The 57,201-nt window shown below is 45.5% G+C and carries 59 protein-coding genes, 1 tRNA gene and 1 other annotated feature; of the genes, 6 read left to right on the top strand and 54 right to left on the bottom strand.

The annotated features are described in order from the left end of the window. Positions 1-214: 214 nt before the first annotated feature. The 20 genes from FFM74_RS10710 to FFM74_RS10620 form a co-directional block, all read right to left on the bottom strand. Positions 215-1,081 (bottom strand): SPFH domain-containing protein, encoded by an 867-nt coding sequence (locus FFM74_RS10710; protein WP_137626625.1) that lies wholly within the window; start codon positions 1,079-1,081, stop codon positions 215-217. A gap of 278 nt (positions 1,082-1,359) precedes the next feature. Beyond that, a complete protein-coding gene (locus FFM74_RS10705; RefSeq protein ID WP_137626624.1) occupies positions 1,360-1,983 on the bottom strand; it encodes a TetR/AcrR family transcriptional regulator in 624 nt (207 codons plus the stop codon). Next, positions 1,980-3,500, bottom strand: coding sequence for a YhgE/Pip family protein (locus FFM74_RS10700; RefSeq protein ID WP_137626623.1), 1,521 nt, complete (start codon positions 3,498-3,500; stop codon positions 1,980-1,982). The genes FFM74_RS10705 and FFM74_RS10700 overlap by 4 nt, the downstream gene beginning before the upstream one ends. 299 nt (positions 3,501-3,799) lie before the next feature. Next, entirely contained in the window at positions 3,800-4,186 is a 387-nt protein-coding gene (locus tag FFM74_RS10695) for a YxeA family protein (RefSeq protein ID WP_137626622.1), read from the bottom strand. Between the two features lie 171 nt (positions 4,187-4,357). After that, a complete protein-coding gene (locus FFM74_RS13855; RefSeq protein ID WP_263405183.1) occupies positions 4,358-4,480 on the bottom strand; it encodes a hypothetical protein in 123 nt (40 codons plus the stop codon). Positions 4,481-4,710: 230 nt separating this feature from the next. Beyond that, entirely contained in the window at positions 4,711-5,067 is a 357-nt protein-coding gene (gene rplS, locus FFM74_RS10690) for a 50S ribosomal protein L19 (protein WP_137626621.1), read from the bottom strand. A 117-nt stretch (positions 5,068-5,184) separates the two neighbouring features. Further along, the gene (gene trmD / locus FFM74_RS10685) at positions 5,185-5,925 is read right to left on the bottom strand and encodes a tRNA (guanosine(37)-N1)-methyltransferase TrmD (protein ID WP_137626620.1); all 741 of its coding nucleotides are present in this window, start codon (positions 5,923-5,925) and stop codon (positions 5,185-5,187) included. Beyond that, positions 5,925-6,449, bottom strand: coding sequence for a ribosome maturation factor RimM (rimM, locus tag FFM74_RS10680; RefSeq protein WP_137626619.1), 525 nt, complete (start codon positions 6,447-6,449; stop codon positions 5,925-5,927). Before rimM ends, trmD begins: the two co-directional genes overlap by 1 nt. 70 nt (positions 6,450-6,519) lie before the next feature. Next, positions 6,520-6,777 (bottom strand): RNA-binding protein KhpA, encoded by a 258-nt coding sequence (khpA, locus tag FFM74_RS10675; RefSeq protein ID WP_137626618.1) that lies wholly within the window; start codon positions 6,775-6,777, stop codon positions 6,520-6,522. A 17-nt stretch (positions 6,778-6,794) separates the two neighbouring features. Continuing rightward, positions 6,795-7,067, bottom strand: a complete 273-nt coding sequence (rpsP, locus tag FFM74_RS10670) for a 30S ribosomal protein S16 (protein WP_003638633.1) — start codon at positions 7,065-7,067, stop codon at positions 6,795-6,797. Positions 7,068-7,163: 96 nt separating this feature from the next. After that, entirely contained in the window at positions 7,164-8,618 is a 1,455-nt protein-coding gene (gene ffh, locus FFM74_RS10665; RefSeq protein WP_137626617.1) for a signal recognition particle protein, read from the bottom strand. A gap of 24 nt (positions 8,619-8,642) precedes the next feature. Further along, a complete protein-coding gene (locus FFM74_RS10660; protein ID WP_137607511.1) occupies positions 8,643-8,990 on the bottom strand; it encodes a putative DNA-binding protein in 348 nt (115 codons plus the stop codon). A gap of 142 nt (positions 8,991-9,132) precedes the next feature. Continuing rightward, positions 9,133-10,506 (bottom strand): signal recognition particle-docking protein FtsY, encoded by a 1,374-nt coding sequence (gene ftsY / locus FFM74_RS10655; RefSeq protein ID WP_137626616.1) that lies wholly within the window; start codon positions 10,504-10,506, stop codon positions 9,133-9,135. Positions 10,507-10,526: 20 nt separating this feature from the next. Continuing rightward, complete coding sequence (smc, locus tag FFM74_RS10650) at positions 10,527-14,096, bottom strand: chromosome segregation protein SMC (protein WP_137626615.1); 3,570 nt, start codon at positions 14,094-14,096, stop codon at positions 10,527-10,529. A gap of 522 nt (positions 14,097-14,618) precedes the next feature. Further along, positions 14,619-15,317: a ribonuclease III gene (gene rnc / locus FFM74_RS10645; protein WP_137626614.1), complete on the bottom strand. Its 699-nt coding sequence runs from the start codon at positions 15,315-15,317 to the stop codon at positions 14,619-14,621. A 165-nt stretch (positions 15,318-15,482) separates the two neighbouring features. After that, positions 15,483-15,728, bottom strand: coding sequence for an acyl carrier protein (gene acpP, locus FFM74_RS10640; RefSeq protein ID WP_137626613.1), 246 nt, complete (start codon positions 15,726-15,728; stop codon positions 15,483-15,485). A 38-nt stretch (positions 15,729-15,766) separates the two neighbouring features. Next, positions 15,767-16,813 carry a phosphate acyltransferase PlsX gene (plsX, locus tag FFM74_RS10635; protein WP_137626612.1) on the bottom strand — a complete coding sequence of 349 codons (1,047 nt, stop codon included), beginning with the start codon at positions 16,811-16,813 and terminating at the stop codon, positions 15,767-15,769. Between the two features lie 28 nt (positions 16,814-16,841). After that, positions 16,842-18,881, bottom strand: coding sequence for an ATP-dependent DNA helicase RecG (gene recG, locus FFM74_RS10630; protein WP_137626611.1), 2,040 nt, complete (start codon positions 18,879-18,881; stop codon positions 16,842-16,844). A gap of 115 nt (positions 18,882-18,996) precedes the next feature. Beyond that, positions 18,997-20,700 carry a DAK2 domain-containing protein gene (locus tag FFM74_RS10625; RefSeq protein ID WP_137626610.1) on the bottom strand — a complete coding sequence of 568 codons (1,704 nt, stop codon included), beginning with the start codon at positions 20,698-20,700 and terminating at the stop codon, positions 18,997-18,999. A gap of 35 nt (positions 20,701-20,735) precedes the next feature. Next, on the bottom strand, positions 20,736-21,098 hold the full coding sequence (locus tag FFM74_RS10620) for an Asp23/Gls24 family envelope stress response protein (RefSeq protein WP_137615278.1): 363 nt from the start codon (positions 21,096-21,098) through the stop codon (positions 20,736-20,738). A 237-nt stretch (positions 21,099-21,335) separates the two neighbouring features. Between FFM74_RS10620 and rpmB the strand changes: the two genes are divergently transcribed. Together rpmB and FFM74_RS10610 are read left to right on the top strand one after the other, a co-directional pair. After that, a complete protein-coding gene (gene rpmB / locus FFM74_RS10615) occupies positions 21,336-21,521 on the top strand; it encodes a 50S ribosomal protein L28 (protein WP_137607503.1) in 186 nt (61 codons plus the stop codon). A 195-nt stretch (positions 21,522-21,716) separates the two neighbouring features. Then, positions 21,717-22,334, top strand: coding sequence for a hypothetical protein (locus FFM74_RS10610; protein WP_137626609.1), 618 nt, complete (start codon positions 21,717-21,719; stop codon positions 22,332-22,334). A 649-nt stretch (positions 22,335-22,983) separates the two neighbouring features. Here FFM74_RS10610 and FFM74_RS10605 read toward each other — a convergent pair. The 11 genes from FFM74_RS10605 to gmk all read right to left on the bottom strand — a co-directional run bounded on the left by FFM74_RS10605 (position 22,984) and on the right by gmk (position 35,167). Further along, a complete protein-coding gene (locus tag FFM74_RS10605) occupies positions 22,984-23,631 on the bottom strand; it encodes a thiamine diphosphokinase (protein ID WP_137626608.1) in 648 nt (215 codons plus the stop codon). Further along, a complete protein-coding gene (rpe, locus tag FFM74_RS10600; RefSeq protein ID WP_137626607.1) occupies positions 23,631-24,284 on the bottom strand; it encodes a ribulose-phosphate 3-epimerase in 654 nt (217 codons plus the stop codon). Before rpe ends, FFM74_RS10605 begins: the two co-directional genes overlap by 1 nt. 9 nt (positions 24,285-24,293) lie before the next feature. Further along, entirely contained in the window at positions 24,294-25,190 is an 897-nt protein-coding gene (gene rsgA, locus FFM74_RS10595) for a ribosome small subunit-dependent GTPase A (RefSeq protein ID WP_137626606.1), read from the bottom strand. A 101-nt stretch (positions 25,191-25,291) separates the two neighbouring features. Continuing rightward, a complete protein-coding gene (gene pknB, locus FFM74_RS10590; protein WP_137626605.1) occupies positions 25,292-27,310 on the bottom strand; it encodes a Stk1 family PASTA domain-containing Ser/Thr kinase in 2,019 nt (672 codons plus the stop codon). Then, positions 27,307-28,056, bottom strand: coding sequence for a Stp1/IreP family PP2C-type Ser/Thr phosphatase (locus FFM74_RS10585; protein WP_137626604.1), 750 nt, complete (start codon positions 28,054-28,056; stop codon positions 27,307-27,309). Before FFM74_RS10585 ends, pknB begins: the two co-directional genes overlap by 4 nt. 17 nt (positions 28,057-28,073) lie before the next feature. Beyond that, the gene (gene rsmB / locus FFM74_RS10580) at positions 28,074-29,417 is read right to left on the bottom strand and encodes a 16S rRNA (cytosine(967)-C(5))-methyltransferase RsmB (RefSeq protein ID WP_137626603.1); all 1,344 of its coding nucleotides are present in this window, start codon (positions 29,415-29,417) and stop codon (positions 28,074-28,076) included. Beyond that, positions 29,414-30,361 (bottom strand): methionyl-tRNA formyltransferase, encoded by a 948-nt coding sequence (fmt, locus tag FFM74_RS10575; protein WP_137626602.1) that lies wholly within the window; start codon positions 30,359-30,361, stop codon positions 29,414-29,416. Before fmt ends, rsmB begins: the two co-directional genes overlap by 4 nt. Before the next feature lie 20 nt (positions 30,362-30,381). Further along, complete coding sequence (gene priA, locus FFM74_RS10570) at positions 30,382-32,799, bottom strand: primosomal protein N' (protein ID WP_137626601.1); 2,418 nt, start codon at positions 32,797-32,799, stop codon at positions 30,382-30,384. Between the two features lie 15 nt (positions 32,800-32,814). Next, positions 32,815-34,041 carry a bifunctional phosphopantothenoylcysteine decarboxylase/phosphopantothenate--cysteine ligase CoaBC gene (coaBC, locus tag FFM74_RS10565; RefSeq protein WP_137626600.1) on the bottom strand — a complete coding sequence of 409 codons (1,227 nt, stop codon included), beginning with the start codon at positions 34,039-34,041 and terminating at the stop codon, positions 32,815-32,817. Positions 34,042-34,337: 296 nt separating this feature from the next. Then, the gene (rpoZ, locus tag FFM74_RS10560; protein ID WP_137607493.1) at positions 34,338-34,550 is read right to left on the bottom strand and encodes a DNA-directed RNA polymerase subunit omega; all 213 of its coding nucleotides are present in this window, start codon (positions 34,548-34,550) and stop codon (positions 34,338-34,340) included. After that, complete coding sequence (gmk, locus tag FFM74_RS10555) at positions 34,547-35,167, bottom strand: guanylate kinase (RefSeq protein ID WP_137626599.1); 621 nt, start codon at positions 35,165-35,167, stop codon at positions 34,547-34,549. Before gmk ends, rpoZ begins: the two co-directional genes overlap by 4 nt. Positions 35,168-35,367: 200 nt before the next feature. On the opposite strand from gmk, the gene FFM74_RS10550 reads away from it, so the two are divergent. After that, positions 35,368-35,706: a hypothetical protein gene (locus FFM74_RS10550; RefSeq protein WP_137626598.1), complete on the top strand. Its 339-nt coding sequence runs from the start codon at positions 35,368-35,370 to the stop codon at positions 35,704-35,706. 154 nt (positions 35,707-35,860) lie between these two features. Here the strand turns inward: FFM74_RS10550 and FFM74_RS10545 are convergent, their stop codons facing one another. From FFM74_RS10545 to FFM74_RS10455, 19 genes are all read right to left on the bottom strand, one after another. Next, the gene (locus FFM74_RS10545; protein ID WP_137626597.1) at positions 35,861-36,520 is read right to left on the bottom strand and encodes an ABC transporter permease; all 660 of its coding nucleotides are present in this window, start codon (positions 36,518-36,520) and stop codon (positions 35,861-35,863) included. Next, positions 36,520-37,455 (bottom strand): osmoprotectant ABC transporter substrate-binding protein, encoded by a 936-nt coding sequence (locus FFM74_RS10540; RefSeq protein ID WP_137626596.1) that lies wholly within the window; start codon positions 37,453-37,455, stop codon positions 36,520-36,522. The genes FFM74_RS10545 and FFM74_RS10540 overlap by 1 nt, the downstream gene beginning before the upstream one ends. 13 nt (positions 37,456-37,468) lie before the next feature. Further along, positions 37,469-38,098, bottom strand: coding sequence for an ABC transporter permease (locus FFM74_RS10535; RefSeq protein ID WP_137626595.1), 630 nt, complete (start codon positions 38,096-38,098; stop codon positions 37,469-37,471). Next, on the bottom strand, positions 38,095-39,303 hold the full coding sequence (locus FFM74_RS10530; protein WP_307722412.1) for a betaine/proline/choline family ABC transporter ATP-binding protein: 1,209 nt from the start codon (positions 39,301-39,303) through the stop codon (positions 38,095-38,097). The genes FFM74_RS10535 and FFM74_RS10530 overlap by 4 nt, the downstream gene beginning before the upstream one ends. 243 nt (positions 39,304-39,546) lie before the next feature. Beyond that, positions 39,547-41,241 (bottom strand): DNA repair protein RecN, encoded by a 1,695-nt coding sequence (gene recN, locus FFM74_RS10525; RefSeq protein WP_137626594.1) that lies wholly within the window; start codon positions 41,239-41,241, stop codon positions 39,547-39,549. Between the two features lie 133 nt (positions 41,242-41,374). After that, a complete protein-coding gene (locus FFM74_RS10520; protein ID WP_137626593.1) occupies positions 41,375-41,833 on the bottom strand; it encodes an arginine repressor in 459 nt (152 codons plus the stop codon). Between the two features lie 85 nt (positions 41,834-41,918). Beyond that, on the bottom strand, positions 41,919-42,734 hold the full coding sequence (locus FFM74_RS10515) for a TlyA family RNA methyltransferase (RefSeq protein WP_137626592.1): 816 nt from the start codon (positions 42,732-42,734) through the stop codon (positions 41,919-41,921). A 14-nt stretch (positions 42,735-42,748) separates the two neighbouring features. Next, the gene (locus FFM74_RS10510) at positions 42,749-43,639 is read right to left on the bottom strand and encodes a polyprenyl synthetase family protein (RefSeq protein ID WP_137626591.1); all 891 of its coding nucleotides are present in this window, start codon (positions 43,637-43,639) and stop codon (positions 42,749-42,751) included. Next, positions 43,632-43,871: an exodeoxyribonuclease VII small subunit gene (locus tag FFM74_RS10505; RefSeq protein WP_137626590.1), complete on the bottom strand. Its 240-nt coding sequence runs from the start codon at positions 43,869-43,871 to the stop codon at positions 43,632-43,634. The genes FFM74_RS10510 and FFM74_RS10505 overlap by 8 nt, the downstream gene beginning before the upstream one ends. Further along, entirely contained in the window at positions 43,864-45,216 is a 1,353-nt protein-coding gene (gene xseA, locus FFM74_RS10500; RefSeq protein ID WP_137626589.1) for an exodeoxyribonuclease VII large subunit, read from the bottom strand. The genes FFM74_RS10505 and xseA overlap by 8 nt, the downstream gene beginning before the upstream one ends. Next, positions 45,209-46,069 carry a bifunctional 5,10-methylenetetrahydrofolate dehydrogenase/5,10-methenyltetrahydrofolate cyclohydrolase gene (locus FFM74_RS10495; protein WP_137626588.1) on the bottom strand — a complete coding sequence of 287 codons (861 nt, stop codon included), beginning with the start codon at positions 46,067-46,069 and terminating at the stop codon, positions 45,209-45,211. The genes xseA and FFM74_RS10495 overlap by 8 nt, the downstream gene beginning before the upstream one ends. 144 nt (positions 46,070-46,213) lie before the next feature. Continuing rightward, complete coding sequence (gene nusB / locus FFM74_RS10490) at positions 46,214-46,633, bottom strand: transcription antitermination factor NusB (protein WP_137626587.1); 420 nt, start codon at positions 46,631-46,633, stop codon at positions 46,214-46,216. Further along, a complete protein-coding gene (locus tag FFM74_RS10485) occupies positions 46,630-47,088 on the bottom strand; it encodes an Asp23/Gls24 family envelope stress response protein (RefSeq protein ID WP_137626586.1) in 459 nt (152 codons plus the stop codon). The genes nusB and FFM74_RS10485 overlap by 4 nt, the downstream gene beginning before the upstream one ends. A 45-nt stretch (positions 47,089-47,133) precedes the next feature. Beyond that, positions 47,134-47,691 carry an elongation factor P gene (gene efp / locus FFM74_RS10480; protein ID WP_137626585.1) on the bottom strand — a complete coding sequence of 186 codons (558 nt, stop codon included), beginning with the start codon at positions 47,689-47,691 and terminating at the stop codon, positions 47,134-47,136. A gap of 72 nt (positions 47,692-47,763) precedes the next feature. Continuing rightward, the gene (locus FFM74_RS10475; protein ID WP_137626584.1) at positions 47,764-48,828 is read right to left on the bottom strand and encodes a M24 family metallopeptidase; all 1,065 of its coding nucleotides are present in this window, start codon (positions 48,826-48,828) and stop codon (positions 47,764-47,766) included. Positions 48,829-48,952: 124 nt separating this feature from the next. Beyond that, complete coding sequence (gene rpmA / locus FFM74_RS10470; RefSeq protein WP_137607477.1) at positions 48,953-49,231, bottom strand: 50S ribosomal protein L27; 279 nt, start codon at positions 49,229-49,231, stop codon at positions 48,953-48,955. Between the two features lie 23 nt (positions 49,232-49,254). Continuing rightward, positions 49,255-49,590: a ribosomal-processing cysteine protease Prp gene (locus FFM74_RS10465; protein WP_137626583.1), complete on the bottom strand. Its 336-nt coding sequence runs from the start codon at positions 49,588-49,590 to the stop codon at positions 49,255-49,257. Between the two features lie 21 nt (positions 49,591-49,611). After that, positions 49,612-49,920, bottom strand: coding sequence for a 50S ribosomal protein L21 (gene rplU, locus FFM74_RS10460; protein WP_137626582.1), 309 nt, complete (start codon positions 49,918-49,920; stop codon positions 49,612-49,614). Between the two features lie 22 nt (positions 49,921-49,942). Continuing rightward, positions 49,943-50,015, bottom strand: a sequence feature (ribosomal protein L21 leader region). A gap of 61 nt (positions 50,016-50,076) precedes the next feature. Continuing rightward, positions 50,077-50,706 carry a TetR/AcrR family transcriptional regulator gene (locus FFM74_RS10455; RefSeq protein WP_137626581.1) on the bottom strand — a complete coding sequence of 210 codons (630 nt, stop codon included), beginning with the start codon at positions 50,704-50,706 and terminating at the stop codon, positions 50,077-50,079. Between the two features lie 213 nt (positions 50,707-50,919). On the opposite strand from FFM74_RS10455, the gene FFM74_RS10450 reads away from it, so the two are divergent. Further along, positions 50,920-51,075 carry a hypothetical protein gene (locus tag FFM74_RS10450; protein ID WP_137626580.1) on the top strand — a complete coding sequence of 52 codons (156 nt, stop codon included), beginning with the start codon at positions 50,920-50,922 and terminating at the stop codon, positions 51,073-51,075. Positions 51,076-51,153: 78 nt separating this feature from the next. On the opposite strand, the gene FFM74_RS13850 is transcribed toward FFM74_RS10450, so the two are convergent. Next, the gene (locus tag FFM74_RS13850; protein ID WP_263405177.1) at positions 51,154-51,279 is read right to left on the bottom strand and encodes a hypothetical protein; all 126 of its coding nucleotides are present in this window, start codon (positions 51,277-51,279) and stop codon (positions 51,154-51,156) included. A gap of 199 nt (positions 51,280-51,478) precedes the next feature. On the opposite strand from FFM74_RS13850, the gene FFM74_RS10445 reads away from it, so the two are divergent. Beyond that, positions 51,479-52,060, top strand: a complete 582-nt coding sequence (locus FFM74_RS10445; protein WP_137626579.1) for a hypothetical protein — start codon at positions 51,479-51,481, stop codon at positions 52,058-52,060. 79 nt (positions 52,061-52,139) lie between these two features. On the opposite strand, the gene FFM74_RS10440 is transcribed toward FFM74_RS10445, so the two are convergent. The 3 genes from FFM74_RS10440 to FFM74_RS10430 form a co-directional block, all read right to left on the bottom strand. Further along, complete coding sequence (locus FFM74_RS10440; protein WP_137626578.1) at positions 52,140-53,207, bottom strand: GDSL-type esterase/lipase family protein; 1,068 nt, start codon at positions 53,205-53,207, stop codon at positions 52,140-52,142. 17 nt (positions 53,208-53,224) lie between these two features. After that, positions 53,225-55,120: a PTS sugar transporter subunit IIABC gene (locus FFM74_RS10435; protein WP_137626577.1), complete on the bottom strand. Its 1,896-nt coding sequence runs from the start codon at positions 55,118-55,120 to the stop codon at positions 53,225-53,227. Between the two features lie 183 nt (positions 55,121-55,303). Then, positions 55,304-55,377 (bottom strand) — tRNA-Arg (locus FFM74_RS10430). Between the two features lie 735 nt (positions 55,378-56,112). On the opposite strand from FFM74_RS10430, the gene FFM74_RS10425 reads away from it, so the two are divergent. Further along, positions 56,113-56,661: a sunset domain-containing protein gene (locus FFM74_RS10425; protein WP_137626576.1), complete on the top strand. Its 549-nt coding sequence runs from the start codon at positions 56,113-56,115 to the stop codon at positions 56,659-56,661. The last annotated feature ends 540 nt before the right edge of the window (positions 56,662-57,201 follow it).

The following is a 57,201-nucleotide window of genomic DNA, read 5'->3' as shown; positions in this document are numbered from 1 at the left end:
CTCACATTGCATTAATGAGTATAGCTCCATGTCTTTGTTTATTTTACTTAGTGTTGCACTTGATTTGACAATTCGGGGACCTAATCGGCTTAAACAACTAGCCGATATTTTGGCAAATAACCGATCAACACTTCACCGCAAAAAAGAACCAGCCTCTTTTTCAGAGAGTCGGTTCTAAATTTCAAGTACTATAAATACCTTTAATTCAGCGTTTCTACTCCACCTTAGAAGTATTAACCACCGGCTGAGTCCCGCGCTCCGATATAATGGTTACCATCATATTATTGATTAATTGCAACTTTTTATCGTCAGATAGCTGCATGCCGGTATCCTTTTCCAAACGTTCAATGGTATCTTCCGTAATAGAAACCGCCCCTTCAACGATCACTTTCCGGGCAGACAAAATGGCAGAAGATTGTTGCCGTTGCAACATGGCGCTAGCAATTTCTGTCGCGTAGGCTAAATGCGTCAAGCGAGTTTCAACAATTTCAACACCGGCAACATTTAAGCGTTCCTGTAACTCTTCGGTCAACCGATCAGACACTTCGGTTGGATTACTACGCAACGTGACTTTTTTCTCATCATCAAAAGTGTCATACGGATATTCAGAAGCCACATGGCGAACTGCCGATTCACTTTGGATTTCGACGAATTGTTCGTAGTCATCCACCGCAAACAAAGCCATACTTGTGTCAACGACCTTAAATACAATCACTGCGGCAATTTCAACCGGGTTCCCACGTAAATCATTGACCTTCAAAATCGCACTATTAAAGTTCCGAACCCGCAATGAAATTGAAAACTTACTCGTTAACGGCACGGTCATAAATAGACCCGAATCGCGAATCGTCCCGATATACTTACCAAAGAATGTCAGCACCCGTGCTTCATTAGGTCCAACGATTGTCAGCGAACTGGCGCCAAAGCCAGCCACAATAATCAACAGGCCGCCCAATAACACGACTGGCACATTATCACTCGTACTCCCAGTCCAAATCAACCAGCCACCACCGATGACAAATAGAATTGCCAAGACTAAGCCGATATAACCATTAATATGAAATACTTCTTTTTCCTTCATGTTTACGTTCCCCCTCTATTAAAGTTAGTATACCTGTCTGCGAGTTAAACACCTAATCACAGCTCAAATTATAGCGACAACCAAAACCAATCGATACTCATAACTTCTTCATCAGTTGGCGTTTAACTTACTAATTGCCCCAGGTAGCTTGCAACCAGTGTCACACCGACGAGATAATACAAAACATCTTCAGCGTTTTTCGAAAACTCACGCTAAAGATGCCAGCTTTCACTGAAAAATTAACCCACTCATTCAACAACCAAAATAATCAATTTTTATCACGCTTTTGTCTGCTCGATGCTAGCGGAAGCCACCATAATTTCAGCAAGATCAACGGGGCTTAGAAGCCGACTGCGCAGAAAAATCTCGTAAGCGCTAGTTGGCGCGACCATTGGCGTCTGGCCTAGCCAGTACGTTAAAATTGTCACAATATTTTCCACGATTAAAGCCTTAGCTAACTCTGCTGACACAAGACTCGTCGGTTTAGTCCCCATCAGTTCTGATGACGGCTCCACAATCAATTTATCACCAATCAACTGCTTAATCTTGGCTAATAAGGTCGTCTCTGGGCAATTGACTAACGTGCTAATCGCTCGGCGATGCTGATAGATCACTTTCATCATGACATAAAACGCATTGGCCGGCGGCGTTTCCTCAATTCTCATCAAATTCGGTTTCGGATACTGGTCAAAAATTGCCTGCATGTCCGTCATTAATTGATCTTCACATTGATCCAGCAAGTCATATTTATCCAAATAGTAACGATAAAAAGTCCCCCGCGACACTTTGGCTTGTCTTAAGAGATCCGCCACGGTTAAGGCTTTAAACCCCTTTCCCTGGATAACCGTCACTAGTGCTGCTTCAATACACTTTCGCGTGGCAATGCTATGCGCATTAATCATTTTTTCACCTCCGCTAGCTCTAAATCTTCACCGTCCCAAAAACCAAATTTAGCCGTTTTAATGTTAATCGCAAATTTTAAGCCAATCAGCCCATTTGCCAGCACTAAAATCGCGAACATCAGCCAACTATCATTTTGAATCGAGCCACCTAACGAAATCGCCTGTCGAAGGCCATCAATCAAGTAAGTCATTGGCAAATAGGGCGTCAACCGACTCGCAAAGGAACTGGTCAATTGGGTTGGGTATAATCCCGCGGAGGCCGACAGTTGTAAAACTAAAACAATCGTAATTAGCCAAGTCCCAAACCCACCTAACAAAATTCGCAAGGCAAAAATAATCGACAGAAACGTTAATGAACCGAGTAATAACAGCACGACCAACTGTAAATTGGATTGAACTTGTAAGCCAATAAAATTGTGCAAAACGATGAACAAGCCAATTGCTTGCAGCCCACCAACTAAGCCAACAATGGAAAACTTCGCCGCCCACCAGCTTAGCCAATGTCGGGGTCGCTCGGCCGGGGTATAGGCATCAAACATGGTGCCGACCGCGATACCACCAACAAATAAGCCAATGGCAATCGCAAACGGTGCCATCCCGGTGCCGTTATTTGGCACCTTCGTCTCATCAGTCATGACGGCCACTACCGGACTAGCTAAAACCGTCGCATTAGCAACTTTCGTGTGAATCTGACGTAGTCGTTGGGCACTCGCACGTAACTGTTGGGCCTCCAATTGATTGCCGGCCTGTAAGCGGCTCAATCCTAGCGTCGTCGCCGTCGCCCCAGTTGAGAGCGCTTGACTGCCAGCCTGCAATTTAGCTAACCCGGCTTTCATCGTGGCGGTGGCCGGACTCATTGGAAGCGCCTGCTGCAATCCGGTTAACCCCGATGCCAACTGATTGCTGCCACGGCTCAACTTCTGATTACCGGCTTGCAACTGAGTTTCACCAGCGGCCAAGGCCTGACTGCCGTTGCCAGCTGTTTGCATCCCATTAGTCACCGACTTAACCGTTCCTAATAAAATACTGGCGTACATTTTAGTAACCTGTGTGGCAACTTTTGTATTGATTGCCGTCGCAGCGCCCGTCGTCATTTTAGCCACAATAAAGTTACGACCAGAACTGATCCGATAATGTAACCGTAACTGTTGCGGCTGATCACTTAATAAGGTCGTCGCATTTTTAGAAAAGTCGCGTGGAATCGTGACAGTCATGTAATACTTGCCCGTTTTCAATCCCTGCGCTGCGCGGGTTGCTGAAACCGCATGATAGTCCAGTGAATCCGAGTGTTGCAACGACTTAACTAATGTTGAGCCAATCTGAATCGTTTTACCATGATAGCGTTGTGAAATATCTTGATTGACCACTGCAACCGGAATATCGGCGGGTTTGCCATAAGTATTCCACATTGATGACAAATACAACCAGCAATAAATTGCCGGAATTAACGCGATCATGACTAATACTAAAATCATCCCGTGGTCATGTCGCAAGTGACCCCATTCTGCTTTGAACATAAACCTCACCCCTCAAAATGAAAGTTGAACACGTTGTTCAAAAAACATCTTAAGGCGTGGCTTCCGGTCGAACAAGGTACAAAATCAGCCAAACTGTTCAAGTTCGTCTGTATCAGTCACACTGGTTACTAGTGAGCACGGGTGTTGTTTGCTTGATCAAGCAGAAAACTATCAATCGGGCTTATTTAACAAATATTCCCACAAAAATCGCCAAGTAACAATTGGTTACGGCTTGTTTACGCACTGAACAAAAAATCGCCGACTAGAATTAAACTTCCAGACAACGACTTTGCTCCGCGCTAACTCACCAATTGATTTCGGACGGAAACTGGTAAGTGTTTCGTATTTTTGACGGGTTCATAATTGGTCACACCAAAATGCGTATTGACGGTCACTTTGACCAGCTTACTCTTGCTGAATGGTGCAGGTGCAACCGCGTCCGTCTTAAATTTAATCTGTCGCTTAGCCCCATGCCGGTTAATCCCCAGGCCTAAGTATGTATGCCCCGTGCTCTTCACCCCAGTTGGTAAGCTAACATCGTAAGAATTCAATGTTTTACCGGCTTGTACATAATAAGTTTCCCCACCATAGCGATAAACCATCCACCAAATATTCAACCCGACGACTACAATCAACAAAGTAAGTTCAGTTGCCTCAATCAGCCATTCTCGTCGTTGCTTAGTCATTTTTCACCACGCCAACTCTCTATGTTTGATTACATTGAGTATAAAATAACCACCGGTTGGGAAACAAGTGATAATCTGAAACAAATAAATTTATGACTAGCCTGATCAAGGTTTTCCTTACAACGACAAAAAAAGATCCAATCAGTCCCCTGCCTGATTGAACCGCTGGCCTTACTTTCGTCGCCTAATCACCCAAATCACCAAATAAATAATCGCCGTCAAACTAATGCTAATCACGAGCCACATCACGATCGACTCTTCTAAAATCGGATTGACACTTAATACTGTTTTCACGACTTGCTGACCTCCGATATCACCAACTGTGATATTTCTAGGCAAATTTAACTTGCATCATCCGGACGCGATTGGATCCCCATCTCATGAAATATCAACCCTAATTTTATCATAATATTTTTATTAAACAAAAATAATTGCGCAAAAAAACGACCAACTGACGAATCAGCCGATCGTTTTGAGGCTCAATGACTGGCCTAAACCAGTCAATCAAGCTTGTTTGCTTGGATTTAGCTACGACGGCGTTCTGGAATCCGAGCAGCCTTACCATGTAAGTCGCGTAAGTAGTATAACTTAGCACGACGTACCCGACCTTGACGAACAACATCAATAGCCGCTACACGAGGTGTGTGTAATGGGAAAGTCCGTTCAACACCGACACCGTTACTGATCTTACGAACAGTATAGGTTTCGCTGATACCTGAACCGTGACGTTTGATAACGACACCTTCAAATAATTGGATCCGTTCACGCGTGCCTTCAACAACACGGGCGTGAATACGAACAGTATCTCCAGGGCGGAAATCAGGGATATCCGTACGGAGTTGGTCATTGGTGATCTTTTCGATCAATTGGTTTTGACGCATAGTTTTGTTTCTTCCTTTCGCCGATATTCGTGACAACTTTGGTCAGCGGAATGTCGTTAATGGGCATGATAGCCAATAAATAGATTAACATAATCCCCTCGCCGGTGCAAGGGTTGATTATAAATCGCCGGCGTCTGCTTTAATATCAGCCAGCATTTGTCGGGCCTTGCCGTTAAGGGTCAGCTGGGCTAACATATCAGGTCGACGCTCGTAGGTTCGCTTTAAAGCCTGTTCTAAGCGCCAGTCATCAATTTTACCGTGATCACCACTCAACAAGATGTCCGGGACGCTCATGCCTCGAAAATCGGCTGGACGCGTATATTGTGGGTATTCCAATAGGCCACTGGAAAATGAATCTCCCGGCGCCGACTCTGAATTACCTAAAACGCCTGGAATCAGCCGAACCGTCGCATCAATCATGACCATTGCCCCTAATTCGCCACCAGTGAGCACATAATCACCTAATGAGACCTCATCCGTCACCAGTGAGCGGATTCGCTCATCATAACCTTCATAATGGCCACAGATGAATGTTAAGTGGTCTTCCTTAGCAAAGTCCTCCGCAACCGTTTGATTGAACTGATAGCCCGCAGGATCAAGCAAAACAACGCGCCCTTTTTCTGGATGCTTCGTCTGCACGTCTGCCAACGCATCAAAAATTGGTTGTGGCTGCAGCAACATCCCGGCGCCACCGCCATACGGGTAATCGTCGACATGGTTGTGCTTATCGGTCGTATAGTCTCGAAAATCAGTGACACCCACATCAATCAAGTTATTTTCAACCGCATTACCAATCATGGACTCATGTAGTGGCCCGTCAAACATGTGCGGAAATAAGCTTAAAATATCGATCCGCATTAGTCGATCAACCCTTCCATCAATTCAACCGTGACCGTTCCGGCCGCCAGATCAACTTTTTTGATAACTTGTGGAATCTTTGGTAGCAGGACGTCTGCGAGGCCATGCCCACGTTGAACGACCCAGACATCATTAGCACCCGGTGATAAAATTTCGCTGACCTTGCCAATGGTTTCACCAGCAACCGTCACCACTTTTAAGCCAATAATTTGATGATAATAATATTCGCCCGCTGGCAAGTCCTGCAAGGCTTCAGCCGCAACCTTTAAGGTCCAACCTTTGTATTTTTCAACATCATTAATGTTGTCGAGCCCTTTAAATGTCAGAAAAAAGAGTCCTTTTTGTTCACGTGCCGTGGCAATCGTCACTGGAATCCCACCGGTCGTGTCCGCCACATCTTTAAATAAGATTAGCTTTTCGCCCTTAGCGAAACGTTTCTCAGGAAAATCGGTAATCACGACTACCTTGACTTCACCACGAATGCCGTGGGTATTAACTAAAGTACCTACTCGAAAATAAGCCATATGCCCTCCTTAAAATTGCGTGTTATTTTTTGTAATAAAAAAGCTCTCGAACAAAACATTACTGCTTCGCTCAAGAGTTTTTTTTCTGTCCATCTTCGATCGTAAGACGAACTCGTTTAGGTCCTGAAACTCGGACACTATACACAATCGTCCGAATTGCCGAAGCAACGCGTCCCTGGCGACCAATAACCCGCCCAATATCCTCGGGATTAACTGTTAAGTTATATTCCAAGTAACGATTGGTTTCCTTGAAATCAATCGTAATATCGGCTGGATATTGAACCAACGGCGTGACGACCGTTTTGATTAAAGCTTTAATATCTGCCATGATCTATTACCGCTTTATTATTTAGTGAACTTAGCTTCATGATACTTCTTCATGATTCCGGCTTTAGATAAGATATTCTTAACCGTATCTGAAGGTTGTGCACCATTGTTCAACCAACCGAGGATATCTTCCTCTTCAAGTTTAACTTGGGCTGGTTCTGTAAGTGGGTTGTATGTGCCGACTTGGGCGATAAAACGACCATCACGTGGTGAACGTGAATCAGCGACAACAATCCGGTAAAATGGATTTTTCTTTGAACCCATCCGCTTTAGACGAATCTTGACTGACATTTAAACACCTCCCGAATTCTTTAACAGGTAATAATATACCAGTAAATCAATAGCTTGTAAAGGTTTTTTTCTTGACAGGCTAAAAATAGTTTTAAATTAACGTTTACGACGCCGCATTGCCTTGGCTAAACGCTTCTTTTTATTCTTTTGGGTGGTGCGGACCATCCGCTTCATCGCCATCTGTTGCATCTTGCCACCGAGGCCGCCACCACCACCGGCGCCGCCCATTAACCCTTCCATCCCAGAGAAGTTACCTTTGGACATCTGGTTCATCATCTTTTTAGTCTGATTAAATTGTTTGATCATCCGGTTAACCTCATGAATCGGTCGGCCAGAACCAGCTGCAATTCGACGACGACGAGATGGATTTAAAACATCTGGATCTTGCTTTTCTTGCGCGGTCATGGAATAAACAATCGCACGAATATGAGCAATATCTTTCGGATCCATATTGAAGTTCTTCATCGCGGGGTTATTTGCCATCCCAGGAATCATCTTCATGATATCTTCCATGTTACCCATTTTGTCAACTTGATCAAGTTGATCGATGAAGTCATTGAAGTCAAAAGAATTCTCCTGAATCTTGCGGTTCATTTGTTCGGCTTCTTTTTCATCGTACTGCTGTTGCGCCTTTTCAATCAGCGTCAACATGTCGCCCATGCCTAAGATACGATCCGCCATTCGGTCTGGATGGAAGACATCCAGGTCGGTCATCTTTTCACCTTGACCAACGAACTTGATTGGCTTACCGGTCACGGCGCGAATTGATAACGCGGCCCCACCACGGGTATCCCCATCTAACTTCGTTAAAACGACCCCAGTGACGTCAAGCTTCTGATCAAAGCCTTCCGCGGTATTCACCGCATTTTGACCAGTCATGGCATCGATGACTAAAAGGATTTCGTCTGGATGGACTAAATCCTTGATGTTAGCCAATTCTGTCATCAACTGTTCGTCAATTTGCAAACGACCGGCAGTATCAATGAAGACATAATCATTATGATTAGCTTCGGCTTCAGCCATCCCTTGACGGACAATTTCAACTGGATCAACCTCTGTCCCCATTTCGAAAACTGGGACGTCGATCTGTTGTCCAACCTGTTTCAATTGTTGAATCGCAGCTGGTCGATAAACGTCGGCCGCAATCATTAATGGGCGGGCATTTTCTTCATTTTTGAGCTTGAGGGCAAGTTTCCCAACCGTGGTCGTTTTCCCGGCCCCTTGAAGCCCGGCCATCATGATCACCGTTGGAATCTTAGCCGATTTGTTCAACGGCACAGCCGTCTCACCCATGGTCTTAGTTAATTCTTCGTTAACGATTTTAACGATCTGTTGTGCTGGATTTAAACCTTCGAGGACTTTCGCCCCTAAGGCACGATCTCGCACCGTTTTGACAAAATCTTTCACGACGGTAAAGTTAACATCGGCTTCAAGTAACGCCAAACGGATTTCCCGCATAGTGTCTCTCAAATCACTCTCGGAAACTTTGCCTTTCCGTCGGAGATTGGTCATTGCTTTTTGTAAACGTTCTGTTAGGCCTTCAAATGCCATCAGTGTTCACCTAACCTTCATTTTTTATTCTGAGTCAGCTTCTAAGTTGACTAGTTGTTGAATCATTTTAATTAATGTCGCATCACCATGATAGTGCTGCTTAATATACGCTGAAATCGCGTCAACCTCGTGATTACGTTCAACAAATGCTTGATATAAATGCAATTTGGTTTCGTAACCTTCGAGAATCTTTTCCGTGCGTTTAATATTATCGTACACCGCTTGTCGCGAGACCGAAAATTCTTCGGCAATTTCCCCTAAAGAATAATCATCACCGTAATACAACTGAATATAAGACTTTTGCTTATTGGTCAGTAGTGGTTCATAGAATTCAAATAAAGAATTGATGCGGTAATTTTTTTCAATTTCCATGGGACGCTCCTTTAGACAAACATGACTAATTGCACACTCACTTAGATTACCGATTTTTCCTAGAAACGTCAACTCTCAGCCGCCATTTCTAGGAAAAAATAAAAACGATCTTCCGTTATCCGAAAAACCGTTCTCAAAGTTATTAGCCTGCAATCACATCTTTAAATAGCCCGTAAACAAAATCATTGGCATTAAATGGCCGCAAATCAGTCACTTTTTCACCAAGACCAACGTACTTGACCGCTAAATGCAGCTCGTTACGAATGGCCAACACAATCCCACCACGCGCGGTACCATCGAGTTTTGTCAAGACGATTCCCGTCACGGCAGTCGATTGTTTAAACAGCTTCGCTTGGTTCAGCGCATTTTGACCGGTCGTAGCATCTAAGACTAACAAGACTTCTTGTGGCGCAGCTGGAATCTCACGGGTAATGACCCGTTTAATTTTTTCCAGCTCGTTCATCAAGTTCACCTTATTTTGTAAGCGACCAGCAGTATCAACGAATAAAATATCGTAATCTTCCGCTTTGGCTTTCTTAACGGCGTCAAAACAAACCGAAGCCGGGTCACTCTTTTCAGGGCCGGCGACAACATCGACACCGTCACGTTCGCCCCAAACTTGAAGTTGTTGAATGGCGCCCGCTCGGAAAGTATCACAAGCGGCTAACAAAACTTTCTTGCCTTGTTGTTTATACATGTTTGCCATTTTACCAATGGTCGTCGTTTTACCAGCGCCGTTGACGCCGACGAATAGAATCACCGTGGGCCCAGACTTGGCTAAATGAATGCTGTTATCCTCACCACGGCCGGCTTCGCCGTACATATCAACGAGTTTTTCAACGATCACGCTCGAAAGTTCTTTTTTACTCTTAGCGTTCTTGAGCTTAACTTCATCGCGTAACTCATCACTGATGCGCATCGCAGTTTCATAGCCGACATCAGACTCAATCAAGGTATCTTCCAATTCATCGAAAAAGCTTTCATCGACATGCCGGAAGTTCGCTAGAAAGGCATTAATGCGATCACCGAATGTTTTCCGCGATTTTTTCAACCCTTCATCATAACGTTCAGCTTCGCTTGGCTCTGCCGACTGAGTTCCCTCAGGCTCGTCATCAGCCACGGATGCGTCATCGGACCCAGTCGCAATTGAGTCAGGCGCAGCAGCCACTGTCGAAGTGGGGGCACTGCTGACCGCCTCAGAAACCGCTGCGGGCGCAACTGACTCGGCTTCAGATTCGGCCGAGTGAGCGAGTGAGTCGGTGCCGACTAATTCAGCGGCATGGCTGGTGGCAACCGTGCTGGTCGTGTCTTCAGTCGCAGCGGAAGTTGCGGCTGATTCAGTTGGCTCGCTGCTAACTTCACTCGTACTGGATGCAACCGCACTCACTGCGGCACTGGTCCCGGCTTCCGCCTGGCTGGCCGCAGATTCAGTGGCTTCACTAGTCGCAGATGCGGCTTGAGAGGCTTCGGATTCTGGTAAACTAAATGCTTGTTTAAGGCGACTAAATAATCCCATCTTATCATTGCTCCTTTGGCTTAATTTTCAGTATTGGTGTTTGCTTTCAACTCATCTAATGACACTGAAACCATCTTTGAAACGCCAGATTCTTCCATCGTGACGCCGTACAACACATTTGCGTGCATCATGGTCCCTTTTCGGTGGGTGATGATGACGAATTGCGTTCCCGTCTGAAAGTCTTGCAAATATTGACTAAAACGGTCCACATTGGCGTCATCCAGCGCCGCTTCCGCTTCATCCAAAATACTAAATGGTACTGGCCGAACGGCTAAGATTGCAAACAGCAACGTTATCGCTGTTAGCGCGCGTTCACCACCGGATAACAAGCTTAACCGTTGAAACTTTTTGCCAGGTGGCTGGGCCATGATATCGACCCCACTGGTCAAAAGGTGCTCTGGATCAGTTAAGATCAGTTCAGCCTTCCCACCACCAAACATTTGACTAAAAATCGCGCTAAATTCAGTCGCCACTTGGTCAAATGCCGTTTTGAAGCGAGTCACAACGGTTTCATCTAAATCAGCCATCGTTTGCAGTAAGTCGGCCTTCGACTGGGTCAAATCCGCCACTTGATCAGTTAAAAAGTCATAACGCTTAGATAACTCATCAAATGCCGCAATCGCACCCAAATTGACGGTGCCAATTTCATCGAGACCGCGTTTTAATAACTTAAGTTGCTCATTGATTTCAGGCAAGTCCAACTCACTCAAATCAGTTTGAGCGGCCGCCAAAGTTAAGCTGTATTTTTCGCCTAAATCAGCAGTCGCATGGTCGACTTCACCAGCCAATTTCGTTTGGCTGAGCTCCAGTCGCCGAAAGTCATCCGTTGCCGCGGCCAAGAGTTGCTGTGTCCGCGTCTGGGTCGTATTCAACGCCACGAGGGCATCATTAGCAGCCGTCAACTTCGACTGCACCTCAGTTTGGGCAGCAACCACTTCAGTCTGGTCCGCCTGAGCCTTCACCAAGATGGCCGTTCGTTCCTGACCTGACAACTGATCATCTGCCAAAGCGGCTTGGACCGTTTTCAGTTGTTCAGCGGCTTGCTGTTGCGCAGTTTGTTGCGCCGCTAACTGCTGATCACACTGCTCAAGTTGTTGTTTAACTTGTTTGCAACGTTCTTGCAACGTCACCAACGTTTCGCGTTGGTTTTGAAGCTGTCCCGCTTGTGCTTGCTGATAGGTCGTATAGTCTTGTTGTTGTTGCTTAATTGTGTCAATTTGTTGCAAATAATCTGCTAATTTTTGTTGATTATCGGCCGTGGCTTGTTGATTGTGTGCAACCTGTTCCTCATAACTGCTGTCTTCATCGGCGCGTTGTGAGCGTTCATAGTCGAGCGCTTTGACTTGCCGCGTCAATTGACTAAGTTCCCGCTGTGCGGCTTGCAAATTAGCTTGGTTCTGATTGGCTTGATCCTTTAACTCGCTCAACTTTTGTTGACTGGCTTCACCGGCCGTCGTCAAGGTCGTGTTCGCCAATTTGGTTGCTTGAAGCTGTTCCTCACTAGCTGTCAGGGCATGCGTCATTTTTTCCAAATCCGCGGCTAATTGATCAGTCCGTTGGCGCTGTTGCAGTACACCACGATCACCATGCATGGTTGCACCACCGGTAATCGCGCCACTGGCCGCAATCGTTTCACCATCGACGGTCACCAATTTGCAATGGAAACGCCGCGTCCGCGAAATCGCCAAGGCATGTTCAAGCGTGTCGACGATCACCGTCGTCCCAAGCAAATAGCGCTTAATCGCCACATAAGGTTGGGCACAGGTCACTAACTCACTCGCAATTCCTAAGACACCAGCCTGCTGTAGAATGGCTTGCTCAGTTGTCACCGGCAGTTGCCGTGGGTCAATCCGTTCCACGGGTAAGAAGGTCGCGCGACCAGCGTGATGCGTCGTCAAAAAGGCGACCACCGCTTTAGCCGTTTGCTGCGTGTCACAGACAATATTTTGAACTTGACCACCCAGCGCCACTTCAACCGCCTTCGTGTAATTGGCCGGAATCGTTAATAGTTCAGAAACTGCCCCAGCGATCCCAGTAAACTGTTGACGATGTTCCAAGGCCGCCCTAACACCCGCATAAAAACTCGTATAGCGTTCTTGTGCAGATTGCAGTGTTTCTAACTGCGACTTGGCTTTTTCGCGCAAGCCTAAAGCAGCATAATAATTTTGTTGTTGGCTTTCATATTGTTCAGCGCTCTTCCGATAAGCGGCACGCTGTTCTGCTAATTGTTGCGTCTGTGCACTGACTTGATTCTCAATCGTTCGCAATTGATGATTTTGTTCATCAACAGTGGTCTTAGCTGCGGCAAGTTGTGCCTGGGCGGTGGTGAGGTTTCGCGTCGTGGCGTCCGTTCGCGACCCTGCCTGTTGATGTTGCTTGATCAGATTTTTAGCTTCATTATTCAATGATGCCTCAGTCTGTTTTTCGGCGACATAGGCGGCACGAAGGTCTTCCAATTTTTCCGCCAGTTGTTGGCGACCGGCCTCACTAGTTGCCGTTGTCAGCTCAGCCACAGCCGTTTTTAATTGAGTCACTTGTTTTTGTTGCGTCGTTAACTGCTGTGTCAATTGAGCCTTTTGGGCCGTTAAGTCACTCACTGCAGTCTTGGCCGCGGTCAAATCCGCAGTTAAACGCTCCTGCGTTGCTTGTTGATTCTGGCGTCGTTCCGCATCAATTCCTTGACGTCCCTGCGTATTTTCAATGGTCTTAGTCAGCTCAAGATTTTTAGCTGCCAACTCATCTTTAGCTTGTAGTTGCGTTGCTTGTTCTCGTTTGAGTTGGTCAACTTCCGTGGCACCAGCATCTGCCTGCACCTGGTATTTTTGAACTAACCCTTTAGCTTGGCTTAATTGTTGATTAACTTTGACCAATTGATCGTGGGCAATCGTCACTTTTTTAACCAAACGTGACCGGTCAAAATAGTCGTATTTCTGTTTCTGATCTTGATAATCATGAGCCAGACTGGCTTGTTCTTCCAGCGGCCCGCGTTGTTGATCTAGCTCGGCAATAATATCGGTAATTCGATTTAAATTATCGGTGGTATCCGCCAAACGGCTTTCAGTCGTCTGCTTATCTTTTTTGTACTTCAAAACGCCGGCGACATCTTCAATGATGCTCCGTCGTTCTTCTGGTTTCGCGTTGAAAACGGCTTCGACTCGGCCTTGAGAAATCACTGAAAACGAGTCCTTACCCAGACCCGTATCAATCATTAAAGTCGTAATATCCTTCAAGCGGCAAGCTTGATTATTAATCAAATACTCGCTATCACCATTGCGGAATAATTTCCGGGTAATGCTGACTTCCGCGTAGTCTAACGGTAAAAAGTGGTCACTATTATCAAACGTGATCGTCACTTTTGCCATGTTCAGCCGTTTACGATGGGCCGAACCGGCAAAAATCACATCGGTCATTTTCGTCCCACGTAAGCTCTTCACGGCTTGTTCACCCAAGACCCAGCGAATCGCTTCAATAATATTACTCTTACCGCTCCCATTTGGGCCGACAATGCCAGTCATTCCAGCTTGAAAATCAATTTTTGTTTTATCGGCAAAAGACTTAAAGCCGCTGATTTCTAATGATTTAAGTTGCATTCGACACAAACTTCCTGTAATTATTAATCGTTACTTTTCAAAAAAATTAAGCGGCAATTCTCACAAAATACCTTGAATTCTCGCCTACTGATCATCCTAAACTAAAGGTTGAGAAGTGCTAGCGAGAACTCCCGCTTCCGGCTGTCACTGATGTTAAAAATTTTAAAGGGCTGATAAATCAACTGTTAATCACATACGGTCAATCAAACCATCCGAGAAAGTTCAAAGTATTGCTCACTGGATAAATGATTTTTAATACCTTTATCCTTAGCTGGAGGGCGTCGCTGATGGCATCGGGCGTGAATGTCCCGTTAGAGCGGCGGCTTTTGCCGGTTTTACGGGATGGACGGTCCGGGATAGTTGCGGTTTTTGCAACCATTCCGGGCGAAGACCAAGACCGCCCCTCAGGCTTGGTCTGGTCCCTCGTCCGCATGCCATCAGTGACGGCCGGAAGCGACACTTTTCACCACCAATGTACCGCGGATACGACTGCTTTTATTAGCAAATTTCGTCTTTCACCCTTTACTTACTTTCCTGTAATTTCGTATAAGCTTGGCGGGCCGCGCTTTGTTCAGCCTCTTTTTTAGAGTGGCCACGACCTTCACCAATTTGACGGCCATTCGCAGAAACAGCGATTTCATAAGACCGTTCATTGGCAGGACCGTCTTGTTCAACTAATTGATAGTCGATTTCAACATCGCCAGCTTGCTGCAAATATTCTTGTAACGTCGTTTTGTAGTCAAAAACACCATCAAAGCGACCTTCGTCCAATTTAGGAAAAATAACTTGATGCACGAATGCCAAGACCGGTTCGCGACCTTGATCTAAGTACAAAGCACCAACAAATGATTCGAAGATGTCACAGAGTAACGAATCACGTTCCCAAGCTTTAGCCTTCTGTTCGCCTTTACCTAAACGGATATATTTCGGAAAGTCACACTCACGCGCGAAGCTGGCAAAACTATCTTCACAAACCATTGCCGCTCGCAGGCGAGTCAACTTGCCTTGGGGCATGTCTTTATAACGCTTGTATAAATACTCAGAAACCGCTAATTCTAAGACGGCATCCCCCAAAAATTCGACTCGTTCGTAATACTTCAACTTTTGATCTTGGTGTTCGTTAACATATGATGCTTGGGTAAACGCTTCGGCCAGTAAATCTGGATTCTTGAAGGTAATCCCAAAACGTTCCTGCAACATTGCAGCTAATTCAGTTATCATGGTTAGCATCCTTTCTATTCGTTAAAACCCGATACGTGAAACTATTATACTATGATTGACTAATTAATAACAATTTTTTGTTAATGAGGGTAATTAAAAAGCAGGCATTTTGCCTGCTTTTTAAGCCGTGCGCACCAAGGATCATGAATTGCCCTTGGTCACACCCTATTTTGTTTGGTTTGCTGCCACGTAGTCGACAACTTCGCCAACTGTATTTAGCTTTTCAGCATCTTCATCAGAAATTTCGCTACCAAACGTGTCTTCAAGTTCTAAGACAAATTCTACGAAATCAATTGAATCAGCATCCAAATCTTGTTCCAAATTCATTTCATTGGTTACGGTACTTTGATCAACTTCAAAACGGTCAGCAATGATGGCCGCGATCTTATTGAAGATTTCTTCTTTTGTCATGCAAATATCCCTCACTAACTTGAATTCACTAAAGTATTTTAATCGTTTTCGACGGACTTGTCTACACTTGCCTGTTGATTTGCTTGCTGATTCGCATAGTAAGCCGCAACACCCGGAACAATATCCGTGGCAACCATCTGGCGAATCTGACGAATCGTATTGACAATCGTGGTCGCTTTACTTGAGCCATGTGCCTTAACGACTGGTGCCTTCAAGCCAAGTAAGACTGCCCCGCCATACTGTGAATAATCCATTTGTGACCGAATTTGATTGAAGCCATTTTTAAGCAATAAGCCACCCAGTTTGCCGCTAACGCCAGTATTATAAACGGCATCTTTGACCAAGCCCAACATTGAGCGAGCGGTCCCTTCAATACTCTTTAAGACCGCATTTCCGGTAAAGCCATCCGTCACGACCACATCCGCGACACCATTCAACAAGTCCCGTGATTCCACGTTACCCACAAAATTAATATCAGCAGTTTGTTGTAACAACTCGAAGGCCGCCTTGTGTACTTTATTCCCCTTATCATCTTCGGTCCCATTGTTCAATAGGGCGACCCGAGGAGATTGCGTTTGCATCATACGCTCGGCATAGTAAGTCCCCAAAATGGCATATTGCTGCAAATTAACCGGTTTACTATCCGCATTTGCCCCAATATCCATCATGACAAAATTAGATTGCTTGGGATTGCGGACAACCGGGAGCGCCGTAACTAAGCCCGGACGGTCAATGCCTTTAATCCGACCAACAATAAATAACCCCGCGGCTAAAACCGCACCGGAATTACCGGCAGAGAAAAAGGCATCCGCTTGGCCTTCTTTGACAGCGGTCGCGGCCATGACGATTGATGAATTTTTCTTGCGACGAACGGCACGGACCGGTTCATCTTCCATTGTGATCACTTCATCGGCGTTAATCACTTGAATACGGTCACGATTTTTAAGATATTGATTAATGACGTCGCGCTTACCGTAAAGTAAAAAGACCGTATCCTCAAATAAGTCACGTGCCTGTTCAACCCCTTCAATGACTGCTTCCGGGGCATAGTCACCGCCCATTGCATCAATCGCAATTTTTACCATGTTTATCACCATTCCCTCTCATAGTCAGCTAATCTAAAGTCCCGACTGCTGCTAATTTTCCTTTTAAATAGTGTACTAATGCTTGATTCTCTGGTTGTTTCTCCCAATCAGGGGTCGCCACAATCGCATGTGCATCTTGTTGGGCGACTTGCAACACAGTTAAGTCCGCGATGGGATCGCCGACTTTGAATGATGGCATCCCAGACTGCTTGACGCCCAGCACTTCTCCAGAACCACGTAATTCCAAGTCCTTCTGCGCTAAAATGAACCCATTGGTCGTTTCGGTCATAATCTGCATGCGCTCAATTCCTTGCTGATTTTTAGGATCGGCCACCAAGATACAATACGAGGCCTTCTCGCCACGGCCGACACGCCCACGTAACTGATGCAATTGGGCCAAGCCAAAGCGGTCAGCGTCATAAATCATCATGACCGTCGCATTTTTGACGTCCACCCCAACTTCAATCACGGTGGTCGACACTAAGAGTTGCGTTTTGCCGGCTTTAAAATCCGCCATGACGGCCTCTTTTTCATCCGGCTTCATCCGCCCATGTAATAATCCCACCGTGTAATCCGGTGCAAAATAATCTTGCAAATTAGCCGACAGTGCTTCGGCATTTTTAACATCCAGCGTTTCGGACTCTTCAATCAGCGGCGTCACCACGTAGACTTGTGACCCAGCCGCCAGTTGCTTGCGGACGAAAGTCAACGCGTTGTTAGCTTGATTACTCCGCACCCAAGTCGTCTGAATCGGCTGCCGTCCAGCCGGCAATTCATCAATTTCAGACACATCCATTTCACCATAGGCGGTAATTGCCAGCGTTCTGGGGATTGGGGTGGCAGTCATCGCCAACGCGTCTGGTTGTCCGCCTTTTTGCCGAAAAGCTGCCCGTTGATTGACGCCAAAACGATGTTGCTCATCCGTAATCACTAACCCCAGATTCGCGTAGTCGACTCCGTCTTGAATCAACGCGTGGGTCCCAATTAACAAGTTAATTTCACCGGCAGCCAAGGCCGCCAGTAAGGTTTTTCTGGCAGCCGGCTTAGTCGAACCAGTCAACAAAGCCACATTAACTGGGGTATCCGCAAAGACGCGCGCTAAATTATTGGCATGTTGCTCCGCTAAAATTTCTGTCGGTGCCATTAAGGCTGCTTGATACCCCGCCGTAATTGCCGCGTACATCACAATCGCTGCCACAATCGTCTTCCCGGAACCGACGTCCCCCTGTAGTAAGCGATTCATATGCTTAGGGGACTTCAAATCGAGACAAATCTCATTGACCACCCGTTTTTGGGCCCGCGTTAATTCAAACGGTAACGTCTTGATAAACGCCTTCAGGAGCGCGTTATCGTAATGAATCGCAATCCCATCCGTTTCATGATCTGAGCGCTTTAACACTTGCATCTGCATCTGAAACATTAAGAACTCTTCGTAAGTTGCAGAACGCCGTGCCGTCGCTGAAGCTTCCTGGCTCGCTGGAAAATGCATATCGTGAATCATCTGTTGTCGGGGCAATAACCGATACTTGGCAATCAGCGTTTCCGGCACAACATCTTCGATCACGTCCTGATACGCCTCAAAAGCCTGCTTAACCAGTTTTTGAATCGTCCCCTGTCTAATTGCTTTACTAGCTGGATAAATCGACCCAAAGGCCTCCTCAGCGTTGTTAGGATTGATGATCTTCATGCCGGTAATGCTACTACGTTTCGCATCCCACTTGCCATAAACCGCTAGCGGTTGTCCCGTCTCAATCTGTTTCATCAAATAAGGCTGATTAAAAAAAGTCACCATGTAGACATCATGGTCAATCAACAACCGGAAATTAAGTCGATTCTTCTTGCGACCAAATCGGGCTAATACGGGTTCGGACGCAACAGTTCCTTTTAAAGTCACCTTTTCCTGATCCGCAATTTCATTAATATCCTTCACTTGTAAATCGTCATAACGAAAGGGGTAATAGGTTAACAGATCCGCTACTGTATTAATACCGAGTTCAGCCAAGGCTTTTTGGCGCGCTGGGCCAACACCAGCCAACTCACCGACTGGATCTGTTAATGCTTTAGTCATCCTAAATAATCCCCTTTCACTTGAATTTCCTTTAATTATACCAAACTCTTCGCCTAAAAATCTAAAAACGGGCCGTAGACTTTGACGTCTGGACCCGTTTAAACAGATTTAATTATTATTCAACTGACACTAAGAACGGATAAACCGGTTGGTCGCCTTCATGAATTTCAATTTCAAGTTCATCATCGAGGGCTTGAATGGCGGTGGATAACTTGTCGGCCGCCGCTTTGGTTGCGTCGGCACCATAAATAATCGTCACTAATTCACTATCTTCATCCAACATGTGTTTGACCATGTCGATTGTGGCAGTTTCCCGGTCAGGATTCGTCACAACGATGTTGCCATCAACGAGTCCCATGTAGTCATCTTTACGAATCGCCATGCCATCAATGGTCGTATCCCGCACCGCGTGCGTCACTTGACCACTCACAACCGTGTCCAACGTGTCTTCCATTTCGGCTTGATTATCAGTGAGTTCAGCTTCAGGATTAAAGGCTAACATCGCGGTCATCCCTTGAGAAACCGTCTTACTGTGCACGATTTCAACCGGAATATCCGCAACATCGGCAGCTTGTTCCGCGGCTAAGAAGATATTCTTATTGTTTGGTAACACCAAAGCCTTATCAGCACCACTGGCATTGACGGCCTTCACGATATCCGCAGTACTTGGATTCATCGTTTGACCACCAGCAATGATGTCGGTTACGCCTAAGCCCTTGAACAATTTACCAATACCGTCACCAGAAGCCACTGAAATAATCGCATAACCGTGCATATCTGGTTTTGGTTGACTAACGGCTTCCGCAGTTTTGGCCTCAGCCTCAGCATCGTGATCATGTTCCATGATGGTTTCTTGTTGGAGGCGCATGTTATCGACTTTAACTTTAATTAACGCCCCAAAACGCTGGCCCCAAGTCATGACATCGCCTGGATGCTCCGTATGAACATGCACTTTGACGATTTCATCATCATTAATGACTAACAATGAGTCGCCTAGTTTAGCCAGATAGTCGTAGAACGTGTCGTAATCAAAGTCATGATCCACTAACTTGCCATCACCAATCCGAACCATGATTTCGGTACAGTAGCCATATTTGATGTCATTTGGATCTAGTTGACCTTGCACACTTTGATGGTGCGCCGCGTCAATCATTGAATCCATTTCCGCATCGTCAGGGACATAGTCTTGTGATTCGTCAATTTTACCACTGAGTGAGTCACTAAAAGCTTCTAAGACAAAGGTCAAGCCTTGTCCACCAGAGTCTACGACACCGACTTGTTTTAAAACGGGTAATAAGTCCGGCGTTGACTTTAAAGCGGCTTCCGCAGCCTCAACGATTGCGACCATAACTTCACAAATATCATCCGTTGTTTTTACGGCTTCTTTACCGGCACCCGCAGCTTTGCGAATTACGGTTAGAATGGTCCCTTCGGTAGGCTTCATTACTGCTTTATAGGCAGTTTGTGCCCCAGCAGCAAAGGCTTCAGCTAAATCATCAGCGGTTAAAACGTCCTTACCCGCCACATTTTTCGAAAAGCCCCGAAAAATTTGTGACAAAATAACGCCAGAATTGCCACGAGCACCCATTAATAGCCCTTTGGCTAAAGCTGACGCTAAGTCGCCAACCTGGGTACTTGTTTCATCCCGTTCATATTTCGCCCCACTGGCCATGGACAAACTCATATTAGTTCCAGTATCCCCATCGGGTACTGGAAAGACATTCAAAGAATTAATGAATTCAGCGCGCTGATTCAGCTTTTGTGACGCAGCCTGAACCATTTTGCCAAACTCAAGATTAGTTATCTTGGTGATTTTCAATTTCAAAATTCCTCCTTGGCTCACACCAATATCGATTAGTCGTTCATTACCCGAACACCTTGGACAATGACGTTGACCGAATTGGCCGCAACGCCAAGCATATTTTGTAAGTTATATTTGACCTTGGCTTGGACATTCCGTGAGACTTCTGAGATCTTCGTCCCATAACTCACGATGATATTTACCTCAATTGAGACGCCATTATCTTCTTGGCGTACCACCACGCCACGCGCATAGTTTTCGCGGCGTAAAATTTCATTTAAATTATCACGAATTTGATTCCGACTAGCCATGCCGACAACCCCGTAGTTATCCGTAGCGGCCCCGCCAACTACTGTCGCAATCACATCGTTATCGATGTCGATTGTTCCAAATTGCGTTTTGATTTTGACAGCCATGAAAATAGCCTCCTTGTTTTAACGCGCTCATTTACGATAGTTTATCATAGCACAACGGTTCATGAAAGAAAAATTACACGACTGTCTTTCAGGAAGCCCGAATTAACGGAATTTAGCAGTAAAGTAAAATTACTTGATAGAAATGTATTGCAACCTTTATTAATCTATGATAAATTATTCTAGTGAATGATAAAGCATCGACCTTTTATCAATGATTACCGAAGGAGGCAGATCAACATGGCAAAAGACTTCGTTACAGGCAAGCGGACGCACTTTGGTAACTCGCGTTCTCACGCTTTGAACCACAGCCGCCGCAGCTGGAAAGCTAACTTGCAAAAAGTTCGCATTTTAGTTGATGGTAAACCAAAGAAGGTTTGGGTTTCAGCTCGGACTTTGAAATCAGGTAAAGTAACGCGCGTTTAGCGCAGCAAACCGTCACCGCATTTTTTTTGCGAGTGGCGTTTTTTGTTGCCCTTTTTTTCGATTTTAATCCGTATAAATTATAAAGTTTAGAATTTTGACTGTTTATTTCAAAAAAAGTGATTATCAAAAATGGTTTAGACATTTTTGACGTAACTAACCTCTGAAACAACTTTATTATTTTGGAGGAATGCTGTTATGTCAAAATTATTAACCAGCCTCACACTCATGGCAACTGGTCTCTTACTGACCGGCTGCCAAGCCGCAACCAGTTCTCGCGAAAAACCAAGTCAGGTCAGCAAGACTAATCAGGTCACTAAGAAGACTAATTCAGTCACATCGACCGCCCACACCAAAACGGTGAGCTTGAACATTACTCGGGACAAAGCCAAAGCAATCCAACTTGGCACCGACACGCAAGCAACGCTAGTCAAACGCTTTGGTCAGCCCCAGAAAAGTGACAACTCATCTCACGATCAACATCAGCGCGCCACCTACGATTGGCAGGAACAAGGTCAGAAACGTCAGTTAAGTGTGTCATTCATTGACGGCGTCCTTTGGAAAAAGTCTTATTTCATCGCACCGGCTGCCAACCGCGCACATCGCGATGATCCAGCGTTTGACCACACTGAAGTCGGTGAATCTGCCGAAGCGGTGATCAAGCGACTGGGCCAACCAGATTCTGAAAAGTGGGTCAAGGCGACTGCGTCACTCGTCAAACACGATGCTTACTATTATGATGCTGGTCATAGTCGGAATCACGCCGAAAGTTATTACTTTGAGAATAACCACTTAGTTCATCCGCAAGGCGTATAAGCTTCATAACCGTCACAAAAGAGCGTCTACCTGAATCGTCAACTTCAGGTAGACGCTCTTACTGTTTTAACTTCATAACTAAAGGTTGAAAGAGCAAAAAAGGGCTTGTAAACACTGTCATACAGGCAACAGACACTTCCAAATTAGTGTTGATTCCGCTTCAGCAGGCAGAAATCGCTGTGCTGTGGTGGGACAGTCGCAGCCATAGTACGGTCTGCAACTTCGATTTAAAGCCGATAACCCACGTCTTTAAATCGCCCTGTAAGATTAGGCGGCCAAGACCCGCCGGCCAATCTTACCGACACAGCACAACGATTTCTGCCTGCTTCCGCTAAACCTAACCTAAAAACAGCTAAATTAGCCGGAAGTCGCCGCTGATCCTATCGGCCGTGACAATGGCGTTGGGCCGGCATGTTTTTTGCCGACGTTACGCCACGGACGGTCCGGGACACTTGCGATTTGCGCAAGGGTTCCGGGCGAGGGCCAAGACGTTTCTCAGGCTTGACCCGGTCCCACGGCCGCATGTGATCAGCGGCGACTGGAAACGGTCATGGCAACTAATCATTGACATGGCGGCAATGATTAGGGATTTTGATCCTTCAACCTTTAGCTTCATAAAAATAACGCATCTTCAAGCCAATGACGCGACTTAAACAGTTGCATCACAACTCTGAATAACTGCCAATACCCCAGTATCAAAACTAAAGTGGCCCTGCTCACCAACAAATTCATTGCTAGCCCACGAAATTGGGTAGTCATTTTGAGCTGCCGTCAACGGATATTTTTCATCCGCTAACGTTAACTTCATCGGCATTAGTGGCACAAACGCCAAATACTTTTTCGTGGCTTCCTTAGTGATCGTGTAACTCCCCGGCAAAAAATATCGAATCGTGTTCTGGCGATCAATCAAGGTAATCTTAGGCGCCCAATCACGGAAGAACGGGTCAAGCACTAGCCAAAGATTAGCCAATAAATGATCGAGTCGACCACCCGTTGCCCCATAAATATGCAGCTCATCAGGATGCAACTGTTCAAAAATGGATTTGACGGCCAGTTGCGTATCAGTGTGATCTTGGTCTGGCTTAACAATCACCGCACCGGCAATTGCTTGCTTAACCGTCTGTAATTCTGCCGGACTGATTGAATCAAAATCACCAACAACCATCACTGGCTGAATGCCTAACTTGACCAAGCGCAGCGCCCCACGATCGGCGCCGACCCACGGCCCAGAAAGTTGTGCCAGGTCAGTCGGCCAATTCGCCGTCGGTCCCCCGACTAACAAATTCACCGTCGTCATTAGTTCGTCGCCACTTTCAAATCTTGAATCCGTTGGGCTGGATCATCAGCGCCATACACGTAAGACCCGGCCACCGCAACCGTTGCACCAGCGTCATACACCGCTTTAACCGTCTGATCATTGATGCCACCATCGACCTCAATCTCAAAGGCGTAGCCGTGTTGTTGTTTTAATTGCGCCAAGGCTTTAATTTTATCAACCATCGGCGTTAAGAAATGTTGGCCACCAAAACCAGGATTGACCGTCATAATCAGCACTTGGTCAACTAAAGGTAATAGGCCTTCGATCATGCTTAACGGTGTGCCTGGATTAACGACGACCTCGGCTTTCGCACCAGCCTGCTTGATCAATTGCAAGACATGATAAATATGGCGGGTACTCTCAACGTGTACCCCGATTAAGTCTGCCCCAGCTTGGGCAAACTGTGCCACAAAACGTTCTGGTTCAACAATCATTAAATGACAGTCCAGCGTCAAGGAAGTAATTGGCCGGATTGCCGCCACGGTACTCATCCCAAAGGACAAGTTCGGCACAAATTGGCCATCCATGACATCAATATGCAAAGCGTCGGCACCAGCTTTTTCCACTAGTTCAACGTCTGGCTGTAAATTAGCAAAATTCGCACTTAAAATTGAAGGGGCAACTTTAATCATCAGCTTCACTCACTTTTTCTTATTATAGATAACTTTTTTGTTTTTAATTGTTTCATAGAATTGTAAATAATTGTCGTAGCGACTTTGCAAAATTGAGCCATTCGCCAAAGCTGCTTTCACCGCACACTTGGGTTCGTTAATATGCACACAGCCACGATACTTACAGTCAGCACTTAACCGCACAAATTCTGGAAAAAAATGGGTTAACTCGGTGGCTGGAATGTCAAAAACTTCATAGGACGAGAATCCCGGTGTATCGGCGACTAAGCCATCAGCAATTTCAATCAAACTGACCTTTCTAGTCGTATGTTTCCCACGATTCAAGGCCTGTGAAATCTCACCGGTCGCTAAATCCAAACCCGGTTGTAAGTGGTTCAGTAGTGTTGACTTTCCCGCCCCAGTTTGACCCATGACAACTGCCACATGACCGGCCAAGGCTTGTTTAACCGCTGTCAACGCGGTGGCGTCAAAGGCTGTCCGTGCCATGATGACCTGATAGCCAATTGCTTCATAGGCCGTGGCTAAGGCTTGTCGGGCCGCATACTCAGTATCAGATAACAAATCGGTCTTCGCCATGTAGATCACTGAGTGAATCCCCGCAACTTCCAAGGCAACTAATTGTCGATCCAATAAATTCGTTGAAAATTCTTGCGTCGTCGTTGCGGTAACAACAATCGCCAAATCAACATTCGCAACTGGTGGTCGCACGAGTTCTGTCTGCCGAGCCAAGAGTTTCAGAATGTAGCCTTCCTGTTGTGTGGGGGCGTCGAATTCAACCTGATCACCAACTAAGGGGGTCAGCCCTCGTTTTCGAAAATTTCCCCGCGCACGGGTTCGATAAAGCTTGCCATCGGCATAAACATCGTAGAATCCACTTAATGATTGTCGAATTTGTCCCGTTTTCAAACTTGCACCACCTTTTTATATTTTGGGTCGGTCCACTTTAAAACTTACTGGCTCTATTGTACCAAAAAAAGAGTTCAGGTTTTGGCCTAAACTCTTTATTTTTAATTTGTCGCATCTTTATTCGTGACTTTTGTTTTTTCAGCAACGGTCACGCCATTGCGAACAATCCGATATTTACCCGTTTGAGAGCCGGTTAATTGAAACGGTAACGTGACGCGCGTCGTCGATGTAATCGTGATTTCACGATATAAACTATCAATTAGGTGGCTATCATCTTCCAAATAAATTTTCACATCATTCGCGGTCGCCGTGGCGGTATTCAAGGCTTGATAAGGAACCTTCACTTTAACCTTAAAGCTTTCAGCCAAATCAGCATTCGCCGGTTGCGACCCTTTAGACATATTGACGGTTACCGTCGACCCGGCGCGCACATCCGTCCCGCCTTCTGGATCTTGATCGTAGGAATAGCCAGATTTCTGGTCATCGGAATAACCTTGCTTAAAGATCAGATTAAGTCGATTTGCCGTCGCATAATTCGAAATATCCGTCTGACTCTCTCCCGTCAAATCCCGCAAAGACACGTAGCGACTGCCCGCACTGACAGTAAAAGTCACCGTCGTATTGGTGGGCAACACCGAACTGCCCGCGACGACGTCTTGACTAATAATCTGACCAGCAGCGACATCGGACGTACTAAAACGTTGGGTCACTTTAAACCCGACCGCCGTCAAGGTTGACTTAACGTCTGCATAGTTTTCATTGACATAATTACCAAAAGCCGTTTGTTTGGCGCCACTACTAATTGTCAAATTAATTCGAGAACGTTGTTGAACAGACTTTTTGCTACCCGGGGTGCTCTTGATAATTTGATTTTTGGCAACAGCGTTACTTTTCTCGCGCTTAATCGTCCCTACAGATAACTGACGTTTCGCCAACACCTTCGTGGCACTCGCCTGCGTCATCCCAGCCAATTTTGGCACGGTCGTCATCTGTGGTCGGCTCAATTCAAGGCCCACAATAATTGCGGCCACTAGCAGAACGGCAATCGAGCCAAATAAAATCAGCCGCCGTCGTATCGGATGCCGTTTCGACCAAGACCGTTTTGGTAATGGCGCGTCTGCTGGCGTTTGCTCACTTGCCTGCATGCTTGGATCAGTCGTGACCGGTGCTTCCTGACTTTTTTTAGCCGCATCAGCCCGACGATTGGCGGCAATCGCAGCCGCAATATCGGCACTTGGCATGATCTTCGTTTCATCATTACCAAGATCTTCTGGTTCAAATCTTTTTTCACCAACTCGCGTTTCAGACAAAGTCGTTAACAGGTCACTTGCCATATCTGCGACCGTGGCGTACCGGTCGCGCGGATCTTTAGCGGTCGCCCGTAACACGACATTTTCTAAGGCTTGTGGAATCTCAGCATCAAAATCACGAACTGAGGGAATCTCATTTTGAAAGTGTTTTAAAGCGATGGAAACCGCCGTTTCACCTTTAAACGGCACTGACCCCGTCAGCATTTCATACAAAATAATCCCTAAAGAATAAATATCAGATTGTTTCGTCGCCATACTGCCGCGGGCCTGTTCAGGTGACAAGTAATGCACCGAGCCTAAAATGGTGTTGGTCTGCGTCATCGTATGTTCCGACAACGCGACCGCAATGCCAAAGTCCGTAATTTTGGCATTGCCATGTTCATCAATTAAAATATTTTGTGGTTTGAGATCCCGATGAATAATGTTATGCGCATGCGCGGTCGCAACCGCACTTAATATCTGTTCCATGATGTCAATGACTTGCTGGAGCGGCAGTGGGAAATGTTCCTTAATATAATTCTTAAGGTCCATCCCTTTGACGTACTCCATCACCAAGTACTGCATCCCATTTTCTTCGCCGACATCATATAAACTCACGATGTGCGGGTGGACCAATTCCGTGGTTGCCAACGCCTCACGTTGAAAACGCTTGATGGTCTTCGGATCATCACGCAAATCCAAGCGTAACAGTTTGACCGCCACATCACGATCCAATATTAAGTCATGCGCCAAGTAAACATTCGCCATCCCACCTTCACCTAAGGACCGGATAATTCGATACCGTCCGCTAAGTGTGTAGTTAGGTGTCATTTACTGGCCACCTCACCATCAACGACCACGATCAAGGCAGTGATATTATCTGCCCCACCAGCCGTATTTGCTAATTTAATTAGCGTTTCACATTTTTCAGTGGCAGTTTGGTCACTACTTTGTAAAACCGTCGTCAATTGGTCATCTGTTACCATATTGGTCAGACCATCCGAACACAACAAAAGTTGGTCGTCTGGTTGCATGTGATACAAGTTAGTATCAATATCTGCATCTGGTGAGATTCCCAACGTCCGTGTGATAATATTTTTTTGTGGATGTTGGCGCGCCTGTTCCGCAGAAATTTCACCACGTTTGACCAACTCATTCACTAACGAATGGTCTTCCGTCAATTGCTGTAACTTCCCATCACGGAACAAGTAGCCACGACTATCGCCGATATTTGCCATTAAAAATTCATCATTAAAAATGAGGGCCGCCACCATGGTGGTTCCCATCCCATTCAAATCAGAAAATTCGCGCGCTTTTTCGATAATATGTTGATTTTCGTCTTGAACCTCAGCCGCAAGCCATTTTACTGCCGCAGTTGGTTGATCGAAGGTCGTATTTTCGAATCGGTAACCCATGTGAGACACGGCCATTTCGGAAGCGACATCGCCGCCTTGATGACCACCGATACCATCCGCGACGATGGCAAACTGAACACCTGCTTTATTTTTAAAAACCCCGACATAATCTTCATTTTCTTCGCGTTGTTGGCCGATATCAGACCGATATGCAAAATTCACGGTTCACCACTCCACTGTTATTTTTTTCGTAAACAAGCAATGAAAAAGCCATCTGAGAGATAATCATCCGGATAAATTGACAAAGTGTCACTTTTCCGGTCTGCTTTTAAGCCTAGCTCAGTTGGGGTCTTAATCAAGTCAAAATCAGGGTGGTCAGCTAAGAATTTTGCAATCACATCCTGATTTTCTTGTTTTAGAATCGTACAAGTGCTATACGTCATGATACCACCTTTTTTTAAGGTTGGCGCCACGGCGTCTAAAATCTCTAATTGGATTCGTTGCAAGTTTAAACTATCTGAAAGCTGCTTCTCATAACGAATTTCAGGTTTTCGTCGGATTAAGCCGAGACCAGAACAAGGGGCATCCACTAAAATACGATCGAAATGCCCTGCTTGAAATTCCGTGCCAACTTTGCGGGCATCCAATTCGGTTGCCGCAACTCGATCCGCCACATGCATCCGGGCGGCATTTTCACCAATTAACTTCACCTTGTTGGCGTGAATATCTAAGGCAATGACTTCGCCACCCGCATCTGGATCTAAGGCAGCCGCGATTTGCGTCGTTTTACCACCAGGTGCCGCACATGCATCTAAGACGCGGTCACCAGGTTGTGGATCCAACGCCGGCACCACTAGTTGGGCACTTTCATCTTGGATGGTAAACATCCCATACTTCATGGCAGCCGTCGTGATTGCTTGACCATCGGTAATAATTAGGCCCAGCGGCGAAATTTCACTAAAGTCAACGGTCAGATCTTCATTCGTGAGGGCAGCCGTGACATCTTCAACATCTGAAACGGCCGTATTAACCCGTAACGACTGCTTAGCAGGTTGGTTTAATGACGCAATGATTTTTTGCATCTTGTCGGCACCGAGCTGATCACGCAATTCATTGATTAACCAGATTGGCATGCTGTAAGTGATACTCAACCGTTCATCTGGATCTTTAATGGCGCCAAAATCAGGTAAGCCACTGCGATCCATTTCATGTAACACCCCGGTGACAAACCGGCGAATACCAGGATGTCCCTTCACTTTAGCAATCTCAATCGTTTCGTTGAAGACGGCACGCTTGGGAATTTTGTCCAAATATTGCCATTGATATAAAGCGGTTAATAAGAGTTCATTCACCCAAGGGTCCAATTGATGCGGATGCCGGACAAATGGTTTAAGCCAATATTCAAGAGTCAAACGATGCTGAATCACACCATAGACGATATTCGTTAACAAGTTGATGTCACGACGATCCATGCTGTGTTGATTAATTAATTGATTTAATTGTAAATTAGAATAGGCGCCATTTTTTATTTTTGCTAAGGCTGAAACGGCTAACCAACGGGGACTATTGCCAACTTCACTCATTTTGTAATAACCTGCTCTCCAGTTTTGAATTTATCAGCGGCACCATTGAGAAAATCAGTAATGGTCATCTTGGGCTTGCCAGCTGGTTGAATCGTATTGACGGCAATCGCAGTCTGCTGTCCGGCTGCTAGCACTAACTCATGCTTGGTTTTACGAACGACTTGCCCAGGCGCTTGGGTCACAACTTCGTCTAAAGGCGTCACGTCCCAGAATTTGGTGCGCTTACCATCCAAAATGGCATAAGCAATTGGGGCAGGACGGAGACCACGCACTTTATCATCAAGTTGCGTCGCCGTTTGATCAAAATCAAGCTGTTCTTCTTCCGGCTTAATCGTTGGTGAGAACGTCACTTGGGCGTCATCTTGTGGTGTTGCTGTCAACTCCCCAGCAATTAGTTTTGGCAAAGTCGCTAACAATAAATCCCGACCGACCACGCTGAGTTTTTCAAACATCGTCCCGGTATCATCCTTGGCAGTGATTGGAATCGCTTGTTGTGCCAACATGTCACCAGCATCCATTTTTTTGACCATATAAATAATCGTGATGCCAGTCTCTTTTTCACCATTAATAATCGAATATTGGACCGGAGCGCCACCACGATACTTTGGTAAGAGCGAGCCATGTACATTGATTGCCCCAATTTTGGCGGCTTTTAATAATTTCGTCGGTAAAAATTGACCAAACGCCGCCGTGACAATCAAATCAGGTTGTAAGTCGATGACTTTTTGCATTTCAGGACTCCCACCGATTTTTTCAGGTTGCAGCACTAAAATATCATGCGCCACCGCAACCTGTTTCACTGGTGAAGCTGTCAAGACATGTTTGCGACCGACTTTACGGTCTGGTTGCGTCACCACTGCCAGCACATCATAATTTTGTTCAATTAAACTGGTTAAAATGGGCGCCGAAAACTGTGGCGTCCCCATAAAAACGATTGATGTCATTTCGAAATTCCTCCAATAAGTTACATAAAATGTAACGGCTCTACGTCAATGCCAAGCTGTAATCCTTGGCGTTGTTGGGCTTGTGTTTCTTGTAATAGCGTCGTTAACGTCTCTTCCAGATTTGGTTCTTGTTTATATTTAAGGACGATTTGATAATAATACCGCCGATTCACACGCGCAATCGGTTTGGGGGTCGGTCCCAAAATGATCGTGCTCGGTGTCAGCCGGGGCTTTAACCATTGTAACAGTTGATACATCCGTTTGGCAGCCACCGCTTCATCTAAATCACTGGCCGTAATCTGAACCGTGAAATAATATGGTGGATAACCACCTTGGTGCCGCATCTGCATCTCATATTTGAAAAAGCCTTCATAATCATGATGTTTAGCAAAGCGAATCGCATAATGATCTGGATTAAAGGTTTGAATATACACATGACCGGTTTTTTCAGCCCGACCCGCCCGACCACTGACTTGGGTCAGCAATTGAAACGTCCGCTCACTGGCACGAAAATCAGGTAAGCCTAACGCCGTATCTGCATTTAAAACCCCGACCAAAGTAACATTAGGAAAATCAAGGCCTTTAGCAATCATCTGCGTACCAATTAAGATGTCAGCTTCGCCACTGCCGAATTTAGTCAACAATTTGGCGTGGGCACCCTTTTTACGCGTTGTATCATTATCCATACGAATAATTCGGGCATCAGGCATCAAATCTTGCAATTCTTCCTCAACTTTTTCGGTTCCAGTCCCATAATAACGAATCTGACGGCTGTGACAATTTGGACACACCCGTGGAATCGCTTCTTCATGACCACAATAATGGCACTTCATCGTATGCGTGTCCATATGTAGCGTCAATGAAATGTCGCAATTTGGACACTTCAGGACAAAGCCACAATCTCGACAAAGGACAAAGGACGAGTAGCCCCGCCGGTTCAACATTAACACACTTTGCTCATGACGATCTAAGCGATCCTGTATGGCCACTAAGAGTGCACGCGAAAAGTTGCTCTCAGCATGCTGTTGCATTTCTTGTTTCATATCAATAATTGATACCGCCGGCAACGGCCGATGATTCACCCGGTCGGCCAACACCAACCGTTGATAGACACCCTTTTCAGCACGAGCGCGCGTTTCCAATGATGGTGTGGCTGAGCCTAAGACAACCGGACAATGGTGATATTGACTTCGCCATAAGGTGACTTGACGGGCATGATAGCGTGGGGCGTCGTCTTGCTTATAACTACTTTCGTGCTCCTCATCCATGATAATCAAGCCAAGATTGTCTAATGGGGCAAACACCGCTGAGCGAGCACCAACGACTACCTGAGCCTCATGCCGACGAATTCGCCGCCATTCATCATACTTTTCACCGCTAGACAAGCCACTGTGTAAGACGGCCACCGCTTTGCCGAAACGCCCTTTCACCCGCTGGACCATTTGTGGCGTTAGCGAAATTTCGGGCACGAGCATCAGCGCCGTTTTACCCTGTGCCAAAGCTGCGGCGATTGATTGCAAGTATACTTCTGTTTTGCCACTCCCGGTGACCCCTTCCAATAAAAAGGTGGTTGTGGCCGGTTCATCCACGGCGGCAACAATTTGATCAACGGCGACCTGTTGCTCGGGATTAAGCTTTAATGGCTGGGTCGGTTTAATATTGGCCGTCGCATAAGGATCACGATAAACTTCGATCGCGGTCTTTTTCAGCCAGCCCTTTTGTTCCCCAGTTCTAATTACGGCATCACTGACGTCAAACCGTTGGCTGAAGTCGCGCTGCATGATTGTTTCACCATTTAACGTCTGTAACCCTTGCAACAAGGCAAGCTGCTTCGCTGCCCCGGCACGGACCGTCGAGGCTGCTGATTGTAAGTCAGTCTGACTTAATGCCGCTTTAATTCCGGTTAATGTTTTATGGTGGGCCTGATTCTTCACCTGATAATAAACTTCAACTTCACCTGCTGCTTGCAATCTTAACAGTTGACTGACGATGGCTGGGCTCGTCGCAACGCTATCGAAATCAACACTCGACTGTCCCTTAAAAAGTTCCGTGGCAATCGTTGCGGAAGTCTGTTCCGTAGGCCGCAATAATTTTTCATACTTCGCCCGCATCACGGCCGGTAACATTGTTTGTGCACAAGTGATTTGAAAAGAAAACGTACTGGCCGCTAACCAAGCCGTTAATTTAAGCGCTTCTTGATTCAAAACCGGCGCCAGATCAACCACCGCATCAATTGCCTTGAGATCACCATCATACGTCGTGACCTCATCACATTTCAAAACAAAGCCTTGTACCCGTCGTTTTCCACGGCCAAAGGGCACCACGACACGCATCCCCGGCTGAACTTGAGATTGCCAAGCACTGGGAATTTGATAACTATAAGGTCGATTCGTTTGCATCGTTGGCACATCGACCAATACTTGTGCAATTTGAGCCAAGTTTAACTTCCTTTCTTACGCTTTACCCACCGCGCCTTGTGCAATTGCCGTCTCCAACACGATCTGTGCAATGGCTTCTTTTGATAGGAGTTCGGTCGTCACTGCAGCATGATGTTGACTTAATAGCGTGACTTGATTCGTGTCACCATTGAACCCAACGCCGGGGGCTGAAACATCATTTGCGACCAATAGATCTAAGTTTTTAGCAGTTAATTTATGGGTCGCATTACTAAGTAACTGTTGGGTTTCCGCCGCAAAACCAATCACAAATTGTGCTTGTTTCTGACCGGCTAACTTTTTCAAAATATCAGTTGTTTCCGTTAACTGGAGTGTCAAGCCGTGATCGTTAGGTTGTTTTTTAATTTTCTGTGCCGCCATCTCGGCGGGGCGATAATCTGAAACTGCCGCCGCCATGATTAACATATCAGTTGTTGGAAAGGCTTGCTCGACTTCACTTAGCATCTCGGCAGCGGTCGTCACTTGAATATAAGTGATGCCTTCAGGTCGAGGTAACGCAGTTTGTGCGCTGATCAAGGTCACTTTTGCACCCATTTCACGCGCAACTCTTGCAATCGCATATCCCATTTTGCCAGACGATCGGTTGGAAATATAACGGACCGGATCAAGCATCTCTCGCGTGCCACCGGCCGTGACCAGCACTCGTTGACCATGTAGTGGCAAGCCCGTTTCATGTGCTAACAGTTGTGACGTCAACCACGCCACAATTTCCGGGGGTTCAGGTAAACGGCCATGCCCCACATAACCTTCCGCGAGCATCCCCGTGGCAGGGTCTAAAACAGTCATGCCATCGCTCACTAACTGCCCTAAATTACGGGTTGTCGCCGGATTCGCAAACATATGCGAATTCATGGCGGGAACCACGTACTTCGGCGCCGTTGTGGCCAAAATAGTTGTCGTGGCAGCGTCATCCGCTAGTCCAGTTGCCATTTTAGCAATCAGATTTGCCGTCGCTGGCACAATCAGCATGACATCGGTCCAGTCGGCCAAGGCGACATGTACCACGTGCTCCGGATCAGTCATTGTGAACTCATCCGTTACGACCGGTTGTTGGGTCAAGGTTTGAAAGGTCAATGGTGTAATGAATTCAGTCGCATGCGCCGTTAGTGCGACTCGAACTTGCGCACCCTCATGCATCAGAAGCCGAATCACCGTCAATGCCTTATAACTTGCAATTCCGCCACTGACCACAACTGTGACATGTCGATCTGTCCAAATACTCATTACTTTCACGCCCTTATTTTTAATCTAATTGACTCTGCCGACTTATCCTAAAGTGAACTTTTTTCGTGAGTCACCCCATGATAAGTGATGAATAGGTTAATTGTATCAAGAATCCGAGGTTAGGTGAAGCTTGAAGACCGCGTAATCTTCATTAACTAAAAGTTGTCAGCATCACAAAGTTTGTCAGGACCGTTGTGCGATCTGGGTCTGCTTCGCATCTTTGAAGCGCCCGGTAATTAGTCTTTGAGCTAAAAAAATAGCGCCAAGCCCAAACGGCCCAACACTATTCGTTCAATTTAATCTTTGTCAGTTTCGTCGGGATCAATCATTAAATCGCCGGCAGCAATTTCTTCCAACGCGCGACCAATCGTTTTAACTGATTTGTACTCACTCAACATTGGGGTAGCACCAGCATCTAGCTCATGTGCCCGTTTGCTAGCTAACATAATCAATGAGTAACGTGAATTAACTTGCTTCAATAAATCATCAACTGATGGATATAAGATCAAGATTCAGCATCTCCTAACATTTCTTCGTATTCTGGCATGACCCGCTTCACACTGTAACGTTCACTGCGAATAATCGCCTTGATTCGTTCAGCAGCCAACGGCACCTCGTCGTTGACAACCGCATAGTCATAATTTCGCATCATCTTAATTTCGCCAACAGCCTTCGCCATTCGCTTATTAATGACCGTCATATCATCAGTACCACGGCCAATAATCCGATGCTTCAATTCCATTAAATCTGGTGGTGTCAAAAAGATGAAAACCCCATCGGGCATCTTTTCACGGACTTGCATGGCACCGTTAACTTCAATCTCTAAAAAGACATCTTTTCCGGCTGCCAATGACTGCTTAATATATTTTAAGGGCGTTCCATAGTAATTGTCAACATACTTGGCATATTCAAGCATACCGCCGCTCTTGATTTCATCCTCGAATTCATCTTTGGAGACAAAATAGTAGTCCTTTCCATCAACTTCACCCGGACGCATTTTCCGAGTAGTCATCGAGACTGAATATTGAAAATCGTTATCATCTGAGTCAAAGATTTCCTTACGGACGGTACCCTTGCCGACGCCCGAAGGACCTGATAAGACGATTAACATGCCTTGTTTCGCCATGATCACAAATTCCCCTTATTAAATATGTTTTAAAGATTATTTTGCACTTTTTACGGCTTGATTGCAAGTTTTATCGTATGACAGGTCGGGATTTTCATTGCCCTGCCATGACCAATCTGACAAATTGCGAAAATATTGCTTGCATTTTAGAACGCTTGTTCGTATAATAAAAACACAAACAAATGTTCGAGGTGGCTATCATGCAAAACAAACAAACTAGTTTAAAAATTGTTTCCAAAAGCTTACAAAGTTCATACCGGCAATTTATGGCTGATTTTACCAGTCCGGCTGAAGTCGTTGCGCCGTTGTTACCGCAGATGCCGACCTTCCAACTAGCTCTATTCTTGGAAAAAGCACAGACTAATCATTATTCAGTTATGTTGCAAATGCAACCTAGTTTAACTGAAACTCGCCCTTATAACATTCATGGTATTCTAAAAACTTTAGCCTCTGGGCAGTTGGTCCTCGTTAATCGTCGCCAACATCTGACCCACTTAATTGAAACCGATCAAATTCGTTATTTAAAACGCGCCGAATAATTAACCTGACTTGCATCAAAAGATGAAATCGAGGTTTATCAAACCTTGCAGATTGCCTCGGTGTTTTTGATGCAACTTAAAAAAAGATTGATGTTACAGTTCAACCTGCTTCCCTGAATGAGCAATGCTGACGCCTGTAAATCAATCTTTTAGTTTACGCTTTTTTCTGAGTCGGATCAGCTTTCTTTTCAATCCAACCTAAAACCAAATCGGAAATAATCGCCATCAGAGCAGTCGGTAATGCCCCGGCCAAGATAATGGCACCACCATCCGTGGCATTCGTCCCACGGATAATGATATCACCTAACCCACCAGCACCAACGAAGGTCCCAATGGCAGTAATCCCAATCGCCAAAACCAAAGCATTTCGCAGCCCCGCCATAATGACAGATAAGGATAGTGGTAACTCAACGATTCGCAGCACTTGCCAGCGAGTCATTCCCATCCCCTTGCCGGAGTCCAAAACACTGGGATCAACATTTAGCATTCCGGTATACGTATTTTTGATGATTGGTAATAACGCATACAAGAAGACGGTCACAATCACGGTATTAACACCCAGCCCAAGCCCAATCATGATAATTGACAACATCGCCAACGACGGCACAGTTTGAATCACGTTCGCAATGGCGATCACGGTTGTACTTAACTTACTATGGTGTGCGATCAAAATGCCAATCGGAATCCCAATCACGGCCGCAAACAAGACCCCATAAATCGAAATCAAGAAGTGACGTGAGAATTGGCTCAAGACATACGCGCCATTTTGCTGATAATAATAAATCAACTGTTGCATCATATTCATATTAGCCATTATTTGCCACTCCCTTCAAAGTAATTATTTTTTTCAAGGAATTGTTTTGCGACGACTTCTGGTTCAACCAAGTTATTATCGACTTTATAGTTCAAGCTTTGCATGGTCTTCAAACTAATCTTACCGTTTAAACGTGACAAGATTGGCTTGAGTTGCGGATAGGTCGCCAAAATTTTATTCGTCGCGACGGCACTAGCATTATAAGGTGGGAAAAAGTGCCGATCATCCTTCAGAATCGTCAAATCATAGCTTCTGATTCGACCGTCTGTTGAGTAACCGAGAATAGCATCCATCTTGCCTGACTCCAAAGCATCATAGACCAACCCAATTTGCATTGGATAAGTTTTACCAAAAGAATAACCATACAGTTTCTGAAAGGCATCGTACCCATCACCCTTACGTTCTAGCCAAGTCTGGTCTAAGCCCACAGTCAACTTGGATGCAACGCGTTGCATGTCACTCACAGTCTTCAAATTGTACTTCTTAGCAGTCTTTTTGGTAACCATGAACGCGTAAGTATCCGCAAAGCCGTAACTTGGAAAATAGTGCATACCATACTTAGTATCAAATTGGCGTTTTACCAAAGCATCGGTTTTCTTCGTCTGACCACGTTGGACCTTTTCACCGAGAACAGTTGTCAAATCAGTCCCGGTAAATCGGATTGACGAGATATCTGCTTGGTCGTTCTTTAACGCATTAAAACTCACAGTCCCAGAACCTAAATTATTAATAATCGTCGTATTCAACTTAGAATAATGTTGAATCATGTCTTGGATCATATAAGCCATGATTTGTTGCTCAGTCGTATTTTGTGACGCAATGCGAACCGTATCACTTGATGTCCCAGACAAGCCGGGAAACCCACAACCAGCTAATAGTAAGGCACTGGCAGCTGCGGCAATCAAACTGAGTAACCATTTCTTGAATTTTCGCATGTCGTTTCCCTCCTTACGCTTGTGTTGTTCGTGGGGTCACAGCTGCTTCCAGCTTGCCAAGTAACCAATCGACAATCAACGCCAAGATAATGACTGGAATCGACCCACCAAGAATTAAATCGGTTCGATATAAATTCAACCCATTGAAGATGAAGTCCCCAAGACCACCAGCACCAATATAAGATGCCAAGGCGGCCCAGGCAATCACATATGTGGCCGACAACCGAATCCCTGCCATGATGACTGGTGCAGCCATCGGTAGCTCGACCTTAATAATCGACTGCCAGGAAGTGAGGCCCATCCCTTTGGCCGCGTCGATCAAGGCGGGATTGACATCTACCATACCTAAATAGGTATTTCGCAAAATTGGTAAAAGCGAATAGATAAATAGCGCGATGATTGCCGGAATAGCACCAATCCCGAAAAATGGAATCATTAAAGCTAACAATGCCATTGCCGGAATCGTTTGTAACATACTAGCAATCGCCATGACGACACCAGAAATTGCTTTTGTTCGGGTCAGTAGCACGCCTAATGGCACCGCCACAATAATCCCCAACGCCAACGCAATCGCTGAAATATACAAATGTTGCCAAGTTTTCAGTAGTAATTGCGAACCGTACGTTTGTAAGAACGTGATCATTGCTGATCACCGCCTTCAACGTCAGTTTTCTGAGACCCACTTACTGGCGTTTTGTTGACACCATGATGAATATTATCAGATTCTTCATCTTCGGCCTCGTCACCCCAGAGCGCATCATACACAATATCAACTAAAGTCGCTCGCGTCACAATGCCGACCAGATGATGGTCATCATCGACCACTGGAATATTCTTAAAACCACGTTTCAGAATCCGTTCAACCGTATCACGAATTAGTGAGTTTGATTGCACGTAGAAAATATCGCGATTCATAATATCATCAACACTCGTCGCAGAGTTGAAGTTATAGTCAACATCTTCAATGCCAATCATCCCTTTGAGAATGTTGGCCTCATCAGTCACTAACAGTGAATCGACACGTTTTTCATGCATCAAACGTAAAGCATCGGTTAAGGACTTGCCCGGTGTCGTGGAAATCGGGTGCTTCAACATCACTTGACCAACTGTCGTAATACTTGGTCGTGCCTGAATCAAGCGATCTTTCCCAATCAAATTCTCGACGAATTCATTGGCCGGGTGACGCAAAATGCCATCAGGCGTATCAACTTGCATAATTTTTCCGCCGTCCATGACGACGATACGCGTCGACAACTTCAAGGCTTCATCCATGTCATGGGTCACGAAAACAAAGGTCTTACCCAAACGTTCCTGCAAGTCCTTCACCAAATCTTGCAACGCCTCACGGGTAATGGGGTCCAGTGCGCCAAATGGTTCGTCCATCAAGACCAAATCTTGGTTGGCGGCCAAGGCCCGAACAACCCCAATTCGTTGTTGTTGTCCGCCAGATAGTTCCGACGGATAACGATCTAAAAACTCTTCGGGCAGTTCAACCAGCTTGATCATCTCTTTGGCCCGTTCGTCCATCTTTTCTTGGGGCCATTTTAATAATTTCGGGACTAGGGTAATATTGTCACGAATCGTCATATGCGGCATCAGACCAATGTTTTGGATCACATAACCGATCTTGCGGCGCAATTTGACGGGATCCATCTTGCCAATATCTTCACCATTCATCTTAATTGTCCCCGAAGTCTGACTCAACATCCGATTAATCATCCGCATGGTCGTCGTCTTACCAGAACCAGACGTTCCGATAAAACAAATAAATTCACCTTTTTCAATTTCTAGGTTAAAATCTTCGACCGCAACTTTGCCACCGGGATAAGTTTTATTCAAATGTTCCATTGTCAGAAACAACCTCATCACTCCTATCTTTTTATTTTTATAATTAATTTTCTAAAGCAGTACACAATAAATCATAACTTACTAGCCGCCCCAATTGCAAACAAGTTGAAGCCAACGGGTGACTTTCCGACGGCGACAGCCATGTTTTTTTTACGAAAAACTAAGTCACCACCCAACACGCCTGTCCTGCATATGAGACAAAAAAGCTTGGCCTGAAATGACCAAACTTTTTGTCTAACTGCCCTATGCTTTTTTTTCTTCACCAGCCAACCGTAATAACTCTTCGGCGTGTTCCAACGATAGCTGAGTGACTTTGGTTCCTGCGAGCATCCGCGCCAGTTCTTGTACCCGATCAGACTGGGCCAGTTTGGAGACACTCGTTTTCGTTCGCTGTCCGGTAATCTTCTTCGCAATAAAGTAATGATGGTCAGCCATGGCCGCAACTTGCGGTAAATGGGTAATACAAAGCACTTGCGAAAATTTGGCAATTCCACTAATCTTTTCCGCAATGGCTTGTGCCACTCGACCACTGACCCCAGTATCAACTTCATCAAAAATAATACTGGTAATGCCTTGCGACTCAGAAAAAATCGTCTTCAAGGCCAGCATCATCCGTGACAGTTCCCCACCAGAGGCAATTTTTGCCAACGGTCGCATCCGTTCACCCGGGTTAGTCTGAATATAAAATTCCACGCTATCCAGTCCACTCCGATAGATTTGGCCCTTGGTTGGTTTGAAACGCACCTCAAAAATAGCTTTGTCCATGTAGAGATCTTTAAGTTCTTGATGGATTTGGCGTTGCAAGCTTTTAGCACAAGTCCGCCGTTTATCAGAAAGTGCTTGTCCAGTCGTCAACAATGCCGCTTTTTGCTCGGCAACGCTTTGCGACAAGCCTTCACTATTTTCTTCCGAATCCGTCATCTTAGCGAGTTCGGCCGCAATTTTTTGATAATAATCCAAAATCTGTTGTTCAGAATCGCCATATTTCCGTTTCAACTGACTCAAGACATCTAAGCGTTGTTCAATCTCATCCAAGCGACCTTCATCGAATTCTTGTAAATCCAGTTGATTTGAGATTTGACCGGAAGCATCTTGTAGCGCATAGAACGCATTTTTGACATTCACAGTAATATCGTTAAACGCTGAATCCAAATTGGCGATCGGTTCCAAAGCGTTCATCGCCTCACCGACAACATCAACAGCGCCTGGCGTTTCTTCCTCGGCCGTTAATAGATTGTAGCTTTGTTGCAGCGCCTGGTTGATCATCTGGTAATTATCCAAACGGTCCCGTTCAGCAGTTAAATCGGCCTCTTCGCCAACCTTAACTTGGGCGGTACTAATTTCCTCAACTTGAAAATTTAACATATCAAGTCGCTGCGCCCATTCTTTCTCATTCGCGTTTTTTTGACGTAATTCTTGGCTTAGCTGTTGGTAGGCTTCATATTGTTGTGTATAAGTTGTTTTTAATTTTTGAATTTTATGGGCAGCGAATTCATCTAACAAGCCGAGATGCTTTTCAGGCTGCATCAACTCTTGATGCTCATTTTGACCATGAATATCGACGATTGTCTCGCCAATCCGTTTTAACGTCGTCGTGTTCACTAACATCCCGTTGATCCGACACGTATTCCGGCCACTTTTCGCAATCTCACGTTGTAGAATGACGGTATTATCCGCATGATCAATGCCAGCCTCATCCAGCATGTGGGCGGTCACACCATCGGCTGGCAAAATGAACATGCCTTGTAGCACCGCTTTGTCCGCCCCCGTTCGAATGAATTCTTGTGAACCACGACCGCCCGCAAGCAACCCAACTGCATCAATAATGATTGATTTACCAGCGCCAGTTTCACCGGTTAAAACCGTCATGCCATTTTCAAAAGCGATGTCCAATTGCTCAATAATCGCAAAATTCGTAATGGATAATTCTTGCAGCACCGCAAATCCCTCCTAAAAAAATGGCGGCTGTGACAAAAGTCTCAGCCGCCTGATTATCTTCGAACTTTTTAGTCAAAACGAGTCACAAAAGAAATCTAAAAGCGCCTGTTGTCAGACACTTTCATGATCACCTTTAGTTGTCGCTTAATAGTCGTTGAAGTGTTTGTTGTAATTCTAAGGTCGCATCGAGTGATTTACAGATGATCAGAACAGTCGAATCATCGCCCACCGTCCCAAAGACGTGCTCATAGTGCATGTCTTCAATTAATGAAGCCAGCGCTGGGCCATTACCAGGTAAAACCTTAATCAGCACAAACTTGTCCTGAGTGGCATATGACACGTACGCATCTTTCAAAGTTCGTTTGAGCTTTTTCTCCGTGTCCATCTTTTTTTGGACCGGCATACTGTAATGATAGCCACCCGTCGCCGAGGGAACTTTTACCAGTTGCATGTCTTTGATATCTCTTGAAATCGTGGCTTGCGTAACGTCAATATTTTCGGCACGTAATAAGCTGACAAAGTCTTCTTGTCGTTCAATTTCTCTTGAACTTAATAATCGTTTAATGTAGCGTTGGCGCTCTTGCTTTTTCAACCGATCACCCCCAGCGTTTTAGTCAGTTCACTACCCACATCATAAGCTATTTTGCATAAATATGAAAGACTGGATTACAAAATAATTACTTATTCAGTTGGTCGTAAGCCGCCTGTTGCGTCTTTTCGATTGAGACCACGGGCTTGACTTCAGCAGTATCATCAGTTGCTTGCAAATGGACTAAAAATTCAATATTGCCTTCGCCACCCTTAATTGGTGAATAATCAAGGCCAAGCACATTGTAGCCTGCCGATTGCGCAAAATTAACAATATCGGTTAACACCGCCGTATGCACCGCATGATCACGAACAATCCCATGTTTACCAACATTTTCCCGACCAGCTTCAAATTGTGGCTTAATGAGTGCAACTACTTCGCCACCGTTTTCAATAATGGCATGCAGTGGTGGCAAGATCAGGTGTAGCGAAATGAAGGAGACATCAATCGACGCAAAACTTGGTTGGCCACGTTTAAAATCAGCTAACTTGCTATAGCGGAAATTAGTATGCTCCATTACTTCCACGCGCGGGTCTTGTCGGAGCTTCCAAACTAATTGATTGCTCCCAACATCCAAGGCATAACTCATTTGAGCACCATTTTGTAACATGACATCGGTGAAGCCGCCCGTTGAAGAACCAATATCTAACACAATGCGATCCGAAACATCGATCTGAAAACTTTTGAGGGCTTTTTCAAGTTTTAGCCCACCACGCGACACGTATGGCATGGGCTTGCCCTTTAAATGCAATTCGGTTGTCACCGGAATTTTTACACCCGGTTTATCCAAGCGTTCCTCATTCACACCTAAGATTTCACCGGCCATGACGGCGCGCTTGGCCTTTTCCCGGGTATCGAATAGGCCTTGTTGTACTAATAAAACATCAATGCGTTCTTTTTCCATCTAATTTAAGTCCTCTAATTCGTAAAATACGTTAAAAACGATGTCAATAGGCTCAAGTCCCGCTGACTCAGCCGTTCAGCACGATCAATGGCGGTTTTGGCAGTTGCTAGCGCTTGATTTAGCGCCACTTCAGCACCCTCTAAGCCTAACAGCCCGGGATAAGTATTCTTATGTTCGCCCGCATCTTTGTGCGTCTGCTTACCTAATTGTGCCGGCGTACTCGTCACGTCCAAAATATCGTCGTAAATCTGGAAGGCAAGTCCAAAGGCATCCCCAAAAGCTAACAACGCCGTTTGAACGTCAGCAGTCACATCCGCCTGAATTGCGCCAGCTAAGACCGCATAGTGAATCAGTGCCCCCGTTTTTTCACGATGCAATTGTTGTAATTTTGGCAAGGTTAAGTGCATCCCGGCACCTTGAACATCAGCCACTTGACCAGCCACCATTCCTTGTGGCCCCGCCGCTTGTGCCAGTGCTAAGGTCAATTTAGCGACTTGTTCGGCAGGTAAGCCACTATCGGCGAGCCATTGAAAGGCTAATGGTTGTAAGGCATCGCCCGCTAGAATTGCAATGTCTTCGCCAAACTTGACATGACTCGTCGGTTTTCCGCGCCGTAACCCATCGTTATCCATGGCTGGTAAGTCATCATGAATCAACGAATAAGTATGCATTAATTCCAATGCAACACTCGCCCGCAAATTCGCCGATGTGATTGGCCGATCAAACGCGGTTAACACTGCCAAACTCAGTAGTGGTCGCAACCGTTTGCCACCGGCTAACACCGAATAGCGAATCGCCGCGGTTAAACTGTCACGGTCACTTACTGCCCGTAAATTTTCGGCCAAATAAGTATTGAGTCGTGGTCGCCACTGTGCTTCAAAGGCGGCTAAACTTAGCTCAGTCATTAGAATCAGGCGCTTTTGGCTGTTCGAATGGGACTTCTGTGCCACTTTCGTCCATCATCTTGGTTAAGGTCTTTTCGGCCCCTTCTAACGTGGTTTGTAATTGTTTGCTCAAAGTCACGCCTTTTTGAAATTGATCCAAGGCTTGTTCTAAAGGCACATCGCCTTGTTCTAATTGGTTCACAATCGTTTCTAATTGCGTTAAATTTGCTTCAAAAGTTGGTTGATCAGCCATTTATCTTACCTCCATCAATTTTCGTAATTTGGGCCTGTGCTTCGCCGTCTGCAAAATGCACCGCGACGGTTTGTTTTTCAGCGACTTGTTTAATCGACCGGACAATTTGATCATCGTGCGTCACAAACGCATAGCCACGGCCCATAATCTTCAACGGACTCAATAAATCCAGTGATTGGATGGTCCGATTAAGTTGTTGTGCCTTGGTCGTTAAGACCAATTGGGTTCCACGCTGAAGGCGCTGTTGTAGATTTGTTAACTGCGTTTGGGCCTGACGAACACGATGAATTGGGGTTTGCTGGCCGAGACGCTGCGCCAACCGCTGATACTGCTGCTGGGACTGGACCAACCGTTGACTCCCCGCCTGTTGCAGTCGCTCGGTTAAGAAATCTAACTTTTGGACATAGCCTTCATACAACCGGTTGGGCTGCATGAACACGTATGACGTCGTTAATTTCGTCAATTGTTGTCGATCGCGGCGCAAAATATTTTGAAACCCATTGAAAATCCGCGTTTGATCCTGATTAAGTTGTAACAACACATCACGATACACTGGCACTGCTAATTCAGCGGCCGCAGTTGGCGTGGCAGCCCGCACATCCGCAACCAAGTCGGCAATCGTGGTATCCGTTTCATGCCCAACGGAGGAAATAACCGGCAATTTACTGGCCGCAATCGCCCGTGCCACAACTTCTTCATTAAATGGCCATAGATCTTCAATTGACCCACCACCACGACCAATGATTAGCGTGTCAAAGTCGCCACTAGCATTGGCCCGTTCAATCTGACGCGCAATTTCTGGAGCCGCTGCATCACCTTGTACTTGCGCCGGAAAAAGCACAATCTGCGCAATCGGGTAACGACGCCGGACCGTCGTGATAATATCACGAATTACCGCACCAGATTGACTGGTCACCACCGCAAGCCGTTTTGGAAACCGTGGTAACGGTTGTTTAGGCGCACTAAACAACCCTTCAGTTGCCAGCTTCTGCTTTAATTGTTCGTAAGCCTGATAGAGCGCACCGACACCATCTGGTTCCATGCGTTCAATATAAATCTGATAATTTCCGCTCGATTCATAGAGCCCAATTCGACCCACGACCAAGACTTTCATCCCAACTTCGGGTTGAAATTTCACCTTTTCAAAGGCTGAACGAAACATGATTGCCGCAATTTTGGCGTGGTCGTCTTTCAAGCTAAAATACTGATGCGTATGTGGCCGTGGCCGGTAGTTGGAAATTTCACCGGTCAAATAGACCTTGCCTAAATACGGATCAACATCGAATTTACGTTTGATATATTGCGTCAGTGCGGAAACTGTCAAATATTGCTGACTGTCACTCACCTAAATCACTCCATTTTGCTAATTCTACAGTTGTTTGCATCAAGGTAGCGATGGTCATCGGGCCAACCCCACCTGGAACTGGTGTTATCGCACCGGCAATTCCTTGAGCAGCATCAAAATCAACATCACCGACAAGTTTACCGGCAGCGTCACGATCCATCCCCACATCAATCACAGTCGCACCGGGCTTGATATCGTCACCCGTAATTAAATGCGCGATTCCGGTCGCGACGACTAAAATATCAGCCGTCCGTGCCACTGCTTTTAACTCTTTCGTGCGACTATGCGCGATTGTGACGGTCGCATTGGCATTCGTCAATAACGCCGCCATTGGTTTACCAACAATGGTACTCCGACCAATCACGACCGCAGTTTTGCCGGCCGGGTCAATATCGTAGGCTGCTAGCATCGTCATAATGCCCCGCGGCGTATTAGCGACTGGATAATTGCCTGGATAGTTGGTCAACAGCTTACCAATATTGGTTGGATGAAACCCATCAACATCCTTTTTCGGATCAATAGCCATCGTCACTAAAGGTTCGTTAATTTGTTTTGGCAATGGTGACTGCACTAAAATGCCATGAATACTTGGATCGACATTATATTCAGCAATGATTGATAGTAATTCGGCTTGTGTCGTTGTGTCTGGTAATTCCCGGACAATCGAATGCATCCCTAATTTTTCAGCTTTGCGATTCTTATTACGCACGTAAATTTGACTGGCTGGATCTGCTCCCACAATAATGACCACAATTCCAGGTTGAATGCCTTGTTCAACTAATTTGGCAACTTCAACTTGCGTTGCTTGATTAACCTTTTTCGCTACAGCTTTACCATCAATAAGTGTTGTCACACATGCCACGCTCCTTTGATTTGTCTTTTTTTATTTTAGCATATTCCAACCCTGATTATATAGCCGCTGCACTAAGAGTTCCTAAAAAAAGCCCGGCAATTTGCCAGGCTTTCCAAGTTGAACAAGTTATTGTTCGGTTTTAGACTAAATGTGATCGTTCATGACAGCCTTACCTAAGACGCCACTCACAAATTTCCGTGATTGGTCGTCACTGAAAGCTTTCGTTAATTCGATTGCTTCATTGACTGCCACTTTCCCGGGCACATCATCCACATATTCCAACTCATAAAATGCGAGTCGCAAGACAATCAAATCGGTTTTTGGCAACCGATCCAATGACCAAGTTTGACTCAAATACGGTTGAATTTTGGCGTCCAATTCCGCTTGATGTTCCGTGACACCGGTCACCAACGTACTGAGATAACTTGGAATTTCTAATTCCGCCGTTTCATCAGGATTAAGTAACTGTTGGTATAACTGATTTTCATCAGCATCCGGATTAGCGTTCAAAGCAAACAAGGCCTGAAACGCTTTTTCACGAATTTCATGACGCGTTAAACTCAAGATTCTTCACCGTCTTCATTTTCTGGGGTTTCAGGGTCTGCGTCACCAAACAGGTTATTCGGGTCAATCCCGCTTTCCGTCTTTTCGGTGACGATTCCGGTAATGTGTACATTAACTTCGCTCAGGGCTAAATCAGTCATAAACAAAATTTGTTGTTTGACTTTGTCTTGAATGGCTAAGGCAACTTTGGGTACGGACACGCCGTAATCCAAATAGGCATAGACATCAACACTGATTTGGTCATCTACGATCGTCAACTTGACACCTTTACTGAGCGACTTTTTACGACCGAACAACTCATTTACACTGGAAGAAATCGAGCCACGCATGCGGTTAACCCCTTCAATCTGGCTTACCGCGATACCAACGATTATCTCAAGCACTTCTGGTGCAATTTGAATTTGTCCTAAGCTGGGTTCTTTACTTTGTAACGTAATGTTGCTACTTTCAGCCATTTTGACATTCCTCCAATTCCATGTTTGTCGGCGCTAGCTTAATAATTAAGCCCGAGAAACGTAGGTACTGTCGACCGTGTTGACGATCAACTTGTCGCCAGCCTTAACGAAGAATGGCACTTGAATAATCGCGCCAGTTTCCAAAGTAGCTGGCTTTGAACCACCAGAAGCGGTGTCACCCTTAATACCTGGTTCGGTATCAGTAACTTCCAAAGTAACGGTGTTTGGCAATTCAATTCCCAAAACTTCGCCACCATATAAAGTGACTTGAACTTCCATGTTTTCCTTCAAGAATTTCAATTCTGTCTGGATATGATCGCCAGGAATTTCAAGTTGTTCGTAGGTGTCCGTATTCATGAAGACATAGTTGTCACCATCGGCATAAAGGTATTGCATCGTGCTCTTTTCGATTGGGGCTTGTTCCATCTTAGCACCGGCACGGAAAGTCTTATCTTGAACGGCACCTGTCCGTAAATTCTTAAGCTTTGAACGTACAAAAGCACCACCCTTACCAGGCTTAACGTGCTGGAATTCCACGATACGCCAAATGGCATGGTCTACTTCAATTGTTAAACCGTTTTTAAAATCTGCTGTAGAAATCATATAAAAGTTCCTCCTATGAAGATATCTTTATTACTATAACAAGACAGAGCCGCCATGGCAACTGTCTTACCATTACAAAATCAATAAATCGCGGGTCGCGGTTGTCAATCGTTCATGGCCCGTTTCAGTGACCAACACATCGTCTTCGATGCGCATGCCACCTAAGCCAGGAAAATAAACGCCGGGTTCAACCGTCACAACACTGTTACTGACAAGGGTTTCATCACCGCGAGTCGAAATTAAGGGACCTTCATGAATCTCTAGGCCAATGCCATGACCCATGCCATGATTAAAGGCATCGCCATAACCAGCGTCTGTGATAAGCCGTCGCCCAACGCCATCCAGATCGGCACTCAACGCACCAGGCTTAATCTGGTCAATCACTGCTTGCTGCGCCATTTTTACAGTCTCATACGCTGCGGCCAACTTCTGATTAGGTTGTCCTAAGGCAAACGTCCGCGTCATATCTGACGTATAGCCGTTCAAAAAGTAACCAAAATCTAAAGTCACGAGCTGACCGGCCGTTAATAACGCCTGTGATGCGGTCCCATGGGGCAAGGCGGCCCGAGCACCACCAAGGACGATCGTCGTAAACGACGGTCCACTAGCACCGTGTGTCCGCATAAAAGCGTCCAGCAAGTTGCTGACGTCAATTTCTCGCATCCCGGGTCGTACAATACTCGTGATGTACTCAAAACCAGCATCGGCCAATTTAGCGGTAGCTCGTAGCTGATCAATTTCATCAGCCGACTTCACCATCCGGATCTGTTCGACGACATTTGGTATGGCCACTAAGTCACTGACTAAGTTTTCATCCAAAAAGCTGTACGCAGTGTAAGGCAAGCCATCTTCGAAACCTAAGACACCGGTTTGTTGATCGGCAATCACGTCACACACTGCCCCAAGGTAGTCGCGCGTAATTATCAGATGGTCTTTATCAAATTGCGCCGCGAAGGCGGTTTGATAACGGGCATCCGTAATTAGATAGACTGACTTGGCAAGCACAAGTAAATACCCGTCGCCGGCCATGTCCGCCATCCCCGTCAAATAGTGGAGATTACCCTCACTTGAAACGAGAAACGCATCAATTTTTAACTGATCAAACCTTGCTTGTAACCGTTCAATTCGACCTGACATCCAGTCACTCCCATCATAACTCATGCTTTATTATACCAAACTTGGGTCACGACAACGTCCTGGAAGGTAAATTCACGACTAAAGCGTTAAAAAAAGAGCCTCAAGCAGAGGCTCTTTCAAAAGATTATTTTGCTGGGTAAACAGAAACTTGGCGCTTGTCGCGACCTTTGCGTTCGAAACGAACAACACCGTCAACCTTTGCAAATAATGTATCGTCGCCACCACGGCCAACGTTAACACCAGGGTAAATATGGGTTCCACGTTGACGATAAAGGATGTTACCACCCTTAACAGTTTGGCCATCAGCCCGCTTGGCACCTAAACGCCGACCAGCTGAATCACGACCGTTGGCAGTTGAACCGCCACCTTTATGGTGAGAGAAGAATTGCAAGTTCATTTTCATAGTAAGTCCACCTCCGAATGTGGTTATCGTGTTTGCTCACGAACTCGGATGTAATCCTGATAGTTCGCGGCAACATCGTTTAATCCAAGGCTGAAACTTTCAAGCAGTGTCTGTAATTGTGAATTTTTCAAGTCAAGCTTAGTAAAATTCGCAATGAGCAACCCACCGTTGGCTTCATCACTTTGGACATCGGGTTTTAGATGAGCAACTTGTTCAATCCCATTGATTGTACTGATTGCCAATACTGAAACTGCCGCACAAACGATGTCTTGTCCATAAGCACCTGAATCAGCATGACCTGTTAATCGAAAACCAGTAATTAACCGGTCAGGATTACGAGTAATCATTGCTTGAATCATAAAGAATGCCTACTTTCTTATTTATGCATTAATTGTGTCGATCGTTACCTTAGTGTATGGTTGGCGATGACCCTTCTTCGTATGAGTACCTTTTTTGGCCTTATACTTGTAAGTAATCACTTTACGTTCGCGGCCTTGTTTTTCAACAGTACCTTCGACCGTCGCACCATCAACAGTAGGCGTACCAATCTTGGTTGAGTCGCCACCGACAAAGACTACTTGATCAAAAGTAACCTTGTCGCCTGCAGCAGCATCAAGCTTTTCAACATAGATTGCTTGGCCTGCTTCAACTTTATATTGTTTACCACCAGTTACAATAATTGCGTACACGTTTGTGCACCTCCTTAAATTATGAATCACTTAGACTCGCCAAATTAAGCGTCATGACTGAACTTAATACTCAATTCGTGCGGTTGTAGCTGTAGAAGTCCACAAATACAACAAGAGAATACTATCAAAATACCGGGGACTAGTCAAGTGATATTTTTATTGAACGAAGAAATCAGTGAAGGTAATATTACGCGCGGTCATTAAATGATGTAGCTTTTTGATACACTTGGTCAGATAGCGCGGCGTATAAATCATGTCGTGGGCTAGCCAATCCGTGATAATTCCGGTCGTGGCTGAGACATAATACGCGATTTGAACACTCACTGGCACTTCCAAATCTGCAAATTGATCTTCAAAATCATGATAAAACCGTTGCATCCATTGCGTCAGTTGTTCATTGATTCGACGATTGACCGCTAACTGACTTTGGTCCAGCAATAACGTTTTAAACGCTTCAGCATGCTGATCAACATAGCCTAACGCCTTGGACAACGATAGGACTTGAACCCGTCGCAATGGATCGATCGGATTCGTAATAATATCGCCCACTGGCACTGTCACGATGGCCTGATCAAATAAATCAGTCACCAAATCGTCCAAGGCTTGATCAACAAAAGCGGGTTTATCTTTATAATGAAGATAAAAGGTCCCCCGAGTCACTGAGGCAGTGGCCGTCAATTCTTGGACTGAGATATTCTCAACTTGTTCATTTTGTAATAACGTTATTAATGCTTGCCGCAAATGTCGGCGGGTCTTATCGACGCGTGGATCCATGTCGTGACTCATTTAACTTCCCTACTTTCTCAATTAAATTAAATATAACATCATTTTAAGAAAGTGTCTAACAGTTCAGATAACCGAGACAGATTGTGGCTAAATGTTTATAATTTTAAGGAATTTTTCAAAAAAAACTGCTTTTTGATTAATTTTTGTTGCAATTTACGTTATACTAGCTTTACAATAATTGTTATTGGACTAAATAAAGGAGGAATTTCTCTCATGACCGAAGTACGTAAACCATACAATACATGGGCATCACGTCGTCCAGTTGCTGATAAGCAAAAGCGCATTCGTCGCGAAAAGCAAACTGCTGCCATCCAACGTTTCGCTGCTGGCAAGACTGAAACCATTGAATCAACACCAAAAATCAAGTAATCTAAAAAAAGAACTGACCACTAGTTGGTCAGTTCTTTTTTGGTTTAATTAATACCATTGTTTGACCTGTCAAAACCGCTAATGATTCTCGCGGGAAGCAGTGAAATGTTTGCTTGCTTCATTTTCCTTCTTGACAAAATTTGAATAATATTGAACGCCGCCAGCAATGGCAAGCATGCCAATAATCGCAAATACTGAACCCATAAGCGTCACACCTTCCCTTTCTCTGATTACAATTATATTATCGTTATGTTACAGGAATATTTCAAGTGAAATGATTGAATTTAATCAATATTGACCTGACCTTTAACTTTTCTTAAAGTATTCAACCCATTTAATCAATTTAAATTTGAAAATTTGGCTTCAACGTGTAAAATTTAACCTATCAACTGGAGGCGTACTCATGGCTCAACAACCTGTAATCTATCGGGCTAAACCGTATGGCAATCTGTTACTTATTTTAGTCAGCATTGGGTTTACCTATTTCGCGGTGACCAATTTAATCGAGTTTTGGGGTGACCCTTGGTTCTCAACCGCTTATGATCACGTCTGGGACAAAGACTCTGGCTATGTTTCACTGTCAGTGCTCGAGGTTGACCTTTGTGCTTGGCTCGCCATCGGTTTATTCGGATTTGGCGGCCTAGCACTGATTTGGCAGAGTACCACGCGTTTTATCATGGGGCGTCGCCAAGTCCTAAACATTGACGCCAATGGAATTGCGCTGCCGATGTTCACCCGTAATTTTAACCGGATTCCATGGCAAAATGTGCAAAAGTTAGCCAGTTATGAGGATACCTTGCACATCACACTTGTGAATCCCCAAACAAATTGGCAGCCAGCCGTCAAAAAACTCGATCGCGCAATCAGTCAGACGGATCAGACACTAACCATTCCGCTTTATCAGTACGCCTATTGGAGTACTTGTGATGAAACTAAACTAAAGCGTGATCTAAAACGATTGAGTGCCCAGTACATTCAGGCCTAGCTCATTGTGACCAATCAAAAAGAACTGTCAGCAGCTTTATCGACTGCTGGCAGTTCTTTTTTTGCTGATGACAGATAACTTAATCAATCGCCAATTGGGCCGCTAAAAATTGGGCCACTAATTCGCCACCCGCTGCTGAGAAATGAATATGGTCACCGCAATCAAAGGTAGCCGCTAGCCGCTGATCAGCCGTCGCAACGAGTTGATCAAAATCGACAGTATTTGGCGAGGAACGCAAATAGGTATTGACCGTCTGGCGAATCTGTTCCTTGGCGGGCGTCCAAGCAGGCTTTTCACCGATGACTCCCGTTTTAAAGGGCGTAATCGTCGCTAACGTTAACCGCAGCGACCGCGTTGCCGCTAATGTCTGAACTTGCTTAATTCCGGCAATGAGCGCCGCTGCAGTGGGTAATTCTGTCTGTGGAGAGCCGTTGCCCGGATGCAATAAATCATTAAGTCCTTCCATAAAAATTAACCAATCGACCGACTGCTCGGACAATAAGGCTGGCAAGCGGTTTAATCCGGCCAGACCAAAGCTTGGCGACCAGACAGAGGTTGAATTCCCGGCGCGCAACAAACGGTTACCCGAAATGCCCCCGTTGGTCAATCCCCATTGATCTGGTGCAGCAGTCATTAATTTTTGTGAAAAAGCGGCGGAATAGTAACCTTGATTCGTTAACGAGTCACCAAAAAACAACAAAGACTTAACCGGCTCGGCACGTTCAATTTCGATTGCAACCGGACCATAAAAGTATGGCTGATTCCTCCCAATCACCCGAATCAGGGTTTGATCAAACGATTGGGCCAACGTTTGCGGATTAACTTCCGGTGAAACTAGCGTGATGGTTAACCACGTTCCCGCTTGAATCGGCAGTGGCAGCCAATCGCTCCACAGACGCCCCCACGCTGGCACTTGAAAGCTTGACTGACGGTTAACTGTCACCGACATCGTCTCCGAATCCGCGTTGGTGACCGTCATGTCCTGAATCGGCAATGGCTGATTGCCATAATCGTTCGCTAACCAAAAACGCAAGCGTGGTGCCGATAACGATTGCTTAATTTGAATCGTCTGCTGATGCTGCCCATTAATCCCCTTAAGATTAGGAAAATGAGCAACCATTTGACGCCAGGCAATTGCAGTAACCATTTAAACCCCTTCTTCATTTAAACTGTTTGATCTGATGGTTTCATTTTATCATTAAAGCCGACCAACCAAGTCAAGATGAACGCGACGAGAAAAGTTAAGCCATGTGAAATCAGATAATTATAAAAATTTTGATCAATCCCGACTTTAGGATTAATAAATGAGGCAAAGCCCACCAAGCCACCGGAAAAGCCATAATTCAATAAGTATAAGGCACCGGCAAGGGCCCCGCCAAAAATATTAGCCAAAGTGACCATATAGAAAACGCGTTTATATTTTAAGAGCACCCCATAAATTGCTGGCTCACCGACGCCACACAACTGTGAAATCGTGGCGCCAAAACCGATCTGCTTCAACTTCTTTTGATGGGTCTTCAGCGTCACCGCAAATACGCCACCAGCAATCCCCATCATTAAAACTGATGAAAAAGCATTTAACATACTGTAACCATGCACGGCTAAATCATTCACGATAATTGGAATCAACGGCCAATGCAGGCCAAAAATTACGAGTACGGGGAAGATCGCGCAATAGATGGCGCCACCGATAATCGCGTTGAAATTCAGGGCTGCCATAATCCCATCTGCCAACCAATCACTCACTTGCGTAATTGCCGGACCCAGCACCAAAACGATTAGTAAACTTAAAATTAAGACTTCAATAATCGGGATAAAAATGGCCGCAACGAGTTGTGGAATGACTCGTTTTAACCAGCGCTCTAGGTATACCGCCAACCAAGCAGCAACTAAGATTGGAAAGACCGACGCCGCGTAGTTCATGATTGGAAAGTGAATACCAAAAAGCAACAACGACGGTGTTTTACTACCAGCAATCGCCGCCAACGATGGATAGACCAACACGCCACCGACTGTTGCCAAAACAATCTGATTTGAGCCCAACTTTTTGGCAGCCGTCACGCCTAAAATAACCGGCAAGAAATGAAAAATGCCATCAGCAATTGCACTGATCAGCACATACAGTGGTGCGGTGGCCGTCAACCATTTAAAGCCCAGTGTCATAGCTAGTAGACCCTTGACAATCCCGGCACCTGCCAACAGGCCAATGATCGGCATCATCGCCGCAGTGATTACCCCAACCAGTTCACCAAATCCCCATTTGATACTTGGCCACAGGCCGGTTGGACGTGGTGTTTTCACAGTTGCGGTTGTGTTGGGCGTCAAGTTGGCCATCACGGCATCATAAAAATCATTAACCGCCGCCCCAACGACAACCTGATATTGACCACCAGCTTTGACCACATCAATTACCCCTGGCAAGGCCTTAATGGCAGCATCATCTGCTAAATTGTCGTCATCCAAGTAAAACCGTAAACGGGTGATACAGTGAATCAGGCTGTTAATATTCTTCTGGCCACCAACAAGCTCAATCAATTGCGTGGCAATCGCCGCCGGACTGGTTGCTTGCTCACTCGTCTTTGCCGTCGGACCGGTTTCAAAAGTGCAGGTCGTTACCGCCTGTCCAGCTTGCACAGCTTGTGGCGTGATTGCGGTCAACTCGGCCGCGATGTCAGCCGTATTCGTAATCACAACGACAACCGTTGTGGCATGTCCCGCTGCTTTAATGGCGGCTAAATCCATTGTACCCAGCGGCTGACCGGCCATAATTGGCTGTTGAGCTTGTGCGGCCAATTCAAACGGTGCCCCTTTCATCATCACCGTATCTAATCCAAGATGCACCAGGACTTCCACCCCGGTATTTGTCAGAATAGCGACTGCATGCTTGGTTGGCGCCACAAAACTGATGACACCACTGACTGGCGCAACTAGGTTGCCATCATCCGGCTCAATGGCATAGCCTTTCCCCATTTTTTCAGAAGCAAAAACAGCATCAGTCACTGAAGTAATCGGTTTCAATTTTCCAGTAACTGGCGCTTGTAACGTTAACTTCGTTGCCATAAAAAACTCCCCCTTTAAAACTAACTTTCACAACCAAGCTTCATTCTAACGGTTCAAGTAATCCAAGTGGTTCACCATGACTTGTTCACTTACTGTGCAAACGAACGTCTTTCTGGCAAAAAAATAGATCACTGTTAAATGGAACTTTAACAGCGATCTATTCAGGTCGATATAAACGATTTATGTCGCGAGTGAGACTTGAACTCACAACCCTCCGCTTAGAAGGCGGATGCTCTATCCAGTTGAGCTACCGCGACAACAACAAGATTAATTATAGATAACAAAATAAACCCTGTCAATTCTTATTTAAGCCGTGTCTGTATTAAGTTTTACTCGATTTTCTCTAAATTCATTATCAAGTGGATTAATTTCCGCCTACCGGGGGCTTCGTTTGGGGCTGGAACGCCATGAACCATTTTTGAGCCAAAAGGCGGTCTCAAAAGCTGGTTTTTGACTAACCGCGGATAAAACCATCCGCGCTAAGTCAAATGCCACGGCTGAGCCCCAAACGAAGCCCCCTCACGGCTAAAAATGTACACTGTTTTAATTGCCATTCAGCTCAAAGCCCTGATCAGTTGCCTTCTCACTGAACTAATCAGAATTTAAGGGTAAGTCAACCCAATAGACCATTCATAGCACTTGAACACCTGCCTGTGATTGCTAGGCGAATGAGATATTTAACTCCCGAACAAACGCCAACTTATGCTGTACTAAAGTTATTAGCCATTTGGATTTTCTTTGAGATTTCCTAAATTTTGCCACAACCGACCGCTTATCTCTATTTGATACGCGATAACTCAAGCAGGGATGAAGAAGCTTATTTGTCGACCAGCTTTTCCGACTAGGAGAATTTCGACACTTGCCGAATCCGCGCTTGACCAATTCAGTCGGATTATTTTTGAAAATTAAAAATGAAACCCAAAAGCAATGCGTATTTAATTAATAGTGGCTCAAAGTCACGCCTAAATTTTATTCTTTGGAGGATTTCAAACATGAAACAATTTAAGCGTCAAGCGTTAGGTCTTATTTTATTAGCTGCCACCGGTCTCGCATTAGCTGGTTGCAGTTCAGAAGCCAGTACCGAGGCGACCACCACTAGCTCATCGACAGCCGTATCAAAATCAAGCAAAAGTAGCACGAGCGCTTCGTCCGTCAGCAGTTCCAGCTCTTCCGCTGCCAGTCAGTCAATCGAAGCGTTAGATGCTAGTATCACTGACGAAATTACGCAGCCATCCAGTTCTAGTTCTTCAGCTAGTAGTCAGACCGCATCAGCGACATCAAGTACAGCCAGCTCAACAACCACCAACACGTCACAGTCAGAAGCTGAGGCAACACCGACACCGGTAACACCAAAAGTAACGCCAACTCCCGCAACGCCCAAATCTGGCGCTGAAAAAACAGCCGTCATTTGGGGTAACCCTAAGAGCAAGATTTATCACGTTCCCGGACAACATAGCTATCGCAATGCACACGGCAACGGCGTCCAATTTGGCAGCGAGGCAGAAGCTCAGGAAGCCGGTTATCGACGGTCAATGAAATAATTTCCAACTTAAGGAGCTATGACCGCGGTTGTAGCTCCTTTGACATCTCCAAAAACTTTTCAACTACGATCGAACTTTCGACCGTTTTCACAAATCCGTTTAACCGACAAAAGGTTGAAAGGACAAAAGGGCTCGTAAACACTGTCATATAGTCAACAGCCACTTCCAAATTAGTCGCGATCCCGCTCCGGCAGACCTAATCTAAAAACAGTTAAATTAGCTGTCCGTCGCCGCTGATCCCATCGGTCGTGACCGTGGCGTTGGGTCAGTATGTTTCTTGTCGGCGTTACGCCACGGACGGACCGGGACGTTTCTCAGGCTTGGACCGGTCCCACGGCCGCATGTTATCAGTGGCGACTGGAAGCGCCCATGTCACTAATCTTCAAGCCCTAATCATTGGAAATGGCGGTAGTTGCTAACGATTTTTATCTTTAGTTAAACAACAAAAAAGTGTAGCCCCAAAGCCTGCGCTAGGCCCTGTCAAGTTGTCAGATGAAATAATATAAATTTACTGTTGTCTCTAAGCGACCTCATTTCGGT

It is taken from the genome of Lactiplantibacillus pingfangensis (genome assembly GCF_005404945.1).
Lineage (GTDB): Bacteria > Bacillota > Bacilli > Lactobacillales > Lactobacillaceae > Lactiplantibacillus > Lactiplantibacillus pingfangensis.
Note: the sequence above shows the minus strand (reverse complement) of the source record. Positions and strands in the feature narration are given on the sequence as shown.

Coding starts and splice junctions, on each gene's coding strand:
- FFM74_RS10435 (WP_137626577.1), bottom strand. CDS start 55,120: ATGGCAACGAAGTTAACGTTACAAGCGCCAGTTACTGGAAAATTGAAA.
- smc (WP_137626615.1), bottom strand. CDS start 14,096: ATGCAACTTAAATCATTAGAAATCAGCGGCTTTAAGTCTTTTGCCGAT.
- efp (WP_137626585.1), bottom strand. CDS start 47,691: ATGATTTCTACAGCAGATTTTAAAAACGGTTTAACAATTGAAGTAGAC.
- FFM74_RS10515 (WP_137626592.1), bottom strand. CDS start 42,734: ATGGAAAAAGAACGCATTGATGTTTTATTAGTACAACAAGGCCTATTC.
- acpP (WP_137626613.1), bottom strand. CDS start 15,728: ATGACAAAAGAAGAAATCTTCAATAAGATCGCGGCCATCATTGCTGAC.
- FFM74_RS10535 (WP_137626595.1), bottom strand. CDS start 38,098: ATGATCACGTTCTTACAAACGTACGGTTCGCAATTACTACTGAAAACT.
- FFM74_RS10695 (WP_137626622.1), bottom strand. CDS start 4,186: ATGACTAAGCAACGACGAGAATGGCTGATTGAGGCAACTGAACTTACT.
- rnc (WP_137626614.1), bottom strand. CDS start 15,317: ATGATAACTGAATTAGCTGCAATGTTGCAGGAACGTTTTGGGATTACC.
- fmt (WP_137626602.1), bottom strand. CDS start 30,361: ATGACATCAATCGTTTTTATGGGGACGCCACAGTTTTCGGCGCCCATT.
- FFM74_RS10450 (WP_137626580.1), top strand. CDS start 50,920: ATGACCGAAGTACGTAAACCATACAATACATGGGCATCACGTCGTCCA.
- FFM74_RS10465 (WP_137626583.1), bottom strand. CDS start 49,590: ATGATTCAAGCAATGATTACTCGTAATCCTGACCGGTTAATTACTGGT.
- trmD (WP_137626620.1), bottom strand. CDS start 5,925: ATGCGGATCGATATTTTAAGCTTATTTCCGCACATGTTTGACGGGCCA.
- FFM74_RS10620 (WP_137615278.1), bottom strand. CDS start 21,098: ATGGCTGTCAAAATCAAAACGCAATTTGGAACAATCGACATCGATAAC.
- recG (WP_137626611.1), bottom strand. CDS start 18,881: ATGACTAAAGCATTAACAGATCCAGTCGGTGAGTTGGCTGGTGTTGGC.
- FFM74_RS10610 (WP_137626609.1), top strand. CDS start 21,717: ATGTCAAAATTATTAACCAGCCTCACACTCATGGCAACTGGTCTCTTA.
- FFM74_RS10545 (WP_137626597.1), bottom strand. CDS start 36,520: ATGGCTAATATGAATATGATGCAACAGTTGATTTATTATTATCAGCAA.
- plsX (WP_137626612.1), bottom strand. CDS start 16,813: ATGGTAAAAATTGCGATTGATGCAATGGGCGGTGACTATGCCCCGGAA.
- FFM74_RS10425 (WP_137626576.1), top strand. CDS start 56,113: ATGAAACAATTTAAGCGTCAAGCGTTAGGTCTTATTTTATTAGCTGCC.
- FFM74_RS10445 (WP_137626579.1), top strand. CDS start 51,479: ATGGCTCAACAACCTGTAATCTATCGGGCTAAACCGTATGGCAATCTG.
- rpe (WP_137626607.1), bottom strand. CDS start 24,284: ATGATTAAAGTTGCCCCTTCAATTTTAAGTGCGAATTTTGCTAATTTA.
- rimM (WP_137626619.1), bottom strand. CDS start 6,449: ATGGCTTATTTTCGAGTAGGTACTTTAGTTAATACCCACGGCATTCGT.
- FFM74_RS13850 (WP_263405177.1), bottom strand. CDS start 51,279: ATGGGTTCAGTATTTGCGATTATTGGCATGCTTGCCATTGCTGGCGGC.
- ffh (WP_137626617.1), bottom strand. CDS start 8,618: ATGGCATTTGAAGGCCTAACAGAACGTTTACAAAAAGCAATGACCAAT.
- khpA (WP_137626618.1), bottom strand. CDS start 6,777: ATGGCAGATATTAAAGCTTTAATCAAAACGGTCGTCACGCCGTTGGTT.
- FFM74_RS10485 (WP_137626586.1), bottom strand. CDS start 47,088: ATGGCTGAAAGTAGCAACATTACGTTACAAAGTAAAGAACCCAGCTTA.
- ftsY (WP_137626616.1), bottom strand. CDS start 10,506: ATGGGATTATTTAGTCGCCTTAAACAAGCATTTAGTTTACCAGAATCC.
- coaBC (WP_137626600.1), bottom strand. CDS start 34,041: ATGAGTATTTGGACAGATCGACATGTCACAGTTGTGGTCAGTGGCGGA.
- FFM74_RS10705 (WP_137626624.1), bottom strand. CDS start 1,983: ATGATTAATGCGCATAGCATTGCCACGCGAAAGTGTATTGAAGCAGCA.
- FFM74_RS10660 (WP_137607511.1), bottom strand. CDS start 8,990: ATGGAAATTGAAAAAAATTACCGCATCAATTCTTTATTTGAATTCTAT.
- FFM74_RS10510 (WP_137626591.1), bottom strand. CDS start 43,639: ATGACTGAGCTAAGTTTAGCCGCCTTTGAAGCACAGTGGCGACCACGA.
- rsmB (WP_137626603.1), bottom strand. CDS start 29,417: ATGAGTGAAGTTGGCAATAGTCCCCGTTGGTTAGCCGTTTCAGCCTTA.
- FFM74_RS10475 (WP_137626584.1), bottom strand. CDS start 48,828: ATGTCAGGTCGAATTGAACGGTTACAAGCAAGGTTTGATCAGTTAAAA.
- FFM74_RS10700 (WP_137626623.1), bottom strand. CDS start 3,500: ATGTTCAAAGCAGAATGGGGTCACTTGCGACATGACCACGGGATGATT.
- rpmA (WP_137607477.1), bottom strand. CDS start 49,231: ATGAAAATGAACTTGCAATTCTTCTCTCACCATAAAGGTGGCGGTTCA.
- rplS (WP_137626621.1), bottom strand. CDS start 5,067: ATGCGTCAAAACCAATTGATCGAAAAGATCACCAATGACCAACTCCGT.
- FFM74_RS10530 (WP_307722412.1), bottom strand. CDS start 39,303: ATGGAACATTTGAATAAAACTTATCCCGGTGGCAAAGTTGCGGTCGAA.
- FFM74_RS10710 (WP_137626625.1), bottom strand. CDS start 1,081: ATGAAGGAAAAAGAAGTATTTCATATTAATGGTTATATCGGCTTAGTC.
- gmk (WP_137626599.1), bottom strand. CDS start 35,167: ATGGCGAAACAAGGCATGTTAATCGTCTTATCAGGTCCTTCGGGCGTC.
- FFM74_RS10455 (WP_137626581.1), bottom strand. CDS start 50,706: ATGAGTCACGACATGGATCCACGCGTCGATAAGACCCGCCGACATTTG.
- FFM74_RS10505 (WP_137626590.1), bottom strand. CDS start 43,871: ATGGCTGATCAACCAACTTTTGAAGCAAATTTAACGCAATTAGAAACG.
- FFM74_RS10605 (WP_137626608.1), bottom strand. CDS start 23,631: ATGACGACGGTGAATTTGTTAGTCGGGGGACCGACGGCGAATTGGCCG.
- FFM74_RS10440 (WP_137626578.1), bottom strand. CDS start 53,207: ATGGTTACTGCAATTGCCTGGCGTCAAATGGTTGCTCATTTTCCTAAT.
- FFM74_RS10540 (WP_137626596.1), bottom strand. CDS start 37,455: ATGCGAAAATTCAAGAAATGGTTACTCAGTTTGATTGCCGCAGCTGCC.
- rpmB (WP_137607503.1), top strand. CDS start 21,336: ATGGCAAAAGACTTCGTTACAGGCAAGCGGACGCACTTTGGTAACTCG.
- rpsP (WP_003638633.1), bottom strand. CDS start 7,067: ATGTCAGTCAAGATTCGTCTAAAGCGGATGGGTTCAAAGAAAAATCCA.
- pknB (WP_137626605.1), bottom strand. CDS start 27,310: ATGACACCTAACTACACACTTAGCGGACGGTATCGAATTATCCGGTCC.
- FFM74_RS10550 (WP_137626598.1), top strand. CDS start 35,368: ATGCAAAACAAACAAACTAGTTTAAAAATTGTTTCCAAAAGCTTACAA.